The sequence below is a fragment of the Marinobacterium arenosum genome, from assembly GCF_019795155.1.
In the GTDB taxonomy this organism is placed as follows: domain Bacteria; phylum Pseudomonadota; class Gammaproteobacteria; order Pseudomonadales; family Balneatricaceae; genus Marinobacterium_C; species Marinobacterium_C arenosum.
Genome location: NZ_JAILYN010000003.1, coordinates 114599 through 172269, shown reverse-complemented (window position 1 = coordinate 172269; position 57671 = coordinate 114599). Strand labels below are relative to the sequence as shown.

Below are 57671 nucleotides of genomic sequence, written 5' to 3'. Positions count from 1 at the left end.
CATAAATACACTGTACGCTATATTTTACATCGGATTTTTCGCATCATTGATTGCCTTTTTACTGTGGGGAAAAGCGATTGATATCTTGGGACCAACTACACCATCGTTGATCTACTATACCCTTCCAATTTTTAGTGGCCTAGCCGCCTATGTATTCTTGGATGAACAGATTGGAGCAGCACACTTCCTTAGTATGGCTATTATTATCGTAGGGGTATTAACTGCCATATATGTACCCAAGAAACACAAGCAGCAGAACAAGGCGTTACAAACCCTGGAAAGGCCCCATACCACATCACCCTCAAACATAAAATAAAACTCTGCTATGCATCGACAATATACAAGGCACAATATAACCTGCACCAATATGATACATAGTTTCGCATCGAACGCTCTATTGAACTTGATGGTGAAGGTTAAATTTATGCAACAACAACCTTATAAGGCCGAAGTAACACCTCCTTTAAAAATATGACATTAACAAAAAACCAAACAGCCAGCCCATAGCAAACACATGGAACTTATGTTACCAGCCAAGTAAAAGCAACCAAATCCTTATAACAATTACTAATTCGAACGAATGGAGTCTGCGATGGAAACTGCCGATTATCCGCTTAGTGAAGTACCTGCAACTGAGCGCAAGGGACTGCTGTCAACGTCGCTTTTATTATTGGGGTTTACATTTTTCACTGCGACCATGTGGGCTGGCGGGTCACTAGGCACAGCATTTAGCTTTGATCAGCTGCTGATGGTAATTTTCGTCGGTAACCTTCTACTGGGTGCTTACGCAGCAATACTAGCCTATATAGCATGCAAAAGCGGTTTGAATGCAGTTTTGCTGGGACGGTTCTGCTTTGGCGAGAAAGGCAGCAAACTTTCTGATCTAGTTTTAGGATTTACCCAAATTGGCTGGTATGCCTGGGGCACTGCCACTATATCCGTAGTTCTAGTTAAAACTACTGGACTGCCTGGCTGGCTTGAAACACCACTAATGATTCTATTCGGATTCGGCTTCTGCGTAACTGCAATGATCGGCTACAAGGGGCTGGATTGGCTATCACGTTTTGCTGTACCAGCCATGTTGATATTCATTTTAATCAGCCTCTACAAAGGCCTGATTGACGTCGGTGGTATCGTTGGCCTGACCAGTAAAAACCCGACCGACAGCCTTAGCTTCACAGCCGCAATTACCGTCATCGTCGGTACCTTTGTTAGCGGAGGAACGCAAGCGACAAATTGGAGTCGCTTTGCTCGAACGCCCCGTATCGCACTGCTCTCGACAATGGCAGCGTTCTGTGTCGGCAACGGGTTAATGGTGCTGACAGGCGCAATCGGTACATTGATCTACCAGCAAGCTGACATTGTCGATGTGATGATGGCACAAGGCTTTGTCGTATTGGCCGTGCTAATGTTGTTCCTGAACATTTGGACCACCCAAGACAATACCATCTACAATTTTTCAGTTGCGGGCTGTAACTTGCTCCGCACTAAAAAGCGTCGTTTGGTCACCGTAGTCGGCGCCGCGATTGGTACGCTGTTGGCCGTCGGCGGTATGTACGACCTGTTGATCCCTTTCCTGGTTCTGCTCGGCACATTCATCCCGCCAATCGGTGGCGTTATTATGGCTGATTTCTGGTTGGCACATAACGGCCAGTATCCCAAATTGAGCAATTCAAATCTGCCCAAATTCAACTGGATTGGCCTGTGCGCTTATGCGACCGGTTCATCAGCAGCGTTCTTTTCTCCGGTACTGCCTCCGGTGACTGGAGTACTGGTAGCAGCAGCTGCATACGCATTAATGATGCTCACCTTAAAAACCGTGCCATCTGCAACTACGGTAGATGGATAATGGCTATCTGAGTTCGCTTGGTAATAAGCGACATCCGACCGTTAATCCGGAAAGTCACTACAACAATTTAAATTATCGCCTGAGCAAGATCGACCTCTTTAGCAAAAATGCAATGCGCTATACCAATTGAACATTTATTGATTCAAATCTACAACTTGGATAACTGAGGGGCTATGGAAATAGTCAACGCACGCCTTCGCCATCAACAAGGGCTTTACCGTATTAGTATTAACAAGGGGCTCTTCAGTGGCATCACATCTCAAACCTCGACAATAATCCCTCCGGCAACATCGATTGATGCTCAAGGCCAATTGGTGTGTGCTCCTTTCGTCGAGCCTCATATTCATCTAGATGCCGCGCTAACAGCCGGTGAGCCAAGCTGGAACCAGAGTGGAACATTGTTTGAGGGAATCGAGCGCTGGTGTCAGCGTAAGCCTGATTTAAACGAAATGGATATTCGCCAGCGCGCTATCGAAACTATTGAATTATTGGTCAGTAACGGTGTGCAGCATATTCGCACCCATGCAGATACAACTGACCCTTCTTTGATAGGCCTGAGAACCCTTTGTGCACTTCGTGACGAACTGAAAGATAAAATCGATCTACAGATCGTAGCATTTCCACAAGAAGGTCTGCTTTCCTTTCCCAATGGTCTGATATTAATGGAACAAGCCATAGAGATCGGCGCAGACGTAATTGGTGGCATTCCTCACTTCGAGTACACCCGTGAGTTAGGCGAAGCCTCAATGAAAAAAGTGATTGAACTGGCGGTGCGACATAACCGGTTAGTGGACGTGCACTGTGATGAAACCGATGATCCGAACTCACGCTTCCTGGAAGTGCTGGCCACCGAGGCGCTATTCCATGACATGGGGCCAAGGGTAACCGCCAGTCATACAACCGCCATGCATTCTTACGATAACGCCTACTGCTCCAAGCTATTTCGATTGTTGAAACACTCAGAGGTTAATTTTGTCGCCTGCCCGACCGAAAGCATCCATTTACAGGGACGTTTTGATAGCTATCCAAAACGCCGTGGCGTCACCCGTGTTAAAGAACTTAACTCGGCAGGTATCAATGTCTGCTTTGGCGAAGACTCAATATTTGATCCTTGGTACTCATTAGGAAACGGTAAGCTTCTGCGAACGCTCGACTTTGGCCTACATATATGCCAAATGATGGGCTACAACGATTTCTGCCATGCTCTAGACTTCATCACAGATAATAGTGCCCGCACCCTCTCTATTAATCAATATGGTATAGCAGTAGGCCATCCAGCCAACTGCATACTTCTAGAAGGTGAGGATGACTATTCCGTACTTCGCAAACAGGGTGAGGTATTGCTGTCAATACGCCACGGAGAAGTCATCATGCAACGTCAACCAGCCAAGGTGACTACCCCTTCCCACTTAAAAAAAGCACTCCCAATTTAAAAACCCGCTATCAATTGAATAACAACCAACAGGAAAGATAGTGACAAGCATGAAAGCCAATCCAAAATACCACCACCTATACAACAATAAAATAACAGCTTACAACAAAGCCTTTACAGCTCTTAAAATGAGCTTTCATCGGCCGCACAATATATTTATAAGCACCATAGACCCGGATCAGCAATATTAATTGTCCACCAGCTTAACGACTATATCGGCCGCTGGACGATAAAACTCAGGGGGGAATGATCATGAAAATACAAAACAAGATAATTTTAACCATATGCGCAGCATTTTTAATACTAATATCAGCATCTACATCTCTAAACTTATCTAACATGTATTCCTCTTCGATAGAACGAGTCACTACCATCGAGATTCCGGCAGCGCTCGGAGAGGTAAAAGGAAAAATCTCTAGTGATTTTTCTCCTTCCATCATCACATCTAAAGCAATGGCTGATAATACTTTTATTCAGCGCTGGTTACGTAACGGGGAAAAAGAAGAGCAGCTAAGTGATGTGACGGATTACCTGTCAGAAATCATGATTAAAAACAATACAGATGCTGTTTTTCTAACATCAGAAAGGACAAAGAAATTTTACTATGAAAAAGGAGTATTCAAGACTCTATCAACAGGCGACTCACATGACCAGTGGTACTTTGATTTTGTAAGAAGCGGCGATGAATACGAAGCAAACCTCAGCATGGACGAGGTGACCGGAAACCTTTCCGTCTTTATAAACTATAGAATTGACACCAAAGAAGGTTTTTTAGGGGTAATAGGAATTGGAAGCAGGCTTGATCATCTCACAAAAACAGTCAAGGATTACAAGATCGGAAAAACCGGCATTGTTTATCTCGTAGACAACAACGGAAAAATACAGCTACATGGAGACAAGGAAAAAGTTGGAAAAACATCAGATAACTATCTAAAACTAAAATCTAACGGAGATAAAAAGGACATAGTACAAGTTTATTCCAAGGAAATTCAGGACGATCTACTTGTCACCTCTACAACTGTACCAAGCCTTGGTTTGATTCTAGTAGCAGAAATACCGGAAAGTGAAGTATACGATGACATCAATGAGGCGCTATTAAGCTCGGGGATTTTGAGTACAGCTATAGCATTTGTATTCCTAGCAATTCTATCACTCTATACTCGCCACTTATTCAAGCCTATTAATGATGTAGCAACTGCCTTGGTGTCAATCGGTCAAGGCGAGAAAGACCTTAGTCAACGACTACAGTACTTAAAAAACGATGAAGCAGGCGCACTCGCAAGTGGTTTTAATACGTTTGTCAAGAATATTGAAGAGGTGATCTCGACGGCCATTTCAATAAACAAAGGAATGATAGAAACCGTAGTGAAAACATCAGAATCATTGTCCCATGCTTCTGATTGCTCGAATCAGCAGGAAAAAATGATTCAGCATGTAGCAACAGCGATACATGAACTCGAGGCTTCGGTGACTGAAGTCGCGGAAAGTGCACAAGCGGCATCAGTGTCGACAGAAAATGTTCGAAGGGAATCAGATCAAGGACAAGCGGTCATCGATCAGGCAGTCTCTTCCATCAGTGGTATGTCTGATGACATTGTCGAAGTCGCGAACACTGTTAACTCCCTCGCAAGTGATGTAGAAGCAATAGCTTCCGTGCTAGACGTTATACAGGGAATATCGGAGCAGACAAACCTGCTTGCATTGAATGCAGCAATCGAAGCCGCCCGCGCTGGCGAGCATGGTAGGGGGTTTGCGGTCGTTGCTGATGAAGTTAGGTCTCTTTCTCTAAAAACCAAAGAGTCGACAGAAGAGATTTCCGCGATGATTCAACGACTTGATAAGGGCGCTAATGACGCGGTTCAGGCGATGGAAAAAAGCATTAGAGCTACCGCATCCGGCGTTTCTGAAGCCACCGGTGCAGGAGAGTCGTTCTTGAAGATTACAGGGGCTGTTTCTGAGATTAACGACCGTAACTATCAAATTGCCTCGGCTACCCACGAACAGACTGCGGTAACCTCCAGCATAAATGAAAGTATAACGTCAATTTCCGAAGTATCACGAAATGCTGCGGACGCTAGCGTAGCAGGTGAGAAGAGATTTGCGGAGATTGAGAAATCTATAAAAGAGTCATCTTTACTCCTTGAACAGTTTAAGGTAACAAACAGACATAGCTCTAGTTAATGAAACTTTTTAGCTATCAGTACTGAATCATAAGGCGGATCAGGGCACCTTCAGTTTCCAACTAACTTCGTCCATTAGTTGGAAATGCCCTGGACCGCCATATTGGCTTAAAATAATGACCAGTTCAGCGCGCTGTCATAAATAGTTCAGCAGAGCTAACTCTAACCAGGATGGTTGGCAGCCCAGGCCGAGCCTCGTTCCGATTACCTAGCCGCGCTGCAAGCACAACTGATCCAGATAGAACGCCCCCTCGCCCACCAGCCGGGCACTGCCGCTGACTTCGACCGCGCTTACCGCGCCCTGCCGCTTGCTGAAATCCAGCTGCAGCTGGCTGGGCCGGCCCAGCTCCTCACCCTGGCTAAGCAGGTAACGATAGTCGCCATCCGTCAGCGGTTGCGCCAATACTCCCGCCAACGCTGCGGCGGCACTGCCGGTGGCCGGGTCCTCCTGGATACCGATCTCGATACAGAACATCCGCACCTTGGCCCGGTCGCCGTCGACAGAAACCACGTACAGATCGGGCACCGGATGATCGGCCAGCAACCGCTGCCAGGCGGCGCTCTGCACCGTGGTCCGGGCCACCGCCTCGGCACTGGCCAGCTGAATCACCTGGAACGGATAACCGCAGCTGGAGATCAACGGCTCGGCGATCACCTCGGCTTCAGCCACGCCCAACAGCGCCGCCGCATCGGCGCGGCTCAGCGAGGATTCGCTGACCTCCGGTAGCTGGGCCACCGCCAGGGTGGCGCGCGGCTGAGCCCCGTCTAGATCGACCCGCACCGACACCGGGCCGACATTTTCCTGCAGTGTCCATTCGCTCCGGCCGTTGTCGCCGTCCAGCATCGCCAGGCAGATCGCGGTGCCGATGGTCGGGTGGCCGGCGAACGGCATCTCGAATGCCGGGGTGAAGATCCGCACCCGAGGCTCCCGCTCGCCCTCGCCCGCGCTGACGAAGGTGGTTTCCGCCAAATTCAGCTCGTTGGCCAACCGCTGCATCAGTTCCGTCGACAGCCCCTCGGCCTGCGGGAAGACCGCCAGTTGATTGCCGCCGAACGGCAGCTCGGTAAATACGTCCAGTAATCTGTACTCGATCTTGTTCCGCACACCCTCTCTCCTTTAGTTCACGGCATGTTTGACGGCTTGGTTCACGGCCTATTTCAGGGCTTGGCTCACGCCTTGATTCACGACTGCCAGAACGGCTTGCAACCCTCTCGCAACGCCTCGGCCCTGCTCAGCCCCGTGTCCTTCAGGCGCTGCTCGTCCAGCGCCAGCAATTGACGGCGGCTACGGGCCCGGTGCCGCCATTGTCTTAACAACCGCAACCCCTGTTCGAGCAACGGCCCCAGTTTCAGATAGAAAATCATCGCTGCAACCCCTTCATTGAAAGTTGTTGCAGTTTAGGGCCACAGCTGAAACCATTACAGATCCAAAAACAACAAATAAGACACCATACAGACCTATAGAAACAGATCTGTATTGCCAGCCGGGGCAACCAACTGTACCGGTTGGCGGCACACCACCGGAGCGCGTGATGAAACTGTATGAACAGCTGGCCGATACCCTGGCGCAACGGATCGAGCAGGGCTATTTTCGCAGCGGCGACAAACTGCCGTCGATCCGCAGCCTGAGCCAGGAACACGGCGTCAGCATCTCCACGGTACAGGAAGCCTATCGCCTGTTGGAAGACCGCGGGCTGGCCCAGCCGCGCCCCAAGTCCGGCTATTACGTGTCACCGCGTATCGAGGTGCCACCGCTGCCCAGTACCAGCAGCACCCTGCATAAGCCGCTGCGGGTGTCGCGCTGGCAACAGGTGCTGCACATGATGTCGCAGCCGGAAGACCGCAACATGGTCTACCTCAGCGTCGCGCTACCCAACCTGGAAGCGCCGACCCTGAAGCCGCTGCAGACCATCCTCAGCGACCTGAACCGCCGGGTCGGCCTGCGCGGACTGGCCTACGACCAGCTGCACGGCGCCGACGAGTTGCGCCACCAGGTCGCCCGCCTGGCGGTCGATTCCGGCTGCCGGTTGGCGGCCGAGGAGATCATCGTCACCACCGGCTGCCAGGAGGCATTGTCCACCAGCCTGCGGGCGATCTCACAGGCCGGCGATATCATCGCGGTGGATTCGCCAGGCTTCTTCGGCTCATTGCAGGCGATCGAAGCCAACGGCCTGCAGGCGCTGGAGATCCCCTGCCACCCGGAAACCGGCATGAGCCTGGAAGCGCTGGAGCTGGCGCTGGAGCAGTGGCCGGTGAAGGCGATCCTGACCACCCCGACCTTCAACAACCCGGCCGGTTACTGCATGCCGGACAGCCACAAGCAGCGGCTGCTGGAACTGGCGCGCAAATATGACCTGCCGATCATCGAGGACGATATCTACGGCGACCTGAGCTACAGCTACCCGCGACCGCGCACCATCAAATCGTTCGACCAGGAGGGCCGGGTGATTCTCTGTTCGGCCACCTCGAAGAGTATCGCCCCGGGGTTGCGGGTCGGCTGGGTAGCGCCGGGCCAGTACCTGATGCAGGTGATGCACATGAAATACGTTACCAGCATGGCCAGCACCACTCTGCCGCAGCTGGCGGTAGCGGAATTCATCGCCCAGGGTGGTTACGAGCGCCACCTGCGCAAGATGCGCGCCAGCTACAAGCAGAACCGTGACCGGATGCTGGAATGGGTAGCCCGCTACCTGCCGGAGGGCACCCGCGCCAGCCGACCGCAGGGCGGCTACCTGTTGTGGGTGGAGCTACCGCAGCAGGTCGATGCCGAGCAGCTCAACGAGCGCACCCAGGCACGCGGCGTCAGCGTGGCGCCGGGGCCGCTGTTCAGCGCCTCGACCCGTTTCCAGAACTGTATCCGGATTAACTTCGCGCCGGAGATGAACGCGCGGGTCGAACGGGCGCTACAGATCGTCGGTGAGGAGGCGCAGAAGCTGATCGACGAGGTCGGCAAGGCGGCTTAGTCGACCGTTGTTATGGAAGATCGCCACCAGGGATGGATCTCAAGCCAACTCTGTTGGGATTCGGCCTCATCCCAACCTACGATCCGTCGCCGCGGGGCACGCCTCCTACAAAGCCTGGCTGCGATAGCAAACTGGCACTGAGACTGGGTCGCTGTTAACTCAACTCTGTTAACTAAAACCCGTTAACTAAAAGCTTACAAAAATCCGGAAAAACCGACCCCATAGCGACGGATATTCATATTCGGCCAGAACGAACTGAATCCGTCGCCGCGGGACGCGCCTCCTACAAAGCCTGGTTGAAATAGCAAATTGGCACTGAGGCGGGGCCCGCTGTTAACTCAACTCTGTTAACTAAAACCTGTTAACTCAAAACTATTACCTGAGTTAAAAACTGTAGCGCAGCCGGGCATAGAGGTTGGAAGCGTCCTCGAACTGGCCGAAGAAGGTATGCGACTGATCGCCACCGAACAGGTTACCGCCGACGGTCAGCGACAGCTGGTCGTCGAATCGGTAGCTGAGCGACGGGCGCAGGTAGTAGTCCTGGTCGCTCGGCGACCAGAAGCTGAACCAGCTCAGCGTCAGGTTGTCCTGCATGGCCCGGTAGGTCAGCCGCAGCGTCCACAGTTGGCGGTACTCGTCGGGCCGGTACGGCGAGTCGCCGTCATTGGCGGCCAGCGCAGCGTGATCCTGCAGCCACTCCAGGTAGTACTGCACACCGAGAGTCAGCTTGGGTCGCAGCTCCCGCTCGTAGCCGGCTAACAGCCGCAACTGGTCGTTCGGCAATAGCGGATCGCCGCCACTGCCATCCTCGCCTTCGTACCAGGCCAGCTCCGTATAGCCGATACCGCCGGCCAGGTTGCCACGCAGACTGGCGCCGAGCGCGGTCAGCCGGCTGAAGTAGAACTGGCCGGCCGGATCGACCGCATTGGGCTGTTTCCAGAAACCGCGATAGGCGTACAGTGCCCACTCGGTGCCGTCACGACGACCGAACAGCCGGGCAGCAAACTCGCCATTGTCCAGATCATGCTCAGGCCGTTGCGGTTGCAGATGGCCGTCCGGTGCCGCCACATTGCTGCCGGTCAGCGGCGAGAAGTAACTGAACCGCTCACCGTCGATAAAGTTGTCGCTGCGAAAACGCGGCGTCCAGACCAGGTCCAGGTTGGCGCCGGCACCGCTGTAGTAGCTGGCCTTGACGGTGGCGGCCGGCGCTTTCAGGTAGCCATCTTCGCGGCCACTGAAAAACGATACCCAGTCCTTGGCGAACAGGTCGTTTAGGAACAGCAGATCTCCGGTACCCCAAGTCAGCACCTGCTGGCCGATGCGCAGATCCAGCCGGTCGCTCGGACTGAACGACAGCAGCGCCTCGCGCAACCGGCCGTGCAGGCCGTGCTCGACGCCATCGGCCCAGAGATCGGCCTTCAGGCTGTAGCGGTAGTCGCCGAGATACTGCTCCCGTTCCAGTCGGAGCCGGGTTTCCGCCAGCGTCAGCCGCTCATCCAGCACCGCATCGTCCGCCAGCCGTCCGCCCAGTCCCACTTCGTAGAAACCGTGCCAGCGCGGGCCACTTTCCGCCGTCGTATCCCAGGACTCCTCGGCCCAGCTGTCATCTCCCCAGTCATCCGTTGTATCGGCCGGTTGACCCACTGCCCGGGCAAGTGGGGTCGATAATAGCAACACCAGCAGGCCAGCCACTCCCAGTCGCATGATTTATCTAGCCTCCATCAGCGCCATCCTTCTGGCCCATTGATAATTAATGCGGCCGCTGCAACCATTCACGGGGCGGATTGCGCAGCGAGCGTTCGCTGAACAGGCCCGGTTCCATCCCCAGATCATAGCGGATAAAACGGAACTCCATGCGGGTGCTGCCACCGGAGCGCAGGTCGCTGACCTGTGAGCGGGTCACGGTCGGATGCCCCTGCACAGTCTCCGTTTCAATCACCTCCACCTTGCGGTATGAGCGGTCGCCGCTGTCGTAATACTCGATGGTCATCGGCAGGAAGGTTTGCTTGTCGATCCACACCTGATAGCGGGCGAACTCGACGCTGGCCGGGTCTTTCGGCGTGCTGCCGATCAGGTAGAAACGCTCGTCGCTGCCCAGCAGGCGGTGCTGGTCGTCGCGGATATTACGGCCGGAAACATCCTCGTAGAAATAGTGCGACCCGACAAAGCTGGTCCGCTTGTCACCGGCTGAGATTCGCTTGACCAGATCCAGGCTGGGCAGGTACAGCCAGCGGTCGTCCTCGCCCTCGGTGTGCTTGGCGACCATGAAGACGGTGTTGCGCACGTCCGCCGGGCGGCTGAACACCACCAGGAAATCCTGGTCGCCGCCGTCACTCCGGTCGCGCCTGAGAATGGTGAACTGGCGCATCTGCTCACGCCCCTGTCCGTCGCGGATGATCATCCGCGCCTCGGCCCGGCCGTCGGCGCCCTGGTAGTAAGCGGCCAGGTTGGCGCGGCGGACGATCTCGTCGACATCGGTCAAATCGGCCGCCAGGGATACATTGCTCAGCATCGCCCCGAGCAGTACCAGACTGCGTGCAAGCCAATTATACATTCTCGATCTCCTCCCGCACGCCGAACAGGCGTTGCTTACCTTTGATCAGACCGATCACCGCCGGCAGCAACAGCAGCGTGACCAGCGCCGACACCGCCATGATGGTGGCCAGGAAAAAGCCGACGGTGATGTAAGGCACCAGCGGCGCCAGCAGCAGCGGGGTGAAGCCGATGGCGATCACCACCGCGTTGCGGCTGATCGCCCGCGACGGTCCCTGATAGAGCTCGGCGACCGTCGCCGGCCACTCACCGCTGCGGCGGAAGATCGCCCGGGCCCGCTCCAGGTAGTGGATCGCGAAATCCACCGACAGCCCCAGCGTCAGCGCCGACAGCACCGCGATCGGCATGTCGTAATCCTTGCCGACCCAGCCGATCAATCCGTATATGAACAGGATGGTCACGGATAACGGCAGCATCGACAGCAGCCCCAGCGTCAGCGAGCGGAACAGCAGGATCATCATCAGCAGCACCGCCACGAAGGCGCTCAGCAGGCTGGCCAGCATGCCGCTGACCATCTGCTCCTGCCAGACCACGTTGATGTAGGTCAGCCCGGCCCAGTTGGCGCTCACCCCCGGCGGCAGCGGATGAGTGGCCAGGTAGGCGTCGACCTGTTCGATCACCGCGCTCATGTCGCGGTTGTCGCCGCTTTTCAGCTGCAGCCAGATCGCCGCCGAACGGTAATCCGGGGTCACCATATGCCAGAGGTCGGTCGGCCGGTGGGATGACTGGAAGCTCAGCAGGGTCTGGGCCACCGCCTGCTGGCTAGCCGGCAGCCGGTACTGTTCATCGGCGCCGCCCTGCAGCTCGCGATAGACGGTCTTGACCAGCGTCGGCAGCGCATTGGACTTACCCACCCGGTCGTTAGCGTCGAGGTAGGCTTGCAGGCGATCCAGATATCCGAGCGCTTCGGGATCGAGGAAATACCTGGCTTGCATCTGCGCCTGCTCGACCGTGTCGATCAGTGCCAACCAGCCGGCTTCATCCTCGGCAGAACCGCTGAAGCTGGCCTCATCGAACGCGACGATCAGCGCATTGCCATAGCTCTGCAGTTCATTCGTTTCAGTCGCATTGCGAATAGCGGCCAGCGGCTGTTGCAGGCCATACTGCTGCGCCAGCTGGTCTAACCGCCGATCCAGTGCCTCGGTGCCGGAACCGTCGGACGCTTTCTCCAATACCAGGAAGGCATCGTAGATGCCGGCGAAGTGTTCGTTCATTACCCGGTCGGCCACCCGCAGCCGATGGTCCTGCTTGAACCAGCGCACCGGGTTGTCGTTGATCTGGATCTGGCTGACGCCGTACAGCGACAGCGCCGCCAGGGCGGCGAACAGTATCAGCAGCCCCTTGGCGCGGAGCAGTGCGAAACGCCCGGTGGCGGACAGCAGCCGCGCCAGCAGTCCCTGGGTATTCTCATCGATCCGGTGATCCTTCAGCCTGGCCAGCCGTGCCGGCGACAGGCTGGCGATATAGGCCGGCACGAACAGCACCGTCAGCAGGAACGCCAGCAGGATGCCGAACGCCACGTGCAGTCCGAACACCTGCACCGGCGGGATCGGCGTAAACGCCAGCGAGGCAAAGCCGACCGCCGAGGTCAGCGAGGTGTACAGCATCGGCGTGAACAGGTGCGCCATCACCGTGCGCAACGCCGCTTTCGGCTCCTCACCCGGCCGGTAACGGTCGGCGAACTCCGACAGGATATGCACCGAATCCACCACCGCGATCGGCATCAGGAAGATCGGGATCATCGAACTCATGATGTGCACGGTGTAGCCCTGGCCGATCAGCAAGCCCATGGTGACGATCACCGACACCAGCGCGACGATCATCGCCGCGCCGACCAGCAGCATCGAGCGGAAGAACAGCCACATCAGCAGGAAGATCATCAGCCCGGCCAGCGGCGCCGAGATCGCCATCTGCACGAACATCTCCACGCCGAAGGTGTCCTCCGCCACCGGCAGGCCGGCGATATGGTACTGGTCGGCCGGGTCGAGGGTATCGATCACCGCCTGGATCTCATTGGCCAACCGGTAGCTCTCCGACTTGTCGACGATCGGCACGTAGAGCGCCGCCGCCCGGCCGTCACCCGACACCAGGGTGTTCTGCAGCAGCGGCAACCGCTCGACCGCCCGACGGACCTCCCCCGCGCCAGCCTGATCGGCCGGCGGCTGCTTCATCAGCCAGTCGAAGCGGATACCGCCGCCCGGCTGCTGGCGGATATTGTCGACCCGGTCCAGCGCCATCTGCTCCTGGCGCACCACCCCGGCCATCTCGGCGATCGACGCACTCAACGTGTGCAGTTGAGCCAGGGTCTGGCTGTTGTAGATACCGGCCGGATGCTGCTCGTTGACCACGCCGACCACGATCAGGTCATACAGGGCGAAGCGCTGCTTCATCCTGTCGTGGAACAGCCGGTCGGGCTGGTCGTGCGGCAGCATGTTCTCCGGGTCGGTATCCACCTGAATGGAGGGCAGTTGCCAGCCGGCCAGCAGCACGATGGCGGTCAATACCAGGAAGATCCGTCTGGGGTAGCGCATAGCACCGACAACCAGGCGATCGGCAAGTGACATCCGGCAGTTCCTCATTTCAAGCAGTTGATTGGCGAGATGTTCTGGCAAGTATATTAGATTATTCTAATATGTAAACAGGCTACATTAGCGAATTGAGATTCAATAACCCTTGCTTTAGAATCCAACCGCCGAGGGATAACACTTACAATAAGAACGACTATTCCGGAGTGACACTTTGAACACTGCACAGACAAGCACCCCACCAACACCCGATAGCGCGACCCTGGCGATGATGCGAGCAAACGCCAGCCGCGCCGCCCAGCTGATGAAGGCACTGGGCAATGAGAGCCGGTTGCTGATCCTCTGCCATCTCGATGGCAAGGAGCTGTCGGTCTCCGAGCTCAACCGCTGCCTGGACCTGAGCCAGTCGGCACTGTCCCAGCATCTGGCGGTATTGCGCAAGGACGGCCTGGTACAAACCCGCCGCGAGTCCCAGACGATCTACTACTCACTACACGGCGACACCGCCAAACGCATCATCGGCACCCTGCACGAGATGTTCTGCCCCGAGATGTAAGGCCCGGTCCGGCGCACGCCGCGCAATGTGGCGTGCAGCAACCGCAAAAAAACCAACTGACAGGACTGTCAGTCGGTTTCTTTCGCGCTACAATCGCCTCTTTACCGATCCGCAGGAAGCTCGAGCCATCATGGAGATTCTGATCTCTCTGTCTCACCAGGTACGCCCCTACCTGAACCAGTGCGCCATGGCGATGATTGCCACCGTGCTGGTGATCTACGGCAGCGACATCAACAACGCCATCAAGCGGCTGATCGCCCGCCACCATTTCCTGATCCGCACCCTGGTGTTCGTGCTGGTCTGCGCGTTCGGCTACGGACTGCTGACGGTCTGGCTGACGCCACTGCTGGCGGGACAGCTGGCACGGATCCCCGGTCTTTATCTGGCGCCGGCGATCGGGCTGATCTTTATCGCCCTGGGCATACTGGCGCAGCGCCAGCGCCAGATCTGATCCGGCCCGACTACCACCAACCCGAAAGATCAACGGACTGACACGGACAGCTCGAACGCTGACTCCGCAAACGGACGACCCAATGAACCACGGAATCCTGTCGGCGCTGGCCGCCTTCACCCTGTGGGGCTTCCTGCCCCTGTACTGGAAAGCGCTGGATGCAGTGCCGGCTGACCAGATCCTGACCCACCGGATGGTCTGGTCGATGCTGCTGCTCAGCCTGCTGTTACTCTGCCTGCGCCGCTGGCGCTGGCTCGGTACGGCACTGCGTTCACCCGGCACGCTGTTGAACAGCCTCGGCTGTGCGCTGCTGCTGGCGCTGAACTGGCTGACCTATATCTGGTCGGTCAACAACGGCTATATCGTCGAGGCCAGCCTCGGCTACTACATCAATCCGCTGGTCAGCGTGCTGCTAGGGGTGTTGTTCCTGCAGGAGCGGCTACGGCCGATCCAGTGGCTGTCGATCGCCCTGGCCAGCTGCGGCGTGCTCTACCTGACCCTCAGCTACGGCCAGCTGCCCTGGATCGCGCTGACGCTGGCCCTCACCTTCGGTTTCTACGGGCTGTTGCGCAAGAAAGCCTCACTGCCATCGCTGGAGGGCCAGGCGCTGGAAACCGCCATGCTGTTCCTGCCGGCACTGGGCTATATCCTCTGGCTCGGCAGCCGCGGCGACGGCAGCTTCGGCCAGTTCGAGCTGCAGCAGGATCTGCTGCTGATCGGTACCGGTGCCGCCACTGCGGTGCCGCTGATCCTGTTCGCCTACGGCGCCCAACGAATCTCGCTGGCCACCCTTGGCATACTGCAATACCTCGCCCCGAGCATTCAGCTATTGATCGGCATCTGGGTGTACGCTGAACCCTTTGAAGGCGAACGGGCGATGGCATTCATGATGATCTGGAGCGCGTTGGCGATCTATACCTGTGAAAGCCTGTACAGCCTGCGCCGACGCAAGCGGGTAAGCGAAGCGGAAATCGGCTAAGCTACGCGCTGCACCATCGACTGTACGGAAGGAGCCCCATGCGGACACAACTCGATCAGATGCTCGACACCACCCTGGACCTGTGGGACCGCCTGCCCGGCGGCAAGATCGCTCGCTGGCTGGCTGGCCTACTGCTGGCCTATCTGCTGCTGGCGCTGCCGGTCGGCCTGTACTGGAGCTTTACCCCGGCGGCCTTCGAGCCGGCCCGCGAGGCCAAGGCCGACGCTGAGGCCCGTGGCCTGCAGCCCACCACCGGCTACACCACGGTTTACAGCCTGCACCAGGTAATCGACACCCTGCTGCACAAGCCGGGCGGCTTTACCCATAACGACCGCTTGCCGCCGGGTGTCTGGCTGGACAACATCAGCAACTGGGAGTACGGCGCACTGATCCAGGCCCGCGACCTGAGCCGCGCGCTGCGCAAGGACTTCAGCCGCTCGCAGTCGCAATCGGTGGAGATCCCGGCGTTGACCGACGCCGAACCCAAGTTCAACTACGATGCCTCCAGCTGGCTGCTGCCCTCCTCCGAGTCCCAGTACAAGAAGGGACTTAAAGCACTGGATCAGTACTGGCAGGCACTGGGCGACAGCAGCGCCAAGCAGTCCCAGTTCTTCGCCCGCGCCGACAACCTGAACAACTGGCTCGGTGACGTGCAGACCCGGCTCGGCAGCCTGTCGCAGCGGCTCAGCGCCAGCGTCGGCCAGAAACGGCTGAACACCGACCTGGCCGGCGATCCGGCCGCCAGCCAGTCCACCGCTACCGGTGCCGAAACCGAAGTGAAGACCCCCTGGCTGGAGATCGACGACGTGTTCTACGAAGCACGCGGTTCCGCCTGGGCGATCCTGCACTTCTTGAAGGCGATCGAGACCGATTTCGGCCCGGTACTGGACAAGAAGAACGCCCGGGTCAGCCTGCGCCAGATCATCCGCGAACTGGAAGCGACCCAGGACACCGTCTGGAGCCCGGTAATCCTGAACGGCGGCGGCTTCGGCGTCTTCGCCAACCACTCGCTGGTGATGGCCAATTACATCTCCCGCGCCAACGCGGCCATCATCGACCTGCGCGAACTGCTCAACCGCGGCTAACCCCACGACCGGCCAACGCCGATGGGGCTCAGTCCCATCGGCCCCTCCTCCTCTCTTCCCGGTCAGCTCAACAGCGACAGGCTGAACTATATTGAACCTGGCGCTCATTGATTCAGCAGCATCTGATAAATATTGTTTTCATACGACTAAAAAAGCCTGCCCATACACTTTGTAAATAAATTTTTCAGAAAAACTGAATTAGTATCAGGAAGGCTTCATCGGCGTAGGTCCAGGAAGGAGACGCACATTGAGAAAGCGCACACAGCAAACGCTGCTCGAGCAGATGCGGATCAGCGATGTCGAGATCAACAACCGTATGGAGTTGCTTAATCTCGATAAGGCTTCGCTCAGCCAGCTGACCCGATACAAGCAGATCATCGAAGAAAATGTCGACGCCATCGTCGACGAGTTCTATTCCAAGCAGACCGAGATCGACGAGATCTCGCTGTTGATCGGCGATGCGGATACGCTCAGTCGATTGAGTACGGCACAACGGAGATACGTGATCGACCTGTTCGCCGGCCACTACGACAGCGAATACGTCAATAACCGCCTGCGTATCGGCATGGTCCATAAACGGATCGGTGTCGAACCCAAGCTTTACCTGTCCGCCGTCAGGAGCCTGGAGGAGATAATCGTCACCACCCTGAGGCGCGCCCTCGGCGATTCCGACCAGCTGTCCGAGACGCTCGTTATCCTGAACAAACTGATCTATTTCGATATTACGCTGGTGTTCGACACCTATATCGACAGCCTGGTGGGTGAGATCGAAACCGCCAAAAAGCGGACCGAACTATACGCCAAAAGCTTGGAGGAGAAGGTTGCCGAGCGCACCCGACAATTGGAGGAGCAGGCCAAGATGGACTCGCTCACCCACACCTATAACCAGCGCGCGATGAAAGAGCTGCTCAGGCGGGAACTCACCATGGCGAAAAGGCGCAAGACCAAGTTGTCACTGCTCTATTTCGATATCGATAACTTCAAGGAGATCAATGATACCTACGGCCATATCAAGGGAGACGAGGTCCTGAAAGCGATCGGCCAGATTCTAACCCACTGCCTGCGCGAAACCGATATCCCCTGCCGTTATGGCGGCGACGAATTCTGCGTGGTTTTGCCCGAATGCCAGATCGCCGACGCCAACGAGATTTGCGAGCGGTTGCTCGAAGCTTTCCATGCGAAATACCCGGACTTCCATCTGAGCATCGGTATGGTGGAGACCGGTCCCGATGAATATTTCGACGAGGAGCAGCTGATCAAAAAAGGCGATGAGAAGATGTACCTGGCGAAAAAGGAGAGTGGCTCCCAGGTGCGCTATTAATTCCCACCGATCCCGTTTACCAAAACCAGTGCCTGACCCTACAATGGCCGCCGCCATTTACCAGCGTTCAGGGATGATCCAATGCTCGCCAGCATACCATTGCCGTTTTTGACCATATGCGCACTGCTAACACTCTGCCTGGCCCCGCCGGGCCGAGCAGCCGATAAGCCGCTTGCCGAGAGGCTGGCCCAGGAACTCACCGCCCTACTGCAAAAGCAGCAACCACGCCCTTTCAACGGCGTGCTGCTGATCGCCCGCAACGATCAGCATATTTTTCAGTACCGCCAAGGCCTGGCCGACCGGCAACGCCAAATACCGGTCAGCGTCGAACAGCGCTTTGGCCTGGGCTCACTCAGCAAGCAGATCACTGCCGCGCTAACACTCAGGGCGGTCGAACAGGGGCTACTGGCGCTAGACGAGCCGATCCGCCACTACCTGCCGACACTGGACAAGAATGGGTCCGAACATATCACCGCCGGCCAGCTGTTGAACCATACCAGCGGCCTTAAGCGCCCCGGACAGCCGCCCGTATTCCAGCCAGGCAGCAACTTCGCCTACTCCAATTACGGTTACAACCTGCTCGGCCAGCTTCTGACCAAGGTTACCGGCCGAGAGTTTGCCGACCTGGCGGCGGAACTGTTCCAGCAGTGCGGAATGAGCAGTGCGACCGTCGGCTTCGACACAAGCCGCACCCCAGCCTTTATTCCGGCGGCAATCGGCTACCACGAATCCGCAGCGTATCAGCTGGCCCGCGCCGATTGGCAGCCACCTGCGGATGCCTACCCGTCCGGCGGGCTAAGCGGTACCGCCGGCGACCTGCATCGATGGAACCGCTGCCTGCATCAGGGGAAGCTATTATCTGACCGCAGCTATGCCCAGATGACCCAAGCCACAGCTAAGCGTCGGCACCGCTGGGGCGAGCTGGGCTACGGTTTCGCGTTGCAGATCGATCACCCCGCGGGCGTATTGGAATACAGCCACAGCGGCTATGTGCCGAGCTATATCGCCACGATGAGTTACTACCCGGAAAGTCAGACCAGCCTGATCCTGCTGGAGAATGTCTCCTGGGCACCGGACGATATGAGCCGGGTGTTTTTTCACCATGACCGGGTAAGGGACAAACTGGTGACGGAGCTGGCCGATCGCAGCCTATAGATGACTGCGGCCAGCAATCGCCTTGTAAGATGACGGGCGCCCAGGTAGACACCGAGCCGCATCGTCATTTGCACTCGGCTTCAATGCAGTGACCGTTTTTTGCCAGACTGGAATCACTCATATGCCAACCAAGGCGGACTTTATTATCCAGCCGCGCCGGTCAACATCAGTTCGCAGCCCTCGCTACCCGACAGGGTGGCGGAGGCTGCTAAAATTTTAGTGGCCCTGTTTCTCGCCCTCACCACCTCCTCTAGTCAGTCGCAGCAGGTGTCGGGATGCCGGATCGACCCAGTCGCTTACAGGCGATGCTTCAGCGCCCCCCTTACCGGATACCGGACGAGTTTTCGGTGGTGGCCAGCCATCAGTTGATCCCGCAATCGGTGCTGGATGAGGTGGACCGCTTCATCGAGACATTCGAACGAGTTACCACCCGCAAGGCCTGGATCGATACGGTGCTGCAACAGGCACCGGAGAGCGCCCGGCAACGGCGTGCCGAAGTCTGCTTTTTCAGTGCCTGGGACCTGCACCTGCCCGAAAACCAACCGGCGGACTGGAAGCTGATCGAATTCAACGACAATGGCTCGGGCTTCCTGTTCGCCGCACAGATAAACCGGCTGTACTTCGAGCAGTTTCTATCGGATACGCAACCCGCCGTCGCGGAGCCCCTCCGCTATCCGCAGTTTTATCAGCTGATCGGCGAGATGATCGCTCAGGAAGCCGCGCTGTTTTTCGGCAGCCGCCCCGACGGACTGTTGCTGATACTCGATGATCAGGAATCTCTGGAGCGCGGCAAGTTTCGTAGCGAACACCGGTTGTTGGCCGACATCGCCCAGGCTGACGGCTGGCAGAGCGCCATCGCATCGCCGGAAAGACTGGAGTGGGCAGGAGACCGGCTACGGGTAGAGGGGAGCCCGGTGGCCTTGGTGGTCAATCGTTCCACCGACTTTTTCTGGCAGGATGCGCGCTTCAGCGCCCTGCTGGAGGCCTATCGCAGTAGTCGCGTCTATGTGGCGCCGAACCCATTCAGCTACGCCACCCGCAGCGACAAGCAACTGTTGCAGTACCTGTCACGACCGGACTGGGACCTTGAGCTGGGTATCGAACCCGACGAGCGAACACTATTGAACCGCCACCTGCCTGCCAGCTACCGGCTCAGCCGGGACAATCTCGATCAGTTGGCGGCCACCAAGGAAGAGCTGGTATTCAAACCCTGCCATGGCCACGCCGGTCTGGGTGTACTGGACAGACAGCAGGTGGGCCGCCACCGGCTGCAGCGACTGCTGGCGAAAGGGCATTGTTATATGGCCCAGCAGATCGCGCCCAAGTCCCGACTGCTGTTGTCTCCGGAGCAGCCACTTTGGTGCGACCTGCGGGTCTGGGCCTACCGGGGCAGGCGCTACCAGATCTCCGGCCGCGCTTCACGCAACGAGCGGCGGCTCGATCTGCAGCCGCCCGGCGGCTGGCTACCGACGCTGGCGGCAACCGGATAGTAGAACCCGATTCATCCGGCCGCACCTAGGCTGGCACCATTTCACAGGGTATCTTGCCCCATTGCCGGCCAAGCCCCCGCACTCCCCAATAAAAAACCGGAGCCCCAGGCTCCGGTTTTTTATTGGCAGAACGTGACGGCGTACATCAGCCGCCTGTCACACCTCAGCCGGCCACACCTCAGCCGGTCACACGTACGCGCTTGCTGCCGGCTTCTGGCTTCGGCTGCTGGGCCTTGCGGCGCTCTTCCAGGCGGTCGTCGATGATGTTCTTCACCGCGATCAGCAGCCCCATGCCGACGAAAGCGCCCGGCGGCAGGATGGCAAACAGGAAGCCGGAATAGTCGCCGACCAGTACCAGCTTCCAGCTCTCCGCCGCCGGCCCGAACAGCAGCTGCATATCGGCGAACAGGGTGCCGGAGCCGAGCGCTTCACGCATCGCGCCCAGTATCACCAACACCGCGGTAAAGCCGGCCCCCATCATCAAGCCATCCAGCAGCGAAGCGCCGACCGGGTTCTTGCAGGCGAAGGCATCGGCCCGCCCCATGATCGCGCAGTTGGTGACGATCAGCGGGATAAAGATGCCGAGGATCAGGTAAAGGTCGTAGGTGAATGCCTGCATCAGCAGTTCGATGCAGGTTACGAAGGAGGCGATGATCATCACGAAGATCGGCAACCGTACCGAGCTGGGTACGAACTTGCGGAACGCCGACACCGTCAGGTTGGAACCGACCAGCACCAGGGTACTGGCGGCACCCAGGCCGATCGCGTTGACCACCGAGCCGGTCACCGCCAGCAGCGGACAGAGACCGAGCAGCTGTACCAGCGCCGGGTTGTTGTTCCACAGGCCGTCGAAGGTGATCTTGCGGTAATCAGTTGCCATGTTCAGCTACCTCTTCGCCCAGCCCCAGCAGGGCCGCACGGTTGCTACGGAAATAACGGATCGCCCGGCCCACGGCGTTGACCACCGCCCGCGGGGTAATGGTGGCACCGGTAAACTGGTCGAACTGGCCGCCATCCTTTTTCACTGCCCAACTGCTGTCGGTGTCGCCGTGCATCGTCTTGCCGTCGAAACCGAGCAGCCAGTCGGATTTTTTCAACTCCACCTTGTCGCCCAGCCCCGGCGTTTCCTTGTGGGCCAACACCCGCACGCCGGCCAGGGTACTGTCGGCGTTGATACCGACGATCAGCTGGATATTGCCGGAGTAGCCGTCCGGCGCCACCACCGGCAGGATCACCGCCGCCACCGTGCCATCGCGCAGGGCGCGGTAGGCCTTGGCCGGCCGTTCATGGCCCAGCAGCGTCGGCGCGACGAACTCGGTGGTATTCTCCAGCAGGTCGTTGTCGATGCTGTCCCGCGGCAGGATCTCGTACAGTGCCTTGGCCTCGGCCTCACGCACGTTGTGCTCAATCCGCTCACTGGTGGCCACCTGTGTCAGGGCGATCATGCCGGCGGTCACCACCGCAAAGATCGCCAGGCCGGTGGTACTGTTACGAATGGCGCTGAACATCTCCATCTCAGCTGTCCTCCTTCAGGCCGCGTTTGGCATGGGCATGGCCGTACGTACGCGGCTGGCTGTACAGATCGATAAAGGGCGCGGCCAGGTTCATCAGCAGCACAGCGAAGGCCACCGCATCCGGGTAGCTGCCCCAGCTGCGGATAATGAAAATCAGCAGGCCGATACCGGCGCCGTAGTACAGCTTGCCCCGGTTGCTGGTGGCCGCGGTGACCGGGTCGGTGGCGATGAAGAACGCCCCCAGCATGGTGCCGCCCACGGTCAGGTGGAAGAACGGATCGGCGTACTGGTCCGGGGCGAAGCCGAAGAACAGAGTGCTCAGTACCGCCAGGGTCGCCAGCATCGACACCGGGATATGCCAGGTGAACACCTTGCGGTACAGCAGGAATACACCGCCCATGAAGAAGCCGGCACTGACCGCATGCCAGGCACCGACACCGTTAGCCAGTACATCGATGCTGTGCCAGGCCTCCTCGGTGGTCAGCCCGCCGCGGTGTTTCAGTGCATCCAGCGGCGTGGCACCGGTAACGCTGTCGACCAGCGCAGGATCCAGTCCGGCGAAAATCAACGCCAGCGTGTCGCCCAGCCCCAGCGTACCGTTTTCCAGCAGCACCGTCGGTGCTGCCCAGCGGGTCATCTCCACCGGGAAGGAGACCAGCAGCAGTGCATAGGCCACCATCGCCGGATTGAACGGGTTCTGCCCCAGGCCGCCGTACAGGTGCTTGGCGATCACGATCGCCACGAACACCCCGACCAGGGTCAGCCACCAGGGAGCAAACGGTGGAATCGCCAGCGCCAGCAGCACCGCGGTAACCACCGCGCTGTAATCACGCAGGTAGAACAGCACCGGCCGGCGACGCAGCTTAATCAGCGCCGCTTCCATACCGACCGCCAGCAGCGAGGCCCACAGCAGCTGGACCAGAGTGCCCCAGCCGAAGAAGAAGCTCAGCGCGGCAATACCGGGCAGGGTCGCCAGCAATACCAGCCGCATCACATCTGCAGTGCGGTTGGCCTTGTGTACATGGGGTGAGGTTACTCGAATCAGCGCCATATCGGATTATTCACTTAAACTGTCGCACCGGTTACTCGAAACGGCTCAGGGTTGCGTTGAGCGCGTCCGCCTTCTGTTTCGCCTGTTGCAGCTCTTGCTGCAACTGCTCGTCGGCCGACTCGCCGTCGGCGGTCTGCAACGCCTTTTCCAGCGCCCGTTCGGCCTTGGTAACCGCCGCCCGGGCCATTGCCGCATCGATCTTGAGCTGCTTCAGGTCGACCCCCTGCGCGGCGGCAGCCTGAATCTGGCCGGCTTCGACCGCCTCGAACTGCTGCTTGGCTTCGTCGTGACGCTGCTGCAGCTGGTCGACCTCGGCCTGCAGAGCGGATAGATCGGTGCCCTGCGGCTCCGCTTCGTCTAGCGCTTTCTGGGCCTTGCCCAGTTTCGTACGCATGATCGACACCTGCTGTTTCAGCGCTTTCAGGTCCAGCTCCGGCGCTTGCGGCTGCTCTGGTTCCGACGGTTCCTCAAGTAAAGTACCGCCTGCCGCCTGGTAGGCCGCCCGCGCGTCAGCCAGTTTGGCCTGCAGCTTGTCGACGCCGGCTTTCATCTTGTCCGCCGCCGGGCTGCCGTTGGCAACCGCATCGTCCAATGCCTGCTGCGCCTTGGCGACTTTGCCCTGCATCGCCTCCATATCGGCCTTCAGCTCGTCGAGCTGGGCCTGGGAGACCGCCGGCTGTGCAACGGCCTGCGATACCTGTGCCTGGGCATCCTGGTAGGCTTTGCTGGCGTCAGCCAGCTTGGCCTGCAATTTGTCGACGCCGGCCTTCATCTTGTCCGCCGCCGGGCTGCCTTTGGCGAGCGCATCGTCCAGCGCCTGCTGCGCCTTGGCGACTTTGCCCTGCATCGCCTCCATATCGGCCTTCAGCTCGTCGAGCTGGGCCTGGGAGACCGCCGGCTGTGCAACGACCTGCGATGCCTGGGCCTGGGCATCCTGGTAGGCTTTGCTGGCGTCATCCAGCTTGGCCTGCAATTTGTCGACGCCGGCCTTCATCTTGTCCGCCGCCGGGCTGCCCTTGGCGAGCGCATCGTCCAATGCCTGCTGCGCCTTGGCGACTTTGCCCTGCATCGCCTCCATATCGGCCTTCAGCTCATCGAGCTGAGCCTGGGAGACCGCCGGCTGTGCTACCGCCTGACCCGCTTGACCAGCGCCCGACTCGGCCTGCTCGTAGGCCTGTTGGGCACTATCTGCCTTGGCCTGTAGCTCGGAGAGCTTGGCCTGCAAATCCTCGAGATCGCCCTCGCCGCTCTGCTGGGCCTTCGCCAGCGCTTTTTCAGCCTGCTTCAGCTTGGTGCGAGCCACCGCGGCGTTGGTCTTCAGCTGCTTGATATCGACCGGTGCCGCCGTCGGGGCCGGTGCCGCCTGGGCCTGGTCGTAGGCCTGTTGGGCGGCATCGGCCTTGGCCTGCAGCGCATTCACGGTCTCGCGCAACTTGTCGATACCGTCGAGTCCCTTGTCCTCGGCGTTCTTCAGCGCCTTCTCGGCCTGCTTCAGCTTGGTGCGGGCCACCGCAGCGTTGGTCTTCAGCTGTTTCAGGTCCGGCGCGGCAGCGCCCGAACCAGCTGACGCCGCTGTGCCCTGCTCGGCCTGTTCCAGCGCTTGCTGAGCTTCGTTGGCCTTCTGCTCGGCCGCTTTCAACGCCGCTTCCAGTTCGGCCAGGTTCTCTGCACCGCTCTCCTTGCCGGTCTCGTAGGCCTTCTGTGCCTTCTTAAGCTTGGTGCGGGCAACCGCCGCCGCGGTTTTCAATGCCTTGGTATCGGTCTCTGCCGGCGCGGCTGCGGTCGCAGCGGCCGACTTGTCCTTTCTGACCGCCTGGGCACGGGCCGCCTCTTCGGCACGCTGCTTGCGACGCGCCTCTTTCTCGGCTTTTTCAGCCTCCAGCCGCGCCTGACGGGCTTCGAAGCGCTGCTTGGCGTGCTCGGCCTTGCGCTGTTCGGCCTCTTCCTGGCGGATCTCCGACTTGGCGAAGCGGTAGTACTGCACCAACGGAATCTCCGACGGGCAGACATAGGAACAGGCACCACACTCGATGCAGTCGAACAGGTTGTGCTGGCGCGCCTTATCGAACTCGCGTCCCTTGGCGAACCAGTGCAGCTGTTGCGGCAGCAGTTCCGCCGGGCAGACCTGTTCGCACTGGCCACAGCGGATACAGGGCTGGGCCGGGTTGGCCGCCGGCATCTCATCACCGGTGGCGGCGATCAGGCAGTTGGTCGTTTTAGTGATCGGCAGTTCGTCGTCATCGACGGTAAAGCCCATCATCGGGCCGCCCACCACTAGCCGGCTGAGCAGGCCCTCTTTCAGGCTCGCCGCGTCGAGCAGGTCGGCAAAGGGGGTGCCGATCGCCACCTCCAGGTTCTGCGGCTGGGCCAATGCCTCGCCGGTCAGGGTGACGATACGGGAGATCAGCGGCTCGCCATGTCGCACCGCACGATGAATCGCCACCGTGGTGCCGACGTTCTGGCAGACGATACCCACATCGGCCGGGATATGACCGCTGGGCACCTCGACATCGGTCAACAGCTTTATCAGCTGCTTCTCGCCGCCGGACGGGTACTTGGTCGGCACCACCGCCACATCGATATTGAGCGGATTGCCGCGACGCGCCTGTTGCAACGCCCGGATCGCCTGCGGCTTGTTGTCCTCGACACCGATCAGGATATGGCTCGGCTTGAGCAGGTGGGCGATCACCTCGATGCCGCCGATCACCTCTTCGGCGCGCTCGCGCATCAGCATATCGTCGGCGGTGATATAGGGCTCGCACTCGGCGGCGTTGATGATCAGCGTGTTGACGATATGGTCTTCGCTGAGATGCAGCTTGACGTCGGTCGGGAAGCCGGCACCGCCCATGCCGGCGATGCCCATATTACGGATATAGTCGATCAGATCGACCCGCTTCAGACTGCGGTAATCCGTCAGCCCCTGCCGTTCGACCCACTGCTCGCGGCCGTCGCTTTCGATCTCGATACAGAGTGCATCCAGGCCTGAGCTGTGCGCGACCGGCATCGCTCCGATCGCGGTCACGGTGCCGGACACCGAGGCGTGCACCGCGGCACTGATCCGACCAACCGGGGCGGCGATCTGCTGCCCTTTCAGCACCCGGTCGCCGACCTGGACCATCGGCTCGGCCGGCGCACCTATATGCTGTTGCAGCGACAACCGTACCCGCTTCGGCTGCGGGCCCGGCTGGATCGGCAACACTGTCGACTGTTTTTTGTTTTCCGGCGGATGAATACCACCATGAAACGCAAACACCTTCCCCATCAGCTATCAGCTCCCTGAAACACCGGACCACGGCCACGGTCGGTGGCGATCAGCTGCACGCCGGGGGTGGGCATCTCCCACTTCCAGGACGTCAGGGTGGTTTCTATCGGCAACATATCTATACAGTCCACCGGGCAGGGTTCGACGCAGAGGTCGCAGCCGGTGCATTCGGAGGCGATCACGGTATGCATCTGCTTGGCGGCACCGAGGATCGCATCCACCGGGCAGGCCTGGATACACTTGGTGCAACCGATGCACTCATCCTCACGGATATAGGCGACCTTCTTGACGCTTTCTTCGCCATGCTCGGCATCCAGCGTCATCGGCTCGACGTCCAGCAGATCGGCCAGCGCGTCGATGGTGCTCTGACCGCCCGGCGGACACTTGTTGATCACATCGCCGTTGGCGATCGCCTCGGCGTAGGGACGGCAGCCCGGGTAGCCGCACTGACCACACTGGGTCTGCGGCAGCAGCGCGTCGATCTGGTCGACCAGCGGGTTGCCCTCTACCTTGAAACGGACCGAGGCGTAACCCAGCACCAGGCCGAACACGGCGCCCAGTACCAGCAATACGACAACGGCGAGGAGTACGGCACTCATAGGAACTCCCTGTTCAGAACTGCACCAGGCCGGTAAAGCCCATGAAAGCCAAAGACATCAGGCCGGCGGTGACCATGCCGATCGCCGAGCCACGGAATGGCTTCGGTACGTCGGCCACCGCGACCCGCTCGCGGATCGCCGAGAACAGCACCAGTGCCATCGAGAAGCCGACCGCGGCACCAAAGCCGTAGACGATCGACTCCATGAAGTTGTTCTGCTTGTTGATGTTCAGCAGCGCCACCCCCAGTACCGCGCAGTTGGTGGTGATCAGCGGCAGGAAGATACCCAGCACCTTGTAAAGCAGCGGGCTGGTCTTATGGACCACCATCTCGGTGAACTGCACCACCACCGCGATCACCAGGATGAACGAGATGGTGCGCAGGAAGGTCAGCTCCAGCGGCGCGAGAATATAGGTGTACACCAGGTAACTACACACCGATGACAGCGTCAGTACGAAGGTGGTGGCCAGCGACATCCCCATCGCCGACTCCAGCTTGTTGGACACCCCCATGAACGGGCAGAGGCCAAGAAACTGGACCAGTACGAAGTTGTTCACCAGTACGGTACTGATCAGGATGAGCAGAAATTCAGTCATAGGTTTGTCGCTATTCCGTGGAACACTTACCCTGCCGCAAAAACCGCCAGCCAGTAAATTAGAACACTCTAAAGTAAATAGATGGCTAAATTTTACCGGATTCAACACCGCCCGGTACAGCACCCTGACGGGTCCGGCTCAATAACAACCACCCCCTGCCGGGGCAAGGGGTGGTGTCGGGGCCAGTCAGCCGGCACCGGCGGCCGGCTAAACCAATCCGCGCGCCTGCAGCAGCTCGACCAACTGATCGATCTGCTGGCCCGGCGCAGCCTGCGGGTCGATACGACCCTCGCCGGCGCCACCATCCAGTGACAGCGTCAGTCGCGCCAACTCAGAAGAGGCTTCACTGTCGGTCAGCACCAGCAGCCCCTGGCTGTTCAGCAGTGCGGCAACCGCTGCCGCCTGGCTGGCCAGTTCACCCAACGATGCTTCGTTAAGCACCGCCACTGCGTTGCCGTTGTCCACCAGTCGGCGTTCAGCACCGTACAGCAGACCGGCGCGACGTTCGGCGTCGCCGCCCTGCAGCAGCACGGTGGCCGCCTGCTGGCCGAACAGCGCCGCTTTCTCGGCACTGGCCACCTGCGGCTCTGCAGTAAACAGGTCGTCATCGCGACGCTGCGACAGCTGGCCGTCGCAGATCATGCCCGCCGCCACCGTGGCGTTGGTCAGACGGTCGACGATGATGAACGAACCGGTGCCCGCGTGACGGCGATACGGGTCGGCCACCACCGGACGTTCGACGCTGATCTCGCAACGGGCGATGCTGTTCAGCTGCAGCGAATCGGCCGGCGACTGGGCCAGGGTGTTGACGTCGATCTGGTGGTGGATCGCGCTGACCTTGCCGGCCACGCCCTGAGTCGCCAACTTAACATCATAGGTCTTGCCCGGTACCAGCGGGGTTTCCGCCATCCATACCAGGGTGGCGTCGAAGCGGTCGGTCACCGGCGGCACCTTGTCGCTGTGCACCAGCAGGTCGCCACGGGAGATATCGATCTCGTCCTCCAGCGTCAGGGTCACCGACATCGGCGGAAACGCCTCGTCGATCTCACCTTCGAAAGTGACGATCGATTTCACCTTGCTGGATTTGCCGGACGGCAGCACGGTAACGGCATCACCCGGACGCACCACGCCGGAAGACAGCGTGCCGCAGTAACCGCGGAAATCCAGGTTCGGACGGTTGACGTACTGCACCGGGAAACGCAGCTCGTCGAAGTTCTTGTCGTTGGCGATCTCGACGTTTTCCAGGATGCTCATCAGCGGCTCGCCCTGGTACCAGGGGGACTGCTCGGAACGGTTGACCACGTTGTCGCCCTTCAGCGCCGACAGCGGCACGAACTTGATGTCCGGCAGGTTCAGCGACTCGGCAAACGCCAGGTAGTCGGCCTTGATCTCCTCGAAGCGCTGCTCGGAGAAGCCGACCAGGTCCATCTTGTTGACCGCCACGATGGTGTGCTTGATGCCCAGCAGCGAGACGATGAAGCTGTGCCGCTTGGTCTGGGTCTGCACGCCGTGGCGGGCGTCGATCAGGATGATCGCCAGGTCGCAGGTGGACGCGCCGGTGGCCATGTTGCGGGTGTACTGCTCATGTCCCGGGGTGTCGGCGATGATGAACTTGCGCTTGGCAGTGGAGAAGTAGCGGTAGGCCACGTCGATGGTGATGCCCTGCTCACGCTCCGCCTGCAGGCCGTCGACCAACAGTGCCAGGTCCAGCTCCTCGCCGGCATTGCCAACCCGCGAGCTGTCGCTCTGCAGCGCGGCCAGCTGATCCTCGTAGATCATCTTGGAGTCATGCAGCAGTCGGCCGATCAGGGTCGACTTACCGTCATCCACACTGCCACAGGTCAGAAAACGCAGCAGCTCCTTGTTCTCGTGCTGCTTCAGGTAGGCTTCGATATCGGTTGCGATCAGGTCGCTCTGGTGACTCATTGTGAAAGCTCTCTAGTTAACAGTCGCCAGTATCCAGTTAACAGGATTCCGCCGCTCTAATTCTATTTGTCAAACCGGCGATCATCGCCGCGATCTCGCGTCCCTCTCTCACCCAGCCCAGACCGGTACTCCGGTCCAATATCCCGGCCTCGATGCCGATGTAGCTCTGGGTAATGAATTCCGCCGCCGATCCCTTAGCAATATTGAGAAAGCGAACTTTCTCCTTTGCGCTGTCACGCTCGACTCCTTCTGCGATATTGCAAGGAATCGACAGCGCAGACCGGCAAATCTGGTCTTTAAAAACACGATGACCCTGATTTGAGAAAAATTTGTACACTTCAGCACACTGCCGCGCGCTACGTTTCCATACGTCCAGATTTTCAAATTGCATCCTTGCATCCTGTATCCAGTGAGGTTGACGGTGACTGGCAGCTTGGCCGCCCTGTCACTGTCAACTGTATGCTCATCACTGGAAACTAGAAATAACCTTCCATCTTCTTCTGCTCCATCGAGCCGGCGCTGTCGTGGTCGATGGCGCGGCCCTGGCGTTCGGAGGTGGTGGTCAGCAGCATCTCCTGGATGATCTCCGGCAGCGTGGCGGCCTCGGATTCCACCGCGCCGGTCAGCGGATAGCAGCCCAGGGTACGGAAGCGGACGCTCTTCATCTCCGGTACTTCACCCTCTTGCAGCGGCATCCGGTCGTCGTCGACCATGATCTGCATACCGTCGCGCTCGACCACCGGGCGCTTGGCGGAGAAGTACAGCGGTACGATCGGGATCGACTCCAGGTAGATGTACTGCCAGATATCCAGCTCGGTCCAGTTGGACAGCGGGAACACGCGGATACTCTCGCCCTTGTCGATCCGGGTGTTGAAGATGTTCCACAGTTCCGGGCGCTGGTTCTTCGGGTCCCAACGGTGGTTCTGGTCGCGGAACGAGAACACCCGTTCCTTGGCGCGGGACTTCTCTTCGTCACGGCGCGCACCACCGAAAGCGGCATCGAACTTGTACTTGTCCAGCGCCTGCTTCAGGCTCTGGGTCTTCATGATATCGGTGTGCTTCTTGGAACCATGGGTGAACGGGCTGATATCCATATCGACCCCTTCCTGGTTGATATGCACGATCAGGTCCATGCCCGCCTCTTCCGCCATGGTGTCGCGAAACTCGATCATCTCGCGGAACTTCCAGGTGGTGTCGACGTGCATCAGCGGGAACGGCGGCTTGCCCGGGTGAAAGGCCTTGCGCGCCAGATGCAGCATCACCGAAGAATCCTTACCGATGGAGTACAGCATCACCGGATTCTCGAAGGAGGCTGCAACCTCGCGAATGATATGGATACTCTCGGCTTCCAGCTGCCGCAGATGGGTCAGGCGATGTTCCGGCAACAAACTCATGTCAGACTCTTCTTTCCGCTGTGGTTAATCGGGTTCGCCGGGCAGCTGCGCGCGGAACGCAGATTCGGCGATGATGCGGCGCATTATGGCAGAGCGCCTTTAAAACCAAAAAGAATAAATAGAAATTTATCAATAACAAATAGTTGTATCAAACCTTCGCTCGGCACTTGACGCCCTGGCCGCAGCCACGCCGCTCAAGGCACCTCTATCTAAAAACACCCTCTTATTCCCAAACAAGATAACAAAATTTCAAATTATTATTTTAGGTTATATTAATCTCTCTCTATCATTGCGCCATCAATGATTGGCGAACCCTGCGTCCTGACCTTCGGCAAGACCGGCGCAAACGGCAGGGTAGCGCGCGCACAGGAACCCTTTATGGAAATTGCATACAGCTTCGCGGGATTGGTGGTGGGATTCATCGTCGGCCTGACCGGTATCGGTGGCGGCGCGCTGATGACCCCGATCCTGATCGTAGGCTTCGGTATCCCGCCGGTGATGGCGGTCAGCACCGACCTGCTGTATGCCTCGGTGACCAAATGTGGCGGCATGATCTCCTATGCCCGCAAGAAGATGGTGGAGTGGAAGATCGTGCTGCTGCTGCTGACCGGCAGCATCCCGGGCAGCCTGCTGACCCTGCACTACCTGAGAGGTCTGGGCGGCCTGGAGCAGATCGAGCACCTGATGAACCTGACCTTGGGCGTCTCACTGGTGCTGACGTCGGTCGCAGTGTTCTTCCGTAGCCAGATTCGCGAGCGGGCCATGGCCTGGCAGCACCATCCGCTGGCCAACCATGGCCGCCGCTGGCGCCCCTATATCACCATCGCCACCGGCATTCTGCTTGGTGGTCTGGTAACCCTGTCGTCGGTGGGTGCCGGCGCCCTGGGAACCGCACTGTTGATCGTGCTCTATCCGCGACTGACCATGCCCGCGATTGTCGGTACCGACCTGGTGCACGCAGTGGTACTGACCGGCATTGCCGGCACCGGCCACCTGCAGATGGGCAACGTCAACCTGGAGCTGTTGGCCTACCTGCTGGCCGGCTCGCTGCCGGGGGTATTTGTCGGCAGTCACCTGGGCACCCGGCTGTCGCCGCGGGTGATGCAACCGATCATGGGTTCTGTGCTGCTAGCGATCGGCCTGCGCTTCGTGCTGGCCGGTTAATACGGCCTTTGCCGGAGGACGCCTTGCTAAGGCTGAAACGGTAGACGCTGTAACTAAAACGAATTGAGGTGAAACCCGCCGCGGCCCTGTCGCGGCGGATTAAATAAGAAAGGTTGAGCTGACTATGTACCAGTACACCGAAGTGGACCAGAAACTGGTTGACGAGCGTGTCGCGCAATACCGCGACCAGACACGCCGCTTCCTGGCGGGTGAATTGCCGGATGAGGAGTTCCGCGCGCTGCGACTGATGAACGGCCTTTACATCCAGCGCCTGGCGCCGATGCTGCGCGTGGCGATCCCGTACGGCCTGATGTCGTCCCGTCAGCTGCGTAAGCTGGCCCATATCGCCCGCACCTATGACAAAGGCTACGGCCACTTCACGACCCGCACCAACATCCAGTACAACTGGCCGACGCTGGAATCGGTACCCGATATCCTGGCCGAACTGGCCGAAGTGCAGATGCACGCGATCCAGACCTCCGGCAACTGTATCCGTAACACCACCACCGATCCGTACGCCGGGGTCAACGCCAACGAGCTGGAAGATCCGCGCCCGTACTGCGAAATCATCCGCCAGTGGTCGACCCTGAACCCGGAGTTCGCCTACCTGCCGCGTAAATTCAAGATCGCGGTGACCGGCGGGCCGGACGACCGTGCCGCCTCCCAGGTACATGACATCGGCCTGCACCTGGTCAAGAACGACGCCGGAGAAATCGGCTTCGAAGTACTGGTCGGCGGCGGCCTGGGCCGTACCCCGGTGATCGGCAAGCAGATCAGTCCGTTCGTGGCCAAGCACGACCTGCTCACCTATCTGGAGGCGATCCTGCGGGTCTACAACCTGCACGGCCGGCGCGACAACAAGTACAAGGCGCGGATCAAGATCCTGGTCGGCGCCCTGGGCGTGGACAAGTTCCGCGAGATGGTCGAGCAGGAGTGGGCGCAGATCCGCGATTCCGAGCTGAAGCTGACCGACGCCGAGATCGAACGGATCAAGGGCCACTTCACGCCGTTCGACTACGATGCCGGCGCGGTCGACAACGACCTTGACGCCAAACTGGCGGCCGACGAAGATTTCCGCACCTGGTACGAGCGCAATACCGTGAACCACAAAGTGGCCGGTTATCGCATCGTGGTGGTGTCGCTGAAGCCGTACCTGAAACCGGCCGGCGACATCAGCGATGGCCAGATGGATCTGGTGGCCGACCTGGCCGACCGCTACAGCGGCGGCGAGATCCGTGCCACCCATGACCAGAACCTGGTGCTGGCGGACGTCAAGCAGGGCGACCTGTACGCCCTCTGGCAGGTGCTGGCGGACAACAACCTGGCGCGACCGAACATCGGTACCCTGACCGACATGATCGTCTGCCCGGGGTTCGACTACTGCTCGCTGGCCAACGCCCGCACGCTGAACATCGCCGACCAGATCAACGAGAAATTCGAACAGGTCGACTACCTGCACGATATCGGCAACATCCGGGTCAACATGTCCGGCTGCATCAACGCCTGCGGCCACCATCATGTCGGCCATATCGGTATCCTGGGGGTCGATAAGAAAGGTGAAGACTGGTACCAACTGACCCTGGGCGGCTCCTCCGAAGCCGACGCCTCGCTCGGCAAGGTACTGGGCAAGGCAGTCCCCGCCGACGAGGTGGCCAACACCCTGGAAAAACTGCTGCTGACCTATATCGAACTGCGCGACAGCGAACAGGAGAGCTTCCTGGAAACCGTACGCCGCGTCGGCCTGGATCCGTTTAAGGAGAGTGTCTATGCCCCTGCTCATTAATCGCCAACTGGTGGACCAGGACCCGTGGCTGCGGGTCGAAGACGAACAGGCCCTGCCGGCCGACGGCGCCCTGCTGCTGCCGCTGGCCCGCTACCTGGACCAGAAGGATCAGCTGGCCGGCCGCCAGCTGGGCGTGCTGATCAACGGTGATGACGACATCAACAGCGTCATCGCCGAGATCGACAAGCTGCAACTGGTGGCGATCGAGATCCCGGCCTTCACCGACGGCCGCGGCTTCAGCTTCGCCCGCCTGCTGCGCCGGGCCGGCTTCAACGGCCAGGTACGGGCGATCGGCGACGTCAGCCGCGACCGGCTGGAGTTCATGGAGCGCTGCGGCTTCGATGCCTACGATATCCCGGACGACCGCTTCAAGCCGGAGATTATCGAGGCGTTCGACGAGATCAGCGTCGATTACCAGGGCGCGGCGGACGATCCGCGTCCGCTGTTCCGCCGCTGATCAATCCGCCCCCGAACGCCCGACCAAGCTTAGCTGGCCGGGCGTTTTCACAGACTTTCAGGACAAAGGATAGCGTTATGAATATCGATCTGGCCGCCGCCAACGAACAGCTGAAAGACAAGACGCCGCAGGAGATCATCGCCTGGGCGATCGAGCAGTCCGATAACCCGCTGGTGACCACCAACTTCCGCCCGTACGAAGCGGTGATCCTGCATATGGCCACCCAGGTCAAGCCGGATATCAAGGTGCTCTGGGTCGACTCCGGCTACAACACCTCGGCCACCTACCGCTTCGCCGAGAAAGTGATCAACGACCTGAACCTGAATATCGAGACCTATATCCCGCAGATGACCAGCGCCCGCCGCAACGTGCTGATGAAAGGGATCCCGGAGATCGACGATCCGCTGCACGAGGAGTTCACCCGCCAGGTCAAGCTGGAGCCGTTCCAGCGCGCCCTGGCCGAGCTGAAACCGGACCTGTGGCTGAACGCGATCCGCAAGGACCAGACCGAGTTCCGCCAGTCGCTGGATATCGTTACCGCCAGCAAGGACGGGGTTATCAAGGTCGCACCGCTGTTCAACTGGACCGAAGAGCAGATGCAAGCCTACCTGGCCGAACACGACCTGCCGAACGAAGACAACTACTTCGATCCGACCAAGGCGGTCGAAACCCGCGAATGCGGCCTGCATACCCAGCTGTAAGGCTGGCGTATCAAGCAGATTGAAAAGGCTGGCATTTCGCCGAATGTCGATCAGTTAATCTCATTGAGTCTTTGATTGTACAAAAGAAAATCCGGAGTCCTTAGTCAGGATTCCGGATTTTTTGTTGTAGAAGATTGCAGGAAAAATAGTCGAACTTAGCTATAACGCCTGTATTTCGGCTTGTCATGTGGGCTAGTGGGAGGCGCGACCCGCGGCGATCCTCAAGCCATGTAGTCTGCATCCAAGTTGGGATCTTGCCTGCTGGCGCGTTAAGGACTCCGCCCTTAACAATCCCGCTTGCCTCCACTGAACGCCTGATCCTGCGCGCGGCCCGATCCATCGGCTGGCAAAAAGAACTCGCTCGTTCCTCGCTCAGACAGCTTTTTGCCTGATCGCCGCTGAATCAAGCCGTGCTCGGGGCGTTCAGAGTCGGCGTAGATAGAGGTGCCAGCTGCAAGCTATGACTAGCGTAGATGTTTCCCGAACAACCAAAATGACCAGTCAGTTGGCTTAACTGACTGGCATTAGGCATTTCGCCAGCCTTTTTTTGTGGCCGCATGCCCGGATTCATATCTTTCAGGCATAAAAATTGCTGCTACTATAGCGAAATAAATATGTATTCAGGCCGTTGCTCGCCGTAAGCGGGCCGGTCGGTGTTTGGAGAGCTTGCCGTGGATTACCTACCGCTTTTTTACAAGGTTCAGTCCCAGGACGTGCTGCTGGTCGGCGGCGGCCAGATCGCGCTACGCAAGGCGCGGCTGCTGGCCCGCGCCGGCGCGACCATCACCGTGGTCAGCCATCAGGTGTGCGACGAACTGCAGCTACTGCTGGACCAGCACCAGGGCATAGCGGTGATCGGCGAATATCATAGTGCCCTGCTCGACGGCAAAATGCTGGTGGTGGCGGCGACCAATGATGAGGCACTGAACGAACGGGTGCACTACGATGCAGCAGAACGCCAGGTGCCGATCAACGTGGTCGACAACCCACGCCTGTGCACCTTCGTGTTTCCGGCCATCGTCGACCGCTCACCGATCGTGATCGGCATCTCCTCCGGCGGCAAGGCACCGGTGTTGGCCCGCCTACTGCGGGCCAAATTGGAAACCCTGATCCCCAGCGGCTACAGCAAGCTCGGCGAGCTGGCCGGCAAGTTCCGCCAGCAGGTCAAAGAACGCTTCAGCACCATCAACCAGCGCCGCAAGTTCTGGGAGGATGTGTTGCAGGGCCAGGTGGCCGAGCAGGTGTTCGCCGGCCGACTGGAAGATGCCAATACGCTGATCGAGCAAAAACTGGAGCGGGCCGACCCGCACCACCAGCTCGGCGAGGTCTACCTGGTCGGCGCCGGCCCCGGCGACCCGGAACTGCTGACATTCAAAGCACTGCGGCTGATGCAGCAGGCCGATGTGGTGTTTTACGACCGGCTGGTATCACAGGAGATCCTGGAACTGTGCCGGCGCGATGCCGACCTGGTTTACGTCGGCAAGGCACGCGATAAACACAGCGTGCCGCAGCAGGGCATCAACCAGTTGCTGGTGGAACATGCCAAGCTGGGTAAACGGGTGGTCCGGCTGAAAGGGGGCGATCCGTTCATTTTCGGTCGCGGCGGCGAGGAGCTGGAGGAGCTCAAGCAGCACAATATCCCGTTCCAGGTGGTCCCCGGCATCACCGCCGCCAGCGCCTGCTCCACCTACGCAGGTATCCCGCTGACCCATCGCGGCTACGCCCAGTCGGTCAAGTTCATTACCGGCCAGCTGAAGAACCGTACCGCCGACCTGAACTTCGCCGAGCTGATACACCCCAACCAGACATTGGTGTTCTACATGGGGCTGCATACCCTGGACCATCTCAGTAAGCAGTTGATCGCCCACGGCAAACCGGCCACCACACCGGTGGCGATCGTATCGCGCGGCACCCGTGCCGACCAGCAGGTGCTGACCGGCAGCCTGGCCGATATCGCCGAGCGCCAGCAGCAGGCTCAGCTGCCGGCACCGGCGCTGATCATCGTCGGCGAAGTGGTCGAGCTGCAGCCGAAACTGACCTGGTTCGGCGATCTCCGGCCACTCGACTGACAACAGGGCTCCGCCAGCCTCCGGATGCTGTAGTTACTGGCGAATTCAGCCACGGAATGCTGACTATTTAACGCTGTCGTAGGCCGGGCTTTTCTTGTAGGCTCTGCGCTCCGAATTTGATCAACCAACAGGGTGCCCAATGGCCTACAAACTGACCGACGAACAACGTCAAAGCGTACTGAAGCAGGACGCCGAACAGCGCTACAACCACTTCCTCGACAAGATCACCAAGTGGGAAGAAGTTTGGAGCCTGCGCGACGACGAGGGGTTCGTGCTGGTCAACAGCGACGATGAAGCCTGCATCCCGGTCTGGCCGCACCCCGATTACGCCGCCGAGTGGGCATCAGACGAGTGGGCCGGCTGCGAGCCGTTCAGCATCAAACTGGATGTGTGGATGGAACGCTGGCTGCCGGGCCTGACGGGAGACGCGATCAATGTGGCGGTGTTCCCGAGCCTGGAAGAGGAAGGCGTGGTCGAGGGCCCGCACGAACTGGGCGAGGCAATCTTCGAACTGCTGGAGCAGTAAGGGGAAATAGCGGCAAGCGCTAAGCATCAAGCGGCAAGTAGCGCGCCGAACCGGCATAGTTCCGGTTGATTCGTAGCAGCCCGCTTGGGTACGGGCGACACCTGCGGACCGTGCCACTTCCGTCGCGGTCGGAGCCCGCTGCTACAGAGCCCCCGTAGCAGCCCGCTCCGAGGGCGACACCCGCAGTGCCGTGCCACTTCCGTCGCGGTCGGAGCCCGCTGCTACAACCACATCTCACCACATCAGGTCATCCGGGATCTGGTAATCCTTGTACGGATCGTCCTCGTCCGGTTCCTGCTTCTGGTGGTGGCTGGCGATCAGTTCGCCGCTGACCGCCGCGACCCGCTCGGCCACATCGCCGGCCAACAGCCAGTACTTGTCATCCAGAAATGCCACCGCCAGGGTGCCAGCGGCCAGCATCTCCAGCTGTTTACGGTCGACATGCAGGGTCTTGATCACCTTGCCATGGACAAAGTTGTAATCCACCGGCCCCTCTTCCGGCACCGGCTTGCCATGCTGCTCCACCAGTTGGCGCGCCTGCGCCGCCTGGGCACGCTGCTGCTTCTCCGCTTCGCGCTGGCGGTTCAGCTCCCGGTCACGCTGCTGCTTTTCGGCCCGCGCTTTGGCCAGTTGAGCCTGGCTGTCCTGCTGGTCGGCTACCGGCGCGGCGCCACCTTTCGCCTGTTTGGCTTTTTTGCGTTTCTGCTGCTTCGCCTGCTGGGCCTGCTTCTTGCTCGCCACGCCCATATTGAGCAGCTGGTCCTGTAGAGATCCGGCCATCGTTACTCGTTTCTAAATCGGTTAAAAGTTGGGGAGCGGACTATAACATACCCCCTGTCAAAGTAGGCCCGGCGGCGGGAGTTTTGCCAGCCCCGCTCAGCCAGCCGGGCCATTATCGTCGATCCGCCCCAGGCTGAAACGGTGGCCGCAGCTTTCGACCACCAGCTGTTCACCCTGCTCAGTCTGCTCCAACTCGGCCAACTCCACCAGTTGGTAGAACACCGGCCGGCTGATCAAGCCATCCATGCCGAACCGCACCCGGATATAGGGACTCGGCTCACCGCTGGCCGGATCTATCTCGACCCGAAGCGGATGCTCCTCGCCGGCCACCACCCGATCACCGTTACTGCTGGTGAAAACCAGCTCGCGGCCCTGGCCGCCCTGTTGTACCTGACAAGCGACCATCAGGAAGGGCGCGTCCTCGACCTCGATACCGACCTTCTCCACCGGGGTTTTCAGGAAGTAACGGTCGCCCTCCTTCCACAGCACCCGCGAAAACAGGTCGACCATCGCCTGACGGCCGATCGGCGTGCCCATGTAGTACCAGGTGCCGTTGCGGGCGATCCGCATGTCGATATCGCCGCAGAATTCAGGATTCCAGCGTTCCAGCGGCGGAATCCCCTCCGCCGGCTGCTCGTCCAGTTGCCGGCTGACCGCCTGCAGATCAAAGCCTTTCTTTTTGTTCACCCATGAATTCCTTACTGAGGCTAAGCTAGTTAACTGCAGTGTAAGGCTCAGGCGGCCGCAACCCAAGCCCCCCTGCCAGGGCCATTAAATTCCCTCAACTGAACTGCAAAAACTTTCAACATATAACCTAAACACATTAAAAACATTCATTGTTAGAATGGTTGGCAATTAAAACAAACTACTTCCGACGTGACCTGCACCATGACAACGGATCTGAAAAGCAAATTCGCCGACAGCACTCGCGGCCTCTACTTCATCGGCACCACGCCGCCCAAGGCCAGTACGCCGCCCGAGCAACTCGACGAGATCGCCGACAAGCTGCTGGCGCGACTCGGCCATATCGATTTCGACGGCCTGATCGTCTACGACATTCAGGACGAGAGCAGCCGCATCTCCGCACCGCGGCCGTTTCCCTATATGCAGACCCACGATCCGCGCGAGTACTCCCAACTGCTGCGTAGCAAGTCGCTGCATCCGGTGATCACCTACAAGAGCGTCTCCCAGCGCAGCGCGGCGGAGTTCAGCCAGTGGCTGGCGGATGCCTGGAACCAGTACGGCGTACGCGACCTGGTGCTGGTCGGCAGCCCCTCCTCCGACGGCGAGATCAAATTGCCGCTGGCCGATGCCTACCGTACCCTGGCCGGCAGTGAGTTCGACTTCCAGCTGGGCGGCGTCACCATCGCCGAGCGCCATGCCAAGAAGGGCAACGAACACCAGCGGCTGATCGAAAAAAGCGCGCAGGGCTGCGATTTCTTCGTCTCTCAGGCAGTCTACAACCCGCAGGCCACCGTCGACATGCTGACCAGCTATGCCCGCAGCTGCCGTGAACAGGGGATCGCGCCGAAGCGAATTATCCTGACCTTCACCCCTTGCGGCAGCGCCAAAACCCTGGAGTTCATGGAATGGCTCGGTATCTCGGTACCGGAAGCGACCCGCTGGCGGATTCTCGATGCCCGCGACCCGCTGTCCGAGTCGATCCGTATCTGCCGCAACAGCCTGGACCAGATCCTGGATGCGGTCAGCGGCCTGGACCTGCCGTTGGGGCTGAATATCGAAAGCCTGACCAACCGCAAGGACGAGATCGACGCGTCAATCCGGCTCTATAAACTGCTGAAAGCGACGCTGGATCTGCACCTGGCCGAACAGAGCCTGTAAGTTTCCTCTTTGAAATCCCTTGTGAGCCGCATACTGCATGCGGCTCTTTTTTAACTTGACCCAGATCAAGTCGCCCTCCTCCCGGTGCGCCACCCCGTTTACCTTTCAATTGAAATCGCGTAGCAATCTAATTAATTGAAAACGTTTCAGCGTCCAATATAGTGAACGAGCGCTAATTATTATTTTTATTCTGGAAAGTTCGCTCACCAAAAGTGCAATTCGCTTTAAGAAATTGCGTCCGGAAAACGTCAGGCCGAGCCTGCACAGGATCACCCGCCAGTTGTAACAGGGCTCGGGCAACAGCGACCGGAAACCGCACGGACGGTGGCGCGCTGGCGTCGATAGGAACGCAGTGTGGGACAGAATAAGGAGATTCAAATGTCAGTGACGCGCGCTCAAAGTTACGGTAATACTAGCCAATAAGCGTTAGCGTCTTACGGATTAATAAAAACAATATCGCAAAAGGACTGGCTGCCAACTTCCGATCGGCCGGAAGATACCTTTCCTAATATCAGGGACCGCAGCGGTCTAAAGCCGGTCATCGACCGGTCATTGAACGACGCCCAGTCGAATCGCCGGAACCATTCCTTCCGGCAAACGAATCTTGAACGGATTTAAAGGTGGATAGACGATGCAATGGATTCGAAATCTGTCGGTAGGAAACAAGCTCGCGGCAATCATTGTACTGCTGCTGGGGCTGACGCTGGCGATAGAAACATTCAACCTGCTGGATTTCCGGCAACAGCTTCAGCACTCGCGGGAACTACAATCGAAGGAACTGGTTTCGACAGCCAGCTCTATCGTGCAGCACTACCACCAGGCCTTCAAGCGCGGACAGCTGAGCGAGAGCGATGCCCGACAGGCGGCCAAGGATGCCATTGCCGCCATCCGCTATGACGACAGCAACTACGTGTTTATCACCAACCTCGATACGCAGATCGTGCTGAACCCATTGAAGCCGGAGCTGAACGGCAAAGATGCCCGCCATATCAAGGACCCGGACGGCTTCCCTCTGTTCCGGGCCTTCACCGAAGTCGCCCGCACCTCGGGCGAAGGCAGCGTCAACTACCGCTGGCCCCACCCCGAGCATATGAAACCGGTCAAGAAGACCTCCTACGTCAAACTGTTCGAACCCTGGGGTTGGATTATCGGCACCGGGGTGTACATCGACGACATCGACGCCCTGTTTTACGACAAGCTGACCAATGTCGGCATCACCCTGCTGCTGGTGCTCGTCGTCGTGACCTATATCGCGCTGATGCTGGCCCGCAGCATCACCCGCCCGCTGAACGAGATCAATCAGATCATGCGCCGGGTCGCCAAGGGCGACCTGACCGCCAGCGCCGTGGTGCGCAGCCGGGACGAACTGGGTCGACTGGCCAGCAACGTCAATGAGACTATCCAGGAACTACGCACCCTGATCGACGAGCTGCAGAAATCCTGCAGCCATATTCGGGAGGCATCGGAGAATGCCGCCGCCACCACCTCGCAAACCTTCGCCGGCGTCAAACGCCAGCATGAGGAGACCGAAGCGCTGGCCGCCGCCATGCACGAGATGGCAATGACCGCCCAGGAAGTGGCGGAGACCGCCGAGCGCACCGCCAGCAGCAGCCACGACGCCGATGACGCGGCCCACAAAGGCGACGATATCGTCAACAACACCATTAGCCGTATCAACAGCGTGGCCGAGGAGATGAAGGGGCTGCTGAGTACCATCAGCCAACTGGAGCGCGACACCGAGGACGTCGAGAACATCCTCAACATCATCAGCGAGATCTCCGACCAGACCAACCTGCTGGCATTGAACGCGGCCATCGAGGCAGCGCGCGCCGGTGAGCAGGGACGCGGCTTCGCGGTGGTCGCCGACGAGGTCCGCCAGCTTGCCAAGCGAACCCAGGAGTCAACCGAGCAGATCCGCGCCCTGAACGAACGGCTCAAGTTGGCCTGCCATAACGCGGTAGAAATGATGCGCAACGGTCATGAACATACCCAGAACAGTGCCAGCAGTGCCCAGGAGGCAGGCAGTTACATCTCCACCATCGTCGACCAGGTCAACGCGATCATGGACATGAACACCATGGTGGCCACGGCGGTGGCGGAACAGAGCTCGGTAGCAGAGGATATGAACCGAAATATCAGCAGTATTTCGCAGATTGCGGAAGAGACCAGCGAGGGTGCCAGCGTTACCGCGCAAACCAGCGAAACGCTGGCCGCGCTGGCTCGCCAGTTGGAGCAGCGAATCGCCGAGTTCAAAGTCGTCTGATAGCAGTTAGCAGTTAGCAGTTAGCAGTTAGCAGTTAGCAGTTAGCAGTTAGCAGTGCCGTTGCATCGAAACCGATGCAACGGCATTCGTCGATCAGCTGAAAAAGCGCGACAGGCCGTTACCGGCAAACAGCAAGGTGACGACCACCACCAGCAGTGCCAACCGCATCACCAGGCAGACCATGCAGGCTGGTTTCTTGCGGCCCTGACGGGACTGAAACACCCTCAGCCTCCCGCCAGCTTGACCTTGAAGCCGCGTGTCTCCAACGCCGCTTTCAGCTTATCCCGGTGGTCGCCCTGAATCTCCAGCACGCCCTCCTTCAAGGCACCGCCGGTGCCGCAGAGTTTCTTCAGCTCTTTCAGCAGCGTCTTCAGCTCCGCTTCCGCCAACGGTACGCCACTCAGGGTGGTCACCCCCTTGCCCTTGCGGCCGGACGTTTCGCGACGGATCCGCACCACCCCGTCCAACGCCGCCAGACGGGCCTGGTCGGCCAACTGATCGCAGATGCAGTCAGCCTCGGGCTGCCGGCACTGCGGACAGGTCCGGCCATGCTCGGTGGAATACACCAGCCCCTGCAGCTGGTCTCGCAGTGATGCCATTTTTATGATCCCCCAGGATTTTCGGATACAACATTTGCCGGCGTGGCTAAGGGAGTATCGCAAAATGTAGCGAGCGAAGGTGAGACAAGGCACTCGTCAGAGCGGCGAAGCACATAATCGACGAAAAAGCGGAGTTTACATGCCGTAAATGAGCATTTTGAGCCGATTTTTAACGCAGTATCACCAAGCGCAGTAGTTTTGCGGTACTCCCTCAGCCCAGGCCGCCGATCTGGCGCGCCAACCGGGCGGCGTAATTGTCGGTCATCCCGCTGATAAAATCGAGCGCCCGCATATAGGACAGATAAAGCGGCGCATCCGCAGCCGGGCAGTGGATCCCCATCAGGCTGAGGATCTTCTCGCTGCGATAGCTCAGCGAGCCATCGTTACAGTGATTTTCGTAGACCGCCTGGCAGAAGGCTTCCAGCAGGGTACCCAGGGTGGTGTAGGCACCGACCTCCAGCTCGGCCTTGCGGCTGTCCGGGAAGACCCGTTCGCGAGCCAGCGTCTTGGCCCGCTGCAGGCCGCTGTGAACGCCGGGGTCACCATCGGCCAGCAGTTCGCCACGGTACTCGCCGGCCATGATCTCATCGTAGTGGTGGATAAAGGCCTGCAGCACCGAGTCGACCATATGCTCCATCGCCGTGCCGCGCAGCGCCGAGATCTTGCGCCGCGCCGACGCGCCGCTGGTCAGGATATCGTCATCGACCCGCTCGCGACCGGTCAGCTCCAGCAGGATCGGCTTGATCTCGTCGAAGCTCAAAATATTCAGCTCGATCGCATCCTCCAGGTCGAGAATGGCGTAGCAGATATCGTCCGCCGCCTCCATCAGGTAGGTCAGCGGATGGCGACACCAATGGTTGTCGCCGAGCGCCACCAGGCCCAGTTCGCTGGCCAGCTTGTTCAAAATCGGCAGTTCGCTCTGGAAACTGCTGAATTTGCCCTTGGCCCCCGCCAGACTGGAATCCCAGGGATATTTCAGCAGGCTGCCGAGGGTCGGATAGGTCAAGCGCAGGCCGCCGTTGAACAGGTGATTCTCAATACAGGTCACCACCCGGAAGCCCTGGGCGTTGCCCTCGAAGGTCTGCAGATCCAGCTTCTGCGCGTCGCTCAGCCCGGCCAACAGTGGATTCTGGTCGTAGCGCCTGAACCAGTCGCGGATCGCATACTCGCCGGCGTGACCGAACGGCGGGTTGCCGATGTCGTGCGCCAGGCAGGCGGACTGCACGATAGTACCGATATCGTGCGGCGTCACCCAGGCCGGCAGCCGCGAACCGATTAACTCGCCAACCCTGATTCCCAGGCTGCGTCCGACGCTGCCCACCTCCACCGAGTGAGTCAACCGAGTGTGGATATGATCGTTCAGCGCCAGCGGATGGACCTGGGTCTTACGGCCCAACCGCCGGAAAGCACTGGAAAAGATGATCCGGTCATGGTCCTTGTGGAAATGGCTCCGGCCGATCTCCTGCGGGCTGATATGCTCATGTCCGTACCGCTTGGTGGTTAACAACCGCTCCCACTGCATTGCCATGCGTTTGATCTCCCTCAACCTGGCCGACCGGCAACCTATTCGATCGGCATCGCTCCCTCTATCTTGAGGCAAATCGGGTCAAATCTGCTAATTGTTTAAGGTACAACCTGCGCAGGCGGTCATCGAAAGGGACCAGCCGATGGCGGCAACGGCAGGCCAGATGTCACCAGCGATGGAGACCTCTCCGATGCAACAGCTGTCCGGTTGCCCTGGTTACCGCCCTACCGACCCGTTACCCGCCCCAGGGGCGGAAGGTGAGTGAATGATGCCGGTATACAAACCCTGGCCGGCCAGCGGCGTTGGCATCGGCCTGCGCCATGAACATATTCAGGCAGTGCTCGCCCAGAAACCGAAACTCTGCTGGATGGAGCTGCTGATCGACCAGCACCTGTCCAGCGGCGGCGCCCCGCTGCATCAATTGGAGCAGATCCGACACAACTATGCTCTGACCCTGCACGGCACCAGCCTGTCGCTGGGCGGCTGCGATCCGCTGGACACCGTCTATCTGCAGCGGGTCAAGAAGCTCGCCCGCCATCTGGCGACCAGTTGGCTCTCGGAAGCGGTCGGCTTCAGCAGCGCCAACGGCCAGTTCAGCCACGAACTGCTGCCGCTGCCCTACACCGAAGAGGCGCTGGAGCACCTGTGCGGCCGTATCCGCCAGGCGCAGGACATTCTCGGCCAGCGGCTGCTGTTGGCCAATCCGGCCCGCTACCTGCAGTTCAACCACAGCACGCTCAGCGAGGGCGAATTTCTCGCCGCTATGGCCGAACGGTCCGACTGCGAGCTGCTGGTCGACCTGAACAACCTCTATATCAACGAGCACAACCTCGGCGAGCCGGCCGAGCAGACGCTGACCGCCCTGCCCGCCGGCCGGGTACGGGAGATCCACCTGAGCGGCTACCACGACCAGCACGGCCACCTGCTCGGCAGCCATGACAGTCCGGTGCAGCCCGCGGTCTGGCAGTTGTTCCAACGGGCGCTGGAGCTGTTTGGCGACACCCCGACACTGGTGGAGTGGGACCAGCAGCTGCCGCCGCTGGAACGGTTACTGGAAGAAGCGCAGCGCGCCCGGCAGCTGATGAAGAAAGTAAACGACAGGCAAAGGCAGGCACCATGAACCTCTCCAGACTGCAGACACTGTTTATCGAAGCCCTGCAGGGCGAGACCCCGGCCGAGTTGAAGACGCAGATCCACAGCCGACAACTGTCCGCCGAACAGTGCATCGAACTGCATCGCCACAATAGCCGGCAGACCCATGAACAGGCCCTGGCCGAGATGTTTCCGGTCACCGAGCAGCTGGTCGGCGACGAATTTTTCCACCAGGTAGCCGGTGAATACGACCACAGTTTTCCGGCCGAAACCGCCGACCTGAGCCACTTCGGCGACCGCTTTCCAATACTGTTGTTGAAACTGACCGCCCGCCATCGCGAACTGGACAAACTGCGCTTCCTGCCGGAGCTGGCCCGATTGGAATGGCTGCTGCACTATGCCGAAACCGCCGCGGACGACCGACCGTTCGATTTCACCACCCTGCGGGCAGTCGATAAGGATGATCAGGACCGGGTGACCTTCAAGGTCAGCCATGCGCTGAATGTGATGTTTTCCGATTACCCGGTATTGTCGATCTGGCGGGCCCACCAGCAGCGACAGCCCGACGCGCTGTCACTGGAGGGAGGCTCCGAATGGCTCTGCATTTACCGCCAGCAGGACCGCCCGGCGATCGACGTGATCCCGCCGACCGTGGCTACCCTGCTGGGCGAGATGATGCAGGGCCACCCGCTGGGTCAGCTTGCCGAACACTTCGCCAATCTGGAACGTCACCTGCCGGCGATGGTACGCCAGGGCTGGCTGAGCGGATTCTATCTGGCCGACCAGGCGGCCTGAGTAGCTATCAAGCGTCGTTCAACATCTCTTTCAGGTCGTCGCGCTTGGCCAGCCAGCCGCGAGCGGGCTCAGTGACGCCGCGCGCCCGGACCTCCGCCAGCGCCACCCAGTCGAGCATGTCCGAACGATAGGGCAAGGGTTGATGGTGGTACTGCACCAGTTCGACCAGACCATCCGCGAAGCCCCACAGGCGCAGCAGATAGGCACCGATCAACGCATGGTTGCGCTGACTGTCGGCTGGCTGATCGCTGTCGTGATCGGTCCATTCGCTCTCATCGATCTGGCCATTGGCCAGCAATGGCAGCAAACCGACATCATGCAGGATACCGGCCAGAAACACCTGTTCCTGCTGTTGCCGGCCGGCCTTGCTGCGCCGGGCGAAGCGCTTGGCCAGCGCGGCCACCTCGCAACTGTGCTGCAGCAGCGCCTGGTGCACCTCAGGGCTGATCTGTTCACGTTCATCAGGCTTGAACAGGCCGATCGCCAGCACCAATGCCCGCAAGGTATCCAACCCCAATGCGGTGACCGCCTGCTCGACGGTCTCCACGCTGCGCGCCAGGCCGAAGAACGCCGAGTTGGTCAGCTGCAGCAGTTTTGCCACCAGCGCCGGATCGGACGACACCACTTCGGCCACATCACTGATGCCGACCTCGTCGCCCATCTCGCGCAACAGCGCCGTGAGCCGCTCATAAACCGACGGCAACACCGGCAACTCGCTCAGCTGCCCCAGCCGGGCACGTGACTGCTCGTCGAGCTGCATCTCGCGGAGCACCTCGGCACGCTGGATAACCGCTACCAGGTCTTCGGTTTCGTAAGGCTTGGTCAGATAGAGATGGGCTACCCCGGCGGCTTCCAGCGCATTGCGTTGGGTGGCATGTCCGGATAACACCACCCGTAAACTGGTCGGCCGTAGCCGCGCCACCCGCCGCAACAGGGCGACACCGGTCATATCAGATAGCCTGAGATCGCTGACCACCAGGTCGAACGCCTGTTTCTTCATCTGGGCCAGCGCCTCGCCGGCCGATTGGGCAAACGACAGTTGCCAGTCACGCGACTGCTGGCGCAAAGCGCGACGCAGCGCGTTCAGAAGTGCCGGGTCATCGTCGACAAACAGGATCGACATCGCCTGCTGCATTAGTTTTTCTCCAACATCATTGCCGGCAGCAGGATACGGATGGTTGTTCCGCTGCCCGGCTGGCTGGTCAGCTCGATACGACCGCCATGTTCCTCAATAATGCTCCGGCTAACCGATAGCCCCAGCCCCGCCTGACCGTCCCGGGTACTGAAAAACGGTGTAAACAGCCGGGCCTGCGTCTCTTCATCCATACCGCGACCATTGTCCCGAATGGTCACCACCACCTCGGCACCCTGCTGACAGCTGGCAACCAGGATCTCGCCGCCGGTTTCCAGCGCCTGCACGGCATTCTGCAGCAGATGCCCGAACACCTGGTTGAGCTGACCGCTGTTGGCACTGACCCGGACCACTGGCCGCAGCTCCGTTCGCAGATGCCCCTTGCCCTGCAACTCGCTCTGAGCCAGACTGACCGCGCCCTCCAGCAACTCGTTGACGTCGACCAAGCGTCGGCTGGACAGATCAATGCGGGTAACGTTGTTCAACCCGCGCAGGACCTGCTCGATCCGTTTGGTGCCCTGCAGCGACTCGCTCAACAGCGGCTCGATATCGGCCAATACGAACTCCAGGTCCTTGTCACGCTCCAGCTGTTGCACCTGCTCTTTCACCAGCTGCGCCAAACCGGGATCGTCCCGATGCAGGCGACAGGTCTCGGCCAGCGCCACCAGCTGACGATTATAGCCCTGCAAGGTAGCCAGGTTGCTTTTGATAAAACCCAGTGGGTTGCTGATCTCATGGGCCACCCCGGTGACCAGGGTACCCACACTGGCCAACCGTTCGGCCTGCCGCTGTTTCTCCTCGCTAAACTGCAGCTGCTGCTTCTGCTGTTGCTGCGTCTGCAGGCACTGCCTCAAATCCAGCGCCTGCTCGCCGGCCTGTTGCGACAGCAGCGTCATCCGATCCACCAACTGGTCCAGCTCCTGCAGGCCGGTCTGCGGCTGCAGCGCGTCGGTATTCGGGTGACCTTTCACCAGATTGCCGGACTGCAAAGAACGCAACGGCTGAACCAACCGTCGGTTGGCCGAGCGGTAAGCCAAACCGCCAATCATCAGGCTGATCAGCAAACTACCGCCGGCAAGTGGCCAATGCGTTACCCAGTGCTGCAATACGGACGGAGCCGGCACCAGTGCAAACTGCAACTGCACCCCCTCTGCCGGCCCTTCGACCACCAGCACGCGGCTGGCTGCCAGCGGCTCGCCGACGGCGCCCAGCTCCCGCCCCCCGAAAAGCAGCGTCAGCCGCATATCCCCCAGCGACTGGCGCGTCTGCAAGGATTGCAGTAGCGTCTTGCCAGGCAGCTCCGCCACCAGGGTACCGATCACCCTGCCACGCTGCTCGACTGGCACCGCCAGACGCCAATATGTTTCGTCGAACTGTTCGTTGATACCGATATAGGACGACAGCCGCCCCTCAATCAATGGGGTAACCCACGGCTGATCCTGGTAGGAAAACTGTGGTAGCGGCTGACTGCTGTGCACGATGCTGCCCTGGCGGTCCAGCAACATCAGCTGTGCCGGTACGCCAAGCAGATTCAATTCGGAAAGTGATGAAGAAGAAGCCGTGGATTGAGTGGCTGACACCTGCTGCTGCAGCCAACCGAGCCGGGCGTAATCGCGCAATACGCTGAGCCGGTCATCCAGCATGACCTTCAGACTTTGTTGCACATCGGCCAGCCGATGATCCAGCGCCTGCTGCCGCTGATGACTGACAAATTCGCCCAAGTGCCAACCGGCCAGCAGCAACAACGACAGCACCAGCAGACCGATAAAACCGGCCAGCCACCAGGCCAGCGCCCTGGCTAATGGACGCTTTGCCGTACCTTCAGCTACGTGCGACGGTGCTGTGCTCATTTCACTTCCTGTTACTGCCCCGCATCGATTACAAATCCCATTCGGCCATCGATCCCGGTCCACAAACTGTACACGCGTTGATGCTATTCGTGAATAACCATTTTCATCATCGACGATCCGTCGAGCCAATCCCCTGCAGCTCCGCAGGCAGGGTAGGCCCGGCAGGCATATGCTTAAGGCAGTGGTTCAACCCGGAGACTGAAAGGATGGCTGATTTCACCCTGCACCATAGCGCCCAGCTGCGCCGCCAACTGGAGGCCGCGCTGAAAGCCCGGGGCGAGGACTACCGGCCGCGCACCCGCCACCTGAAGCCGGACGGATCACCCCGCTTCACCAACCGCCTGATCCGGGAAGCCTCTCCCTACCTGCTGCAGCATGCCCACAACCCGGTCGACTGGTACCCTTGGGGTGAACAGGCGTTCGAAGCCGCCAGCCGGCTACAACGGCCGATCTTCCTGTCGATCGGCTACGCCACCTGCCACTGGTGCCATGTCATGGAGCACGAGAGCTTCGAAGCGCTGGAGATCGCCGCCCAGCTGAATGACCACTTCATCCCGGTCAAGGTGGATCGCGAACAGCTGCCGGCGGTCGATGAAGCCTATATGCTGGCCGCCAACCTGATCAGCGGCCATAGCGGTTGGCCGCTGTCGGTGTTCCTGACCCCGGACGGCAAACCGTTCTTCGCCGCCAGCTACTTCCCCAGCGCCCAGTTCCAACAGCTGCTGGAACAGACCTTCCAGATCTGGCAACAGCAGGCCAACGCGGTCCAACAGGAAGGCGAACGGATACTGGCCGCGCTGCAGCGGCTGATGAGCGGCGAAGGCCGCCACCAGGAGGTCGACAGCAAGGCGCTGGCCAACCAGGCGGTCAGCTACTGGCTCGATCAGCTGGATCTGCAGCACGGCGGCTTCGGCATCGCCCCCAAGTTTCCGCAGGAAGCGGTACTGGCGCTGCTGCTGGACTGCGCCCAGCGTGATGGCAACCAGTCAGCCTTGAACGCGGTCAAACTGACCCTGAGCCAGATGCAGCAGGGCGGCATCTACGATCAGGTGGGAGGCGGATTCCACCGCTACGCCACCGATGCCGGCTGGCAGGTGCCGCATTTCGAGAAGATGCTGTACAACCAGGCCCAGCTGGTGCCGCTTTATCTGCAGGGCTGGCGACTGACCGGCAATCCGCTGTTCCGGCGCACTGCCGAACAGACCCTGCAATACGTACTGCGCGAGATGGTCAGCCCCCAGGGCGGTTTTCATGCCGCCAGCGATGCCGACAGCGAAGGTGGCGAAGGCCGATTCTTCGTCTGGCAACAGCAACAGCTGGCACAGTGCCTGACACCGGAAGATGCCGAACTGGCACGTTCATTGTTCGACACCTCCAGCGACGGCAACTTTGAAGGCGCCAATGTACTGCACCTGACCGCCAGCCTGCCGGAGTTCGCCAAGCTGCACCGCCTGGAAACCGGCTATTTGATCCGCCACCTCGACCAGATCCGCGACAGTCTCTACCAGGCCCGCCTCCAGCGACCGCCACCGCTACACGACCGTAAGCTGATTGCCGGCTGGAACGGCTTGATGATCAGCGCCCTGACCCAGGCTGGAGGCCAGTTGCATAATCCGCGCTACCTGTCCGCCGGTTGGCAGGCGGCCGAACAGCTCTGGCAGCATCACTGGCAGCCGGACAGTGGCCAGTTGCTGCGTGACAGCCTGGACGGCAAACCCGGCGCCCAGGGCACCCTGGAGGACTATGCCGCGCTGGCCCGTGCAATGCTGGACCTGTACGACGCCAGCGCCGACCCGCTCTGGCTCGACCGCGCCACCATGTTGGCCGACCAGATGATCAAGCGCTTCCAGGACCGCCAGCACGGCAGCTTCTTCCTCGACCAGGCCGAGGGCCCGTTGCCGTTGCGGGTACGGATCGACAACGATGGCGCCCAGACCAGCGCCAGTGCATTGGCGATCGAGCTGCTGCTGGCGCTGGCCGAACGCAGCGGCGACCAGCGCTACCGGCAGCTGGCAGAACAGGCGCTGCAGCAACATAGCGCCGAGATGAATCGCAACCCGGCCCACTATGGCAGCCTGCTATGCGCCCAACGACGGTTGACGGAGGGGCCGCTGAACCCGATCCGCTATGGTGCCGGCGGCGCGCTTAAGATCAACCTGTCGGGCGACCCGAAACACCTGGTGGTGGATCTGCAGCTGAGAAAAGGCTGGCACCTCAATGCCCACCGGCCCGAGGATCCGGCGCTGGCCGGTACCTGCCTGTCAGCGGAGGGCCTTAGCACAGTGGAATATCCGCCGCCGATCCGCCAACAGCTGCCGTTTTCCGACCAGCCGCTGCAGCTCTACCAGGGGCATATCCAGATACGGGGCCGCTTCGATCAAGCCGCTGTGCCGGTCAGTCAGCCGCTGACCCTGAGTTACCAGGCCTGTAGCGAACGCCACTGTCTGGCGCCGGAAAAACTGACCCTGTGGCTGCCCAGCAGTCCCTAAGCCAACCGGATGGCGCGCGGTGACCATTCCGGGTAGGATTCCATTCGGTGTCGGATTTTGGCGTCTATACTGACAATCCACATCAGATCCGGCTGGAGCCCCTGTGCCAGGCCGAAACAAGAAGCCAAACAAGAGTAACAATGATGTTCAGACGTAGCTTTCTGCTGTTGTTAGCCCTGTCTTTGTCGCCACTGGCCCTGGCCGAGAACAGCCAGGTGCTGCTGCGCACCAGCGCCGGCGAGATCACCCTGGAACTGTACCCCGGCTCGGCACCGAAGACCGTGGAAAACTTCCTGCAGTATGTCGACGATGGTTTCTACGACGGCACCATCTTCCACCGGGTGATCAACAACTTCATGATCCAGGGTGGCGGCTTCCTGCCGGATATGGACAAGAAGCCGGCCCGCGCCCCGGTGGTCAACGAATCGATCGGCGGCCTGAGCAATGCCCGTGGCACCATCGCCATGGCGCGTACCAACAATCCGCACAGCGCCACCAGCCAGTTCTTTATCAACACCGTCGACAACCTGCGCCTGGACGGCGTCGACCGCCGACCCGGCTATACGGTATTCGGCAAGGTTGTTTCAGGCATGGATGTTGTCGACAAGATCGGCAAGGTTGCCACCGGCAACCACGGCCCCTACCGGGATGTCCCGCTGCAGCCGGTGGTGATCGAGAAAGCGGAGCGTGTGAAGTAAACAGTGAAGATGAGTAAACAGTTTTGAGTAGACAGTGGGGCTAGTGAACAGCGTTGAGTTTACAGTTAACAGTACTACGCATTTCTCTGCACTGTTTACTCTAATCTGTTCACTTCTAACTGTTTACTCCTATGACTTTTACCCCAACTTCGTCCAGCGCAGCCGGTTGGCGTTGCTGACCACGGTCACCGACGACATCGCCATCGCCGCACCGGCAATCACCGGATTCAACAGCAGACCGGTATACGGGAACAGCACCCCGGCCGCTACCGGGATCGCCAGGCTGTTGTAGATGAAGGCGCCGAACAGGTTCTGATGGATATTGCGTACCGTGGCGCGCGACAGCGCAACCGCATCAGCGACCGGTGCCAATGACTCGCGCATCAACACCACGTCAGCACTTTCAATCGCCACATCGGTGCCACCGCCGATCGCCAGGCCGACATCGGCCTGCGCCAGGGCCGGCGCGTCATTGATGCCGTCGCCAACCATCGCCACCACCTCGCCCTGCTGTTGAAGCTGGCAGATAACCTCCTGTTTCTGCTCCGGCTTCACCTCGGCATAGACCCGGTCGATACCGAGCTGAGCGGCCACCGCCTCGGCACTGGCCCTGTTGTCGCCGGACAGCATGATCACCTGCAGCCCCTGTTGACGCAGCCGCGCCACCGTCGCTGCGGCATCCGCCTTGGCCGGATCGGCCACCGCGAACAGCGCCGCTGGTTGGCCGTCCAGCGCTACCAGCACCAACGAATGGCCCTGAGCGCTGTGACGCTCGATCGACGACAGCAACGGCCCGCAGTCCACCTGATGATGCTGCAACCAGGCCTGGTTGCCGATCAGCAGCTGACGGCCAGCCAACTGAGCACTGACCCCGGCGCCAGCGGTGGCTTCGAACTGTTCCACCGCCGGCAGCCCGGCCGGCGGCGGCTGCCGGTTCAGATCCTGCATCAGAAACGCCACCAGCGCTTGCGCCAATGGATGCTCGGACTGGCTTTCCACCGCCACCAGCATCGGCGCCAGTTCCGCCTGCTGGCGCTCGTCGCCGAGCCAGAGGCTATCAACCACCTGCGGCTTGCCCTCGGTCAGGGTACCGGTTTTATCCATCACCACCGTCGTCAGATCGGCCGCCCTCTGCAGCGCCTCACCTTTGCGGATCAACACCCCCAGTCGCGCCGCCCGACCGACGCCGACCATCACCGACATCGGCGTTGCCAGCCCCAAGGCACAGGGGCAGGCGACGATCAACACCGTCATCAGCACCACCACCGCATAACTCAGCTGCGGCTGCGGACCGAGCCACCACCAGACCAGCGCCGCCAACGCGGCGATTGCCATCACGACGGGCACGAACACCGCCGCGATACGGTCGGCCAACACCCCCAGCGGCGGCTTGCTGTTCTGCGCCCGCCGCACGGTGGCGATGATCTGCGCCAGCACCGTTTGGCTGCCGGTCTGGCCGACCTCGATCAACAGGCTACCCTGGCCATTCAGCGTGCCGCCGACCACGCTGTCAGCGACGCTTTTGGCGACCGGCAGCGGTTCGCCGGTCAACATCGACTCGTCGATATAGCTGTCGCCACTGAGTACCGCACCATCCACCGGTATCCGCTCGCCCGGTTTGACCCGCACCCGGTCGCCCGGTACCAGCAGCGCCACCGGCACCTGTTGCAGCTGACCATCACGCTCCCGCCAGGCGGTATCCGGCTGCAGCTTCAGCAGCGCGCGCACCGCATCGGCGGTCTGCCCGCGGGCCCGGTGCTCCAATGCCTGGCCGAGCAGGATAAAGCCGAGAATCATCACCGTGGCTTCGTAATAGAGATGGCTGCTCTGCGCCAGCAGCTGGTCCGGCGCCAGTTGGGCGGTCAGCAGCAGGCCGCTGGAGTAGATCCAGGCCGCGCCGGTACCCATCGCGATCAGGCTGTCCATGTTGAAACGCAGGTGCCTGGCGCTCTGCCAGGCACCGCGATAGATGGCACCGCCACAGAAGATCATCACCAGCAGTACCACCAAGCCGATCAGCAGCCCGGCCAAGCGGCCTCCGCCAGCCGTCAGGTCCGGCATCCAGCCGAACAGGCCTGTGCCCATCAGCAGCGCCCCGACCGCCAACGCCACCAAACTGCGGCGCAGCGTTTGCCGGTACTGCTGTTTCGCCGCCTGCTCCAGCCGTTGCTGGTCCTGCTGATCGTCGATCGGCACCGCGCCGTAGCCGGCCTGGGCAATTACCTCGACAATCCGTTCAATCGGAGCTTCACTCTGTATCGCCGCGCTACGCTCGGCGAAGTTGATCGCGAAGTCATTAATCTGTTCGGCCTCGCCCAGTGCCCGCTCCAACGAGCGCACACAACCGGCACACTTGACGCCTTCCAAGGCCAGATGATGGATATGCGCTTCTGTCATCAGCCTGCTTCCTCCCTATCCTGTCGTTTCCTTTCGGCAGCCTCCCCGGACCACCAGGCTATAAGTCGCGCAATAATAAACCCTGAAGTCAACTACAGAGTCAAACATCAAACGATCTTGATACACCTCAGCCGACAAACGCCCCGGCAGGCAACAAAAAAAGGCACCCTCGGTGCCTTTTTCAGAAAACGGAACGGATCTGCCGCTAGCGAACCTTCCCCATCGCCACGTAACTGCCGGCCAGCTTCATGGCGACCTTGTCGCCCTGGCGGATCTCGATAGTGAGGTCGATCCGGGCGCGCCCTTTCTCCGCCATCCGGGCATCGAAGGCCGCCAAGGTTGCCTCATCCGGCAGCACCACATGGGCGGCGAAGTCGCCGGTAACCGGCGCCAGGTATTCGAGGTGGCTGTCGCGGATCACCACGTCGTTGTCGAAGCCCTGCTCGCGGCGGTACAGGGTGACCATGCTCCAACCGCAGAGGGTCGCCACGGTGGCCAGCGAACCGCCAAAGCCGGTGCCCTTGTCGTTGACGTTGGGCGCCAGCTCAGCGGCCATCACCAGCGAGCGGCCGTCGTACTGCAGCGGCTTGAAGCCCATGTGGTTGATCAGCGGAATCTGGGTCCGCAACCAGCTGAGAAATTGGTCGGCAACTTGCTGGTAATCCATCCCTGCTCTCCTCCTTCAGGCGCCGGTCCAGCGGCTGACGTAATCTTCCACCGCCAACTGCGGCGCCTTGCGGCTTTTCGGCGCGGTACCCAGGTACAGGTAGCCGATCACCCCTTCGTTTTCAGCCAGCCCCAGCCCGGCCAGTACTTCGGCGTCATAGGCAAACTCGCCAGTACGCCACATCGCACCAATCCCCTGGGCATGGGCCGCCAGCAGCATGCCATGCGCGGCACAACCGGCTGCCACCTGCTGCTCCAGCAGCGGCACCTTGGCATGGTCCTGGGTCACGGCGATCACCACCACCAGGGTCGGTGCGCGGAACGGCGCATTGAGCAGCTTGTCACGGCGCGGCTGCGGTAGCTCCGGATCAGCTTTCAACGCCGCCTGCAGATAGAGTTCCCCCAGCTTGGCCCGGGCATCGCCTTCGACAACCAGAAAACGCCAGGGGCGCAGTGCGCCGTGATCCGGCGCCCGCAGCGCCGCCTTGAACATCAGCTCCAACTGTTCGGCACTGGGGCCGGGCTCCTGCAATACAGGGCAGGAAACACGCTCGATCAGCGCTTCTAATGCATCCATGGTCAGGTCCATTCTTCTAGTGTTTGGCCGGCATCACTGGCGGCTGAGCCGCAGGTTTGCCGGCAGTTGTTGTTCCGAGCTGCGGTACGGGTTGATATCCAGGCCGCCGCGGCGCACGTAGCGGGCGTAGACGCTGAGCCGCTGCGGCCGGCACTGCTGCCAGATATCCATGAAGATATTCTCGACGCACTGCTCGTGGAAATCGCCGTGTTCGCGGTAGGAGATCAGATACTTCAGCAAGCCTTCACGATCGATCGGCGCGCCCCGGTAGTCGATCTGGATACTGGCCCAGTCCGGCTGCCCGGTAACCGGGCAGTTGGATTTCAGCAGGTGGCTGTACAGCCGCTCTTCGAGCGGCTCACCCGCGGCTTTCAGCAATTCAGGCCGCGGCTGGTAGTGCTCGACATCGATCTCCAGCTCGTCGATGCATTCGCCCCGGAACCGCTCGATCTCCGGCGCCTCATCCGGGTGCCGCAAGACCACCCTGACCTCGCCGCCGGCGGCGCAGCTGAGATCCGCCGTCATCTGCGCCTGAACCTGCGCCTGATCGGCAAAGCGGCTCAGGTTGTAGGAGTTGAGGTACAGCTTGAACGACTTGGACTCGATGATATTGGCGCTGGTGGCCGGCAGGTGGAACTCCGCCAGTCGCACCACCGGCTTGCCCTTCATATCCAGCCAGGAGACCTCGTAGGCGTTCCAGATATCGACGCCGAAAAACGGCAGGCTGTCCCGGTCGATACCGCGCTCGGCCCAGTTCAGCCGGCGGTTGATCGGGTACAGCAGCGACGGATCGTACTGGTTAACGTAGCGGGTCTCCTGCCCCAGCGGAGAGTGTTCAACGACTTCTTTTTCACGCATCAGGTTCGAATTCCCGTCCCCTTGTTAAGCAGATGGCCGGCCAGCAGCGCCAGCCCGACGATGAATGCCATAATGGCGGCCAGTGCAAAGCCGACATTGATATCGCTGACCCCGAGGATACCGTAACGGAAGGTGTTCACCATGTAGAGGATCGGGTTCAGCATCGACACATTCTGCCAGAATTCGGGCAACAACTGGATCGAATAAAACACCCCGCCCAGGTAGGTCAGCGGCGTCAGGATAAAGGTCGGCACGATGGAGACGTCATCGAACGATTGGGCATACATGGCGTTGATGAACCCGCCCAGTGCGAACAGCACCGCGGTCAGTACCACCACCAGCACGGTCAAGCCGAGGTTCTGCACCTGCAGATCGGTAAAGAACATCGACAGCAGGGTGACGATCAAGCCAACCGCCAGACCACGGGCGACACCGCCAAACACGTAGCCCCACAGGATGATCCAGTTGGGCACCGGCGACACCAGCAGCTCTTCGATATTGCGCTGGAACTTGGTGCTGAAGAACGAG

50 protein-coding genes (2 of these 50 running past the window's edge) are annotated in these 57671 nt (G+C 60.0%); 24 read left to right on the top strand and 26 right to left on the bottom strand.

Features of this window, described 5'->3' with window-relative positions:
* The 4 genes from K6T12_RS02655 to K6T12_RS02640 form a co-directional block, all read left to right on the top strand.
* A protein-coding gene (locus tag K6T12_RS02655; protein ID WP_222219201.1) for a DMT family transporter crosses the window boundary here: on the top strand, positions 1-316 show its 3' end. The gene continues 665 nt to the left of window position 1, outside the view; the window shows 316 of its 981 coding nt (coding positions 666-981); its start codon lies beyond the left edge, outside the window; the stop codon is at positions 314-316.
* Between the two features lie 276 nt (positions 317-592).
* Positions 593-1849, top strand: a complete 1257-nt coding sequence (gene codB, locus K6T12_RS02650; RefSeq protein ID WP_222219199.1) for a cytosine permease — start codon at positions 593-595, stop codon at positions 1847-1849.
* Positions 1850-2022: 173 nt separating this feature from the next.
* Entirely contained in the window at positions 2023-3282 is a 1260-nt protein-coding gene (gene codA / locus K6T12_RS02645) for a cytosine deaminase (protein ID WP_222219197.1), read from the top strand.
* Positions 3283-3533: 251 nt separating this feature from the next.
* On the top strand, positions 3534-5462 hold the full coding sequence (locus tag K6T12_RS02640; protein WP_222219195.1) for a methyl-accepting chemotaxis protein: 1929 nt from the start codon (positions 3534-3536) through the stop codon (positions 5460-5462).
* A gap of 207 nt (positions 5463-5669) precedes the next feature.
* On the opposite strand, the gene K6T12_RS02635 is transcribed toward K6T12_RS02640, so the two are convergent.
* Together K6T12_RS02635 and K6T12_RS02630 are read right to left on the bottom strand one after the other, a co-directional pair.
* A complete protein-coding gene (locus tag K6T12_RS02635) occupies positions 5670-6566 on the bottom strand; it encodes a PhzF family phenazine biosynthesis protein (protein WP_222219193.1) in 897 nt (298 codons plus the stop codon).
* 77 nt (positions 6567-6643) lie between these two features.
* Positions 6644-6826 (bottom strand): DUF1127 domain-containing protein, encoded by a 183-nt coding sequence (locus K6T12_RS02630; RefSeq protein WP_222219191.1) that lies wholly within the window; start codon positions 6824-6826, stop codon positions 6644-6646.
* Between the two features lie 167 nt (positions 6827-6993).
* On the opposite strand from K6T12_RS02630, the gene K6T12_RS02625 reads away from it, so the two are divergent.
* A complete protein-coding gene (locus tag K6T12_RS02625; RefSeq protein ID WP_222219189.1) occupies positions 6994-8424 on the top strand; it encodes an aminotransferase-like domain-containing protein in 1431 nt (476 codons plus the stop codon).
* Between the two features lie 384 nt (positions 8425-8808).
* On the opposite strand, the gene K6T12_RS02620 is transcribed toward K6T12_RS02625, so the two are convergent.
* The 3 genes from K6T12_RS02620 to K6T12_RS02610 are packed head-to-tail and all read right to left on the bottom strand — an operon-like array spanning position 8809 to position 13541.
* Positions 8809-10128 (bottom strand): DUF1302 family protein, encoded by a 1320-nt coding sequence (locus K6T12_RS02620; protein WP_222219187.1) that lies wholly within the window; start codon positions 10126-10128, stop codon positions 8809-8811.
* A 46-nt stretch (positions 10129-10174) separates the two neighbouring features.
* Positions 10175-10978 (bottom strand): outer membrane lipoprotein-sorting protein, encoded by an 804-nt coding sequence (locus K6T12_RS02615; protein ID WP_222219185.1) that lies wholly within the window; start codon positions 10976-10978, stop codon positions 10175-10177.
* A complete protein-coding gene (locus K6T12_RS02610; RefSeq protein ID WP_222219183.1) occupies positions 10971-13541 on the bottom strand; it encodes an efflux RND transporter permease subunit in 2571 nt (856 codons plus the stop codon). Before K6T12_RS02610 ends, K6T12_RS02615 begins: the two co-directional genes overlap by 8 nt.
* 232 nt (positions 13542-13773) lie before the next feature.
* Here K6T12_RS02610 and K6T12_RS02605 point away from each other — a divergent pair, with 232 nt between their 5' ends.
* The 7 genes from K6T12_RS02605 (at position 13774) to K6T12_RS02575 (ending at position 20539) form a co-directional block, all read left to right on the top strand.
* Complete coding sequence (locus K6T12_RS02605) at positions 13774-14058, top strand: ArsR/SmtB family transcription factor (RefSeq protein ID WP_222219221.1); 285 nt, start codon at positions 13774-13776, stop codon at positions 14056-14058.
* A 130-nt stretch (positions 14059-14188) separates the two neighbouring features.
* A complete protein-coding gene (locus tag K6T12_RS02600) occupies positions 14189-14509 on the top strand; it encodes a DUF3392 domain-containing protein (protein ID WP_222219181.1) in 321 nt (106 codons plus the stop codon).
* An 82-nt stretch (positions 14510-14591) separates the two neighbouring features.
* Complete coding sequence (gene rarD / locus K6T12_RS02595; protein ID WP_222219179.1) at positions 14592-15488, top strand: EamA family transporter RarD; 897 nt, start codon at positions 14592-14594, stop codon at positions 15486-15488.
* A gap of 38 nt (positions 15489-15526) precedes the next feature.
* A complete protein-coding gene (locus K6T12_RS02590; protein ID WP_222219177.1) occupies positions 15527-16573 on the top strand; it encodes a DUF2333 family protein in 1047 nt (348 codons plus the stop codon).
* A gap of 247 nt (positions 16574-16820) precedes the next feature.
* Complete coding sequence (locus K6T12_RS02585) at positions 16821-17894, top strand: GGDEF domain-containing protein (RefSeq protein ID WP_255611495.1); 1074 nt, start codon at positions 16821-16823, stop codon at positions 17892-17894.
* 81 nt (positions 17895-17975) lie between these two features.
* Positions 17976-19049, top strand: coding sequence for a serine hydrolase domain-containing protein (locus K6T12_RS02580; RefSeq protein WP_222219175.1), 1074 nt, complete (start codon positions 17976-17978; stop codon positions 19047-19049).
* Between the two features lie 275 nt (positions 19050-19324).
* Complete coding sequence (locus tag K6T12_RS02575) at positions 19325-20539, top strand: hypothetical protein (protein ID WP_222219173.1); 1215 nt, start codon at positions 19325-19327, stop codon at positions 20537-20539.
* A gap of 178 nt (positions 20540-20717) precedes the next feature.
* Here K6T12_RS02575 and K6T12_RS02570 read toward each other — a convergent pair whose 3' ends face one another.
* From K6T12_RS02570 to cysD, 9 genes are all read right to left on the bottom strand, one after another.
* Positions 20718-21419 carry an electron transport complex subunit E gene (locus K6T12_RS02570; RefSeq protein WP_222219171.1) on the bottom strand — a complete coding sequence of 234 codons (702 nt, stop codon included), beginning with the start codon at positions 21417-21419 and terminating at the stop codon, positions 20718-20720.
* The gene (gene rsxG, locus K6T12_RS02565; protein WP_222219168.1) at positions 21409-22053 is read right to left on the bottom strand and encodes an electron transport complex subunit RsxG; all 645 of its coding nucleotides are present in this window, start codon (positions 22051-22053) and stop codon (positions 21409-21411) included. Before rsxG ends, K6T12_RS02570 begins: the two co-directional genes overlap by 11 nt.
* 1 nt (position 22054) lies before the next feature.
* Positions 22055-23104, bottom strand: a complete 1050-nt coding sequence (gene rsxD, locus K6T12_RS02560; protein WP_222219166.1) for an electron transport complex subunit RsxD — start codon at positions 23102-23104, stop codon at positions 22055-22057.
* Positions 23105-23135: 31 nt separating this feature from the next.
* Positions 23136-26366, bottom strand: a complete 3231-nt coding sequence (rsxC, locus tag K6T12_RS02555; RefSeq protein ID WP_222219164.1) for an electron transport complex subunit RsxC — start codon at positions 26364-26366, stop codon at positions 23136-23138.
* Positions 26366-26965: an electron transport complex subunit RsxB gene (gene rsxB / locus K6T12_RS02550; RefSeq protein ID WP_222219162.1), complete on the bottom strand. Its 600-nt coding sequence runs from the start codon at positions 26963-26965 to the stop codon at positions 26366-26368. The genes rsxC and rsxB overlap by 1 nt, the downstream gene beginning before the upstream one ends.
* 13 nt (positions 26966-26978) lie before the next feature.
* Positions 26979-27560, bottom strand: coding sequence for an electron transport complex subunit RsxA (gene rsxA, locus K6T12_RS02545; protein WP_222219160.1), 582 nt, complete (start codon positions 27558-27560; stop codon positions 26979-26981).
* 207 nt (positions 27561-27767) lie between these two features.
* Positions 27768-29486, bottom strand: a complete 1719-nt coding sequence (gene cysN / locus K6T12_RS02540; protein WP_222219158.1) for a sulfate adenylyltransferase subunit CysN — start codon at positions 29484-29486, stop codon at positions 27768-27770.
* A 37-nt stretch (positions 29487-29523) separates the two neighbouring features.
* Complete coding sequence (locus K6T12_RS02535; RefSeq protein ID WP_222219156.1) at positions 29524-29877, bottom strand: four helix bundle protein; 354 nt, start codon at positions 29875-29877, stop codon at positions 29524-29526.
* 85 nt (positions 29878-29962) lie between these two features.
* On the bottom strand, positions 29963-30880 hold the full coding sequence (gene cysD / locus K6T12_RS02530; protein ID WP_222219154.1) for a sulfate adenylyltransferase subunit CysD: 918 nt from the start codon (positions 30878-30880) through the stop codon (positions 29963-29965).
* A gap of 378 nt (positions 30881-31258) precedes the next feature.
* Here cysD and K6T12_RS02525 point away from each other — a divergent pair, with 378 nt between their 5' ends.
* From K6T12_RS02525 to K6T12_RS02500, 6 genes are all read left to right on the top strand, one after another.
* Positions 31259-32044: a sulfite exporter TauE/SafE family protein gene (locus K6T12_RS02525; protein WP_222219152.1), complete on the top strand. Its 786-nt coding sequence runs from the start codon at positions 31259-31261 to the stop codon at positions 32042-32044.
* Positions 32045-32168: 124 nt separating this feature from the next.
* Positions 32169-33827, top strand: a complete 1659-nt coding sequence (locus K6T12_RS02520) for a nitrite/sulfite reductase (RefSeq protein ID WP_222219150.1) — start codon at positions 32169-32171, stop codon at positions 33825-33827.
* On the top strand, positions 33811-34284 hold the full coding sequence (locus K6T12_RS02515) for a DUF934 domain-containing protein (protein ID WP_222219148.1): 474 nt from the start codon (positions 33811-33813) through the stop codon (positions 34282-34284). Before K6T12_RS02520 ends, K6T12_RS02515 begins: the two co-directional genes overlap by 17 nt.
* A gap of 77 nt (positions 34285-34361) precedes the next feature.
* Positions 34362-34985: a phosphoadenosine phosphosulfate reductase domain-containing protein gene (locus tag K6T12_RS02510; RefSeq protein ID WP_222219146.1), complete on the top strand. Its 624-nt coding sequence runs from the start codon at positions 34362-34364 to the stop codon at positions 34983-34985.
* Positions 34986-35656: 671 nt separating this feature from the next.
* Positions 35657-37054 carry a siroheme synthase CysG gene (gene cysG / locus K6T12_RS02505; RefSeq protein WP_222219144.1) on the top strand — a complete coding sequence of 466 codons (1398 nt, stop codon included), beginning with the start codon at positions 35657-35659 and terminating at the stop codon, positions 37052-37054.
* Between the two features lie 139 nt (positions 37055-37193).
* Positions 37194-37580 (top strand): DUF2750 domain-containing protein, encoded by a 387-nt coding sequence (locus K6T12_RS02500; protein WP_222219142.1) that lies wholly within the window; start codon positions 37194-37196, stop codon positions 37578-37580.
* A 234-nt stretch (positions 37581-37814) separates the two neighbouring features.
* On the opposite strand, the gene K6T12_RS02495 is transcribed toward K6T12_RS02500, so the two are convergent.
* Together K6T12_RS02495 and K6T12_RS02490 are read right to left on the bottom strand one after the other, a co-directional pair.
* On the bottom strand, positions 37815-38360 hold the full coding sequence (locus K6T12_RS02495) for a DUF2058 domain-containing protein (RefSeq protein ID WP_222219140.1): 546 nt from the start codon (positions 38358-38360) through the stop codon (positions 37815-37817).
* Positions 38361-38456: 96 nt separating this feature from the next.
* The gene (locus tag K6T12_RS02490) at positions 38457-39047 is read right to left on the bottom strand and encodes a DUF1285 domain-containing protein (protein WP_222219138.1); all 591 of its coding nucleotides are present in this window, start codon (positions 39045-39047) and stop codon (positions 38457-38459) included.
* A gap of 201 nt (positions 39048-39248) precedes the next feature.
* Between K6T12_RS02490 and K6T12_RS02485 the strand changes: the two genes are divergently transcribed.
* Positions 39249-40202 (top strand): methylenetetrahydrofolate reductase, encoded by a 954-nt coding sequence (locus K6T12_RS02485; RefSeq protein ID WP_222219136.1) that lies wholly within the window; start codon positions 39249-39251, stop codon positions 40200-40202.
* Positions 40203-40833: 631 nt separating this feature from the next.
* The gene (locus tag K6T12_RS02480) at positions 40834-42465 is read left to right on the top strand and encodes a methyl-accepting chemotaxis protein (RefSeq protein ID WP_222219134.1); all 1632 of its coding nucleotides are present in this window, start codon (positions 40834-40836) and stop codon (positions 42463-42465) included.
* 93 nt (positions 42466-42558) lie between these two features.
* Here K6T12_RS02480 and K6T12_RS21455 read toward each other — a convergent pair whose 3' ends face one another.
* From K6T12_RS21455 to K6T12_RS02470, 3 genes are all read right to left on the bottom strand, one after another.
* Positions 42559-42687, bottom strand: coding sequence for a hypothetical protein (locus K6T12_RS21455; protein ID WP_255611493.1), 129 nt, complete (start codon positions 42685-42687; stop codon positions 42559-42561).
* A gap of 2 nt (positions 42688-42689) precedes the next feature.
* A complete protein-coding gene (locus K6T12_RS02475; protein ID WP_222219132.1) occupies positions 42690-43064 on the bottom strand; it encodes a translation initiation factor Sui1 in 375 nt (124 codons plus the stop codon).
* Between the two features lie 211 nt (positions 43065-43275).
* Positions 43276-44592 (bottom strand): deoxyguanosinetriphosphate triphosphohydrolase, encoded by a 1317-nt coding sequence (locus tag K6T12_RS02470; RefSeq protein WP_222219130.1) that lies wholly within the window; start codon positions 44590-44592, stop codon positions 43276-43278.
* 262 nt (positions 44593-44854) lie between these two features.
* Between K6T12_RS02470 and bufB the strand changes: the two genes are divergently transcribed.
* Together bufB and K6T12_RS02460 are read left to right on the top strand one after the other, a co-directional pair.
* Entirely contained in the window at positions 44855-45709 is an 855-nt protein-coding gene (gene bufB, locus K6T12_RS02465) for an MNIO family bufferin maturase (RefSeq protein WP_222219128.1), read from the top strand.
* Positions 45706-46476, top strand: coding sequence for an HvfC/BufC N-terminal domain-containing protein (locus K6T12_RS02460; protein ID WP_222219126.1), 771 nt, complete (start codon positions 45706-45708; stop codon positions 46474-46476). Before bufB ends, K6T12_RS02460 begins: the two co-directional genes overlap by 4 nt.
* A 7-nt stretch (positions 46477-46483) precedes the next feature.
* Here K6T12_RS02460 and K6T12_RS02455 read toward each other — a convergent pair whose 3' ends face one another.
* Together K6T12_RS02455 and K6T12_RS02450 are read right to left on the bottom strand one after the other, a co-directional pair.
* On the bottom strand, positions 46484-47611 hold the full coding sequence (locus K6T12_RS02455) for an HDOD domain-containing protein (RefSeq protein WP_222219124.1): 1128 nt from the start codon (positions 47609-47611) through the stop codon (positions 46484-46486).
* Positions 47611-49458 (bottom strand): sensor histidine kinase, encoded by a 1848-nt coding sequence (locus K6T12_RS02450; RefSeq protein WP_222219122.1) that lies wholly within the window; start codon positions 49456-49458, stop codon positions 47611-47613. Before K6T12_RS02450 ends, K6T12_RS02455 begins: the two co-directional genes overlap by 1 nt.
* 206 nt (positions 49459-49664) lie before the next feature.
* On the opposite strand from K6T12_RS02450, the gene K6T12_RS02445 reads away from it, so the two are divergent.
* Together K6T12_RS02445 and K6T12_RS02440 are read left to right on the top strand one after the other, a co-directional pair.
* Complete coding sequence (locus K6T12_RS02445; RefSeq protein WP_222219120.1) at positions 49665-51947, top strand: DUF255 domain-containing protein; 2283 nt, start codon at positions 49665-49667, stop codon at positions 51945-51947.
* Between the two features lie 143 nt (positions 51948-52090).
* On the top strand, positions 52091-52645 hold the full coding sequence (locus tag K6T12_RS02440; RefSeq protein ID WP_222219217.1) for a peptidylprolyl isomerase: 555 nt from the start codon (positions 52091-52093) through the stop codon (positions 52643-52645).
* 138 nt (positions 52646-52783) lie between these two features.
* Here K6T12_RS02440 and K6T12_RS02435 read toward each other — a convergent pair whose 3' ends face one another.
* The 5 genes from K6T12_RS02435 to K6T12_RS02415 all read right to left on the bottom strand — a co-directional run.
* A complete protein-coding gene (locus tag K6T12_RS02435) occupies positions 52784-55042 on the bottom strand; it encodes a heavy metal translocating P-type ATPase (protein ID WP_222219118.1) in 2259 nt (752 codons plus the stop codon).
* Between the two features lie 205 nt (positions 55043-55247).
* A complete protein-coding gene (locus K6T12_RS02430) occupies positions 55248-55709 on the bottom strand; it encodes a YiiD C-terminal domain-containing protein (protein WP_222219116.1) in 462 nt (153 codons plus the stop codon).
* A gap of 15 nt (positions 55710-55724) precedes the next feature.
* Positions 55725-56285 carry a nitroreductase family protein gene (locus K6T12_RS02425; RefSeq protein WP_222219114.1) on the bottom strand — a complete coding sequence of 187 codons (561 nt, stop codon included), beginning with the start codon at positions 56283-56285 and terminating at the stop codon, positions 55725-55727.
* 33 nt (positions 56286-56318) lie between these two features.
* A complete protein-coding gene (queF, locus tag K6T12_RS02420; protein WP_222219112.1) occupies positions 56319-57143 on the bottom strand; it encodes an NADPH-dependent 7-cyano-7-deazaguanine reductase QueF in 825 nt (274 codons plus the stop codon).
* Positions 57143-57671, bottom strand: partial view of an ABC transporter permease gene (locus K6T12_RS02415; RefSeq protein ID WP_222219110.1) — the 3' portion only. The gene runs 245 nt beyond the window's last position; only the last 529 of its 774 coding nucleotides appear in the window; its start codon lies beyond the right edge, outside the window; its stop codon occupies positions 57143-57145. Before K6T12_RS02415 ends, queF begins: the two co-directional genes overlap by 1 nt.

What these genes read in the sequence shown, in the direction of transcription:
- K6T12_RS02630 (WP_222219191.1), bottom strand. Translation starts at nt 6,826, where the DNA reads ATGATTTTCTATCTGAAACTGGGGCCGTTGCTCGAACAGGGGTTGCGG.
- K6T12_RS02480 (WP_222219134.1), top strand. Translation starts at nt 40,834, where the DNA reads ATGCAATGGATTCGAAATCTGTCGGTAGGAAACAAGCTCGCGGCAATC.
- K6T12_RS02580 (WP_222219175.1), top strand. Translation starts at nt 17,976, where the DNA reads ATGCTCGCCAGCATACCATTGCCGTTTTTGACCATATGCGCACTGCTA.
- K6T12_RS02640 (WP_222219195.1), top strand. Translation starts at nt 3,534, where the DNA reads ATGAAAATACAAAACAAGATAATTTTAACCATATGCGCAGCATTTTTA.
- K6T12_RS02520 (WP_222219150.1), top strand. Translation starts at nt 32,169, where the DNA reads ATGTACCAGTACACCGAAGTGGACCAGAAACTGGTTGACGAGCGTGTC.
- codB (WP_222219199.1), top strand. Translation starts at nt 593, where the DNA reads ATGGAAACTGCCGATTATCCGCTTAGTGAAGTACCTGCAACTGAGCGC.
- K6T12_RS02455 (WP_222219124.1), bottom strand. Translation starts at nt 47,611, where the DNA reads ATGCAGCAGGCGATGTCGATCCTGTTTGTCGACGATGACCCGGCACTT.
- K6T12_RS02495 (WP_222219140.1), bottom strand. Translation starts at nt 38,360, where the DNA reads ATGGCCGGATCTCTACAGGACCAGCTGCTCAATATGGGCGTGGCGAGC.
- K6T12_RS02440 (WP_222219217.1), top strand. Translation starts at nt 52,091, where the DNA reads ATGTTCAGACGTAGCTTTCTGCTGTTGTTAGCCCTGTCTTTGTCGCCA.
- K6T12_RS02620 (WP_222219187.1), bottom strand. Translation starts at nt 10,128, where the DNA reads ATGCGACTGGGAGTGGCTGGCCTGCTGGTGTTGCTATTATCGACCCCA.
- K6T12_RS02525 (WP_222219152.1), top strand. Translation starts at nt 31,259, where the DNA reads ATGGAAATTGCATACAGCTTCGCGGGATTGGTGGTGGGATTCATCGTC.
- K6T12_RS02450 (WP_222219122.1), bottom strand. Translation starts at nt 49,458, where the DNA reads ATGAGCACAGCACCGTCGCACGTAGCTGAAGGTACGGCAAAGCGTCCA.
- K6T12_RS02590 (WP_222219177.1), top strand. Translation starts at nt 15,527, where the DNA reads ATGCGGACACAACTCGATCAGATGCTCGACACCACCCTGGACCTGTGG.
- K6T12_RS02575 (WP_222219173.1), top strand. Translation starts at nt 19,325, where the DNA reads ATGCCGGATCGACCCAGTCGCTTACAGGCGATGCTTCAGCGCCCCCCT.
- K6T12_RS02610 (WP_222219183.1), bottom strand. Translation starts at nt 13,541, where the DNA reads ATGTCACTTGCCGATCGCCTGGTTGTCGGTGCTATGCGCTACCCCAGA.
- codA (WP_222219197.1), top strand. Translation starts at nt 2,023, where the DNA reads ATGGAAATAGTCAACGCACGCCTTCGCCATCAACAAGGGCTTTACCGT.
- K6T12_RS02600 (WP_222219181.1), top strand. Translation starts at nt 14,189, where the DNA reads ATGGAGATTCTGATCTCTCTGTCTCACCAGGTACGCCCCTACCTGAAC.
- bufB (WP_222219128.1), top strand. Translation starts at nt 44,855, where the DNA reads ATGATGCCGGTATACAAACCCTGGCCGGCCAGCGGCGTTGGCATCGGC.
- K6T12_RS02515 (WP_222219148.1), top strand. Translation starts at nt 33,811, where the DNA reads ATGCCCCTGCTCATTAATCGCCAACTGGTGGACCAGGACCCGTGGCTG.
- K6T12_RS02570 (WP_222219171.1), bottom strand. Translation starts at nt 21,419, where the DNA reads ATGGCAACTGATTACCGCAAGATCACCTTCGACGGCCTGTGGAACAAC.
- K6T12_RS02425 (WP_222219114.1), bottom strand. Translation starts at nt 56,285, where the DNA reads ATGGATGCATTAGAAGCGCTGATCGAGCGTGTTTCCTGCCCTGTATTG.
- K6T12_RS02485 (WP_222219136.1), top strand. Translation starts at nt 39,249, where the DNA reads ATGACAACGGATCTGAAAAGCAAATTCGCCGACAGCACTCGCGGCCTC.
- K6T12_RS02430 (WP_222219116.1), bottom strand. Translation starts at nt 55,709, where the DNA reads ATGGATTACCAGCAAGTTGCCGACCAATTTCTCAGCTGGTTGCGGACC.
- K6T12_RS02435 (WP_222219118.1), bottom strand. Translation starts at nt 55,042, where the DNA reads ATGACAGAAGCGCATATCCATCATCTGGCCTTGGAAGGCGTCAAGTGT.
- rarD (WP_222219179.1), top strand. Translation starts at nt 14,592, where the DNA reads ATGAACCACGGAATCCTGTCGGCGCTGGCCGCCTTCACCCTGTGGGGC.
- cysN (WP_222219158.1), bottom strand. Translation starts at nt 29,486, where the DNA reads ATGAGTCACCAGAGCGACCTGATCGCAACCGATATCGAAGCCTACCTG.
- K6T12_RS02510 (WP_222219146.1), top strand. Translation starts at nt 34,362, where the DNA reads ATGAATATCGATCTGGCCGCCGCCAACGAACAGCTGAAAGACAAGACG.
- K6T12_RS02500 (WP_222219142.1), top strand. Translation starts at nt 37,194, where the DNA reads ATGGCCTACAAACTGACCGACGAACAACGTCAAAGCGTACTGAAGCAG.
- K6T12_RS02615 (WP_222219185.1), bottom strand. Translation starts at nt 10,978, where the DNA reads ATGTATAATTGGCTTGCACGCAGTCTGGTACTGCTCGGGGCGATGCTG.
- rsxG (WP_222219168.1), bottom strand. Translation starts at nt 22,053, where the DNA reads ATGGAGATGTTCAGCGCCATTCGTAACAGTACCACCGGCCTGGCGATC.
- rsxC (WP_222219164.1), bottom strand. Translation starts at nt 26,366, where the DNA reads ATGGGGAAGGTGTTTGCGTTTCATGGTGGTATTCATCCGCCGGAAAAC.
- queF (WP_222219112.1), bottom strand. Translation starts at nt 57,143, where the DNA reads ATGCGTGAAAAAGAAGTCGTTGAACACTCTCCGCTGGGGCAGGAGACC.
- K6T12_RS02535 (WP_222219156.1), bottom strand. Translation starts at nt 29,877, where the DNA reads ATGCAATTTGAAAATCTGGACGTATGGAAACGTAGCGCGCGGCAGTGT.
- K6T12_RS02460 (WP_222219126.1), top strand. Translation starts at nt 45,706, where the DNA reads ATGAACCTCTCCAGACTGCAGACACTGTTTATCGAAGCCCTGCAGGGC.
- rsxD (WP_222219166.1), bottom strand. Translation starts at nt 23,104, where the DNA reads ATGGCGCTGATTCGAGTAACCTCACCCCATGTACACAAGGCCAACCGC.
- K6T12_RS02470 (WP_222219130.1), bottom strand. Translation starts at nt 44,592, where the DNA reads ATGGCAATGCAGTGGGAGCGGTTGTTAACCACCAAGCGGTACGGACAT.
- K6T12_RS02605 (WP_222219221.1), top strand. Translation starts at nt 13,774, where the DNA reads ATGCGAGCAAACGCCAGCCGCGCCGCCCAGCTGATGAAGGCACTGGGC.
- rsxB (WP_222219162.1), bottom strand. Translation starts at nt 26,965, where the DNA reads ATGAGTGCCGTACTCCTCGCCGTTGTCGTATTGCTGGTACTGGGCGCC.
- K6T12_RS02445 (WP_222219120.1), top strand. Translation starts at nt 49,665, where the DNA reads ATGGCTGATTTCACCCTGCACCATAGCGCCCAGCTGCGCCGCCAACTG.
- rsxA (WP_222219160.1), bottom strand. Translation starts at nt 27,560, where the DNA reads ATGACTGAATTTCTGCTCATCCTGATCAGTACCGTACTGGTGAACAAC.
- K6T12_RS02625 (WP_222219189.1), top strand. Translation starts at nt 6,994, where the DNA reads ATGAAACTGTATGAACAGCTGGCCGATACCCTGGCGCAACGGATCGAG.
- K6T12_RS02475 (WP_222219132.1), bottom strand. Translation starts at nt 43,064, where the DNA reads ATGGCATCACTGCGAGACCAGCTGCAGGGGCTGGTGTATTCCACCGAG.
- cysD (WP_222219154.1), bottom strand. Translation starts at nt 30,880, where the DNA reads ATGAGTTTGTTGCCGGAACATCGCCTGACCCATCTGCGGCAGCTGGAA.